The sequence below is a fragment of the Acidobacteriota bacterium genome, assembly GCA_033549365.1.
Classification (GTDB): Bacteria; Acidobacteriota; Aminicenantia; order Aminicenantales; family Saccharicenantaceae; genus JAWSUF01.
Genome location: JAWSUF010000001.1, coordinates 346030 through 401708, shown reverse-complemented (window position 1 = coordinate 401708; position 55679 = coordinate 346030). Strand labels below are relative to the sequence as shown.

The 55679-nt window shown below is 58.7% G+C and carries 64 protein-coding genes, 5 tRNA genes and 1 pseudogene (2 of these 70 only partly in view); 62 read left to right on the top strand and 8 right to left on the bottom strand.

Features of this window, described 5'->3' with window-relative positions:
• The 16 genes and pseudogenes from SCM96_01820 to SCM96_01745 form a co-directional block, all read left to right on the top strand.
• Positions 1 to 653: the 3' portion of a hypothetical protein gene (locus SCM96_01820; protein ID MDW7759357.1), read on the top strand. The gene continues 415 nt to the left of window position 1, outside the view; the window shows 653 of its 1068 coding nt (coding positions 416-1068); the start codon falls outside the window, past its left edge; its stop codon occupies positions 651 to 653.
• Between the two features lie 97 nt (positions 654 to 750).
• On the top strand, positions 751 to 2082 hold the full coding sequence (locus tag SCM96_01815; protein MDW7759356.1) for an adenylosuccinate synthase: 1332 nt from the start codon (positions 751 to 753) through the stop codon (positions 2080 to 2082).
• A 74-nt stretch (positions 2083 to 2156) separates the two neighbouring features.
• Complete coding sequence (locus SCM96_01810) at positions 2157 to 2483, top strand: hypothetical protein (protein ID MDW7759355.1); 327 nt, start codon at positions 2157 to 2159, stop codon at positions 2481 to 2483.
• Positions 2484 to 2753: 270 nt separating this feature from the next.
• A complete protein-coding gene (locus SCM96_01805) occupies positions 2754 to 2975 on the top strand; it encodes a NifU family protein (GenBank protein ID MDW7759354.1) in 222 nt (73 codons plus the stop codon).
• Positions 2976 to 2993: 18 nt separating this feature from the next.
• On the top strand, positions 2994 to 4196 hold the full coding sequence (locus SCM96_01800) for a cysteine desulfurase family protein (GenBank protein ID MDW7759353.1): 1203 nt from the start codon (positions 2994 to 2996) through the stop codon (positions 4194 to 4196).
• Positions 4196 to 4555 (top strand): annotated as a pseudogene (gene nifU, locus SCM96_01795) (Fe-S cluster assembly scaffold protein NifU). Before SCM96_01800 ends, nifU begins: the two are co-directional and overlap by 1 nt.
• Positions 4556 to 4791: 236 nt before the next feature.
• A complete protein-coding gene (gene nadA, locus SCM96_01790; protein ID MDW7759352.1) occupies positions 4792 to 5697 on the top strand; it encodes a quinolinate synthase NadA in 906 nt (301 codons plus the stop codon).
• A gap of 11 nt (positions 5698 to 5708) precedes the next feature.
• The gene (locus SCM96_01785) at positions 5709 to 6218 is read left to right on the top strand and encodes a ferritin family protein (GenBank protein MDW7759351.1); all 510 of its coding nucleotides are present in this window, start codon (positions 5709 to 5711) and stop codon (positions 6216 to 6218) included.
• A 42-nt stretch (positions 6219 to 6260) separates the two neighbouring features.
• The gene (locus SCM96_01780; GenBank protein ID MDW7759350.1) at positions 6261 to 7379 is read left to right on the top strand and encodes a site-2 protease family protein; all 1119 of its coding nucleotides are present in this window, start codon (positions 6261 to 6263) and stop codon (positions 7377 to 7379) included.
• Positions 7380 to 7389: 10 nt separating this feature from the next.
• Positions 7390 to 8061 (top strand): endonuclease III, encoded by a 672-nt coding sequence (nth, locus tag SCM96_01775; protein ID MDW7759349.1) that lies wholly within the window; start codon positions 7390 to 7392, stop codon positions 8059 to 8061.
• Positions 8058 to 9086, top strand: coding sequence for an AmmeMemoRadiSam system radical SAM enzyme (gene amrS / locus SCM96_01770; GenBank protein MDW7759348.1), 1029 nt, complete (start codon positions 8058 to 8060; stop codon positions 9084 to 9086). Before nth ends, amrS begins: the two co-directional genes overlap by 4 nt.
• Positions 9083 to 10774 (top strand): energy-dependent translational throttle protein EttA, encoded by a 1692-nt coding sequence (gene ettA, locus SCM96_01765; protein MDW7759347.1) that lies wholly within the window; start codon positions 9083 to 9085, stop codon positions 10772 to 10774. Before amrS ends, ettA begins: the two co-directional genes overlap by 4 nt.
• Before the next feature lie 327 nt (positions 10775 to 11101).
• Complete coding sequence (locus SCM96_01760; GenBank protein ID MDW7759346.1) at positions 11102 to 11533, top strand: archease; 432 nt, start codon at positions 11102 to 11104, stop codon at positions 11531 to 11533.
• 6 nt (positions 11534 to 11539) lie between these two features.
• Complete coding sequence (locus tag SCM96_01755; protein ID MDW7759345.1) at positions 11540 to 12964, top strand: RtcB family protein; 1425 nt, start codon at positions 11540 to 11542, stop codon at positions 12962 to 12964.
• A 104-nt stretch (positions 12965 to 13068) separates the two neighbouring features.
• Complete coding sequence (gene glmS / locus SCM96_01750; GenBank protein ID MDW7759344.1) at positions 13069 to 14922, top strand: glutamine--fructose-6-phosphate transaminase (isomerizing); 1854 nt, start codon at positions 13069 to 13071, stop codon at positions 14920 to 14922.
• Positions 14923 to 14924: 2 nt separating this feature from the next.
• Positions 14925 to 16442 (top strand): FAD-dependent thymidylate synthase, encoded by a 1518-nt coding sequence (locus SCM96_01745; protein MDW7759343.1) that lies wholly within the window; start codon positions 14925 to 14927, stop codon positions 16440 to 16442.
• Positions 16443 to 16448: 6 nt separating this feature from the next.
• Here the strand turns inward: SCM96_01745 and SCM96_01740 are convergent, their stop codons facing one another.
• The 8 genes from SCM96_01740 to purB are packed head-to-tail and all read right to left on the bottom strand — an operon-like array spanning position 16449 to position 24634.
• Positions 16449 to 17642, bottom strand: a complete 1194-nt coding sequence (locus SCM96_01740) for a CaiB/BaiF CoA-transferase family protein (GenBank protein MDW7759342.1) — start codon at positions 17640 to 17642, stop codon at positions 16449 to 16451.
• Positions 17639 to 18553 (bottom strand): hydroxymethylglutaryl-CoA lyase, encoded by a 915-nt coding sequence (locus SCM96_01735; GenBank protein ID MDW7759341.1) that lies wholly within the window; start codon positions 18551 to 18553, stop codon positions 17639 to 17641. Before SCM96_01735 ends, SCM96_01740 begins: the two co-directional genes overlap by 4 nt.
• Before the next feature lie 34 nt (positions 18554 to 18587).
• The gene (purN, locus tag SCM96_01730) at positions 18588 to 19232 is read right to left on the bottom strand and encodes a phosphoribosylglycinamide formyltransferase (protein ID MDW7759340.1); all 645 of its coding nucleotides are present in this window, start codon (positions 19230 to 19232) and stop codon (positions 18588 to 18590) included.
• A gap of 19 nt (positions 19233 to 19251) precedes the next feature.
• Positions 19252 to 20139 (bottom strand): hypothetical protein, encoded by an 888-nt coding sequence (locus SCM96_01725; GenBank protein MDW7759339.1) that lies wholly within the window; start codon positions 20137 to 20139, stop codon positions 19252 to 19254.
• Complete coding sequence (gene purL / locus SCM96_01720; protein ID MDW7759338.1) at positions 20139 to 22352, bottom strand: phosphoribosylformylglycinamidine synthase subunit PurL; 2214 nt, start codon at positions 22350 to 22352, stop codon at positions 20139 to 20141. Before purL ends, SCM96_01725 begins: the two co-directional genes overlap by 1 nt.
• Positions 22349 to 23068, bottom strand: coding sequence for a phosphoribosylformylglycinamidine synthase subunit PurQ (purQ, locus tag SCM96_01715; protein ID MDW7759337.1), 720 nt, complete (start codon positions 23066 to 23068; stop codon positions 22349 to 22351). The genes purL and purQ overlap by 4 nt, the downstream gene beginning before the upstream one ends.
• Positions 23069 to 23073: 5 nt before the next feature.
• Entirely contained in the window at positions 23074 to 23343 is a 270-nt protein-coding gene (gene purS, locus SCM96_01710) for a phosphoribosylformylglycinamidine synthase subunit PurS (GenBank protein ID MDW7759336.1), read from the bottom strand.
• Positions 23333 to 24634, bottom strand: a complete 1302-nt coding sequence (gene purB, locus SCM96_01705) for an adenylosuccinate lyase (GenBank protein ID MDW7759335.1) — start codon at positions 24632 to 24634, stop codon at positions 23333 to 23335. The genes purS and purB overlap by 11 nt, the downstream gene beginning before the upstream one ends.
• 541 nt (positions 24635 to 25175) lie before the next feature.
• Between purB and SCM96_01700 the strand changes: the two genes are divergently transcribed.
• From SCM96_01700 to infA, 46 genes are all read left to right on the top strand, one after another.
• A complete protein-coding gene (locus SCM96_01700) occupies positions 25176 to 25754 on the top strand; it encodes a sigma-70 family RNA polymerase sigma factor (protein MDW7759334.1) in 579 nt (192 codons plus the stop codon).
• 1 nt (position 25755) lies between these two features.
• Complete coding sequence (locus tag SCM96_01695; GenBank protein MDW7759333.1) at positions 25756 to 26361, top strand: zf-HC2 domain-containing protein; 606 nt, start codon at positions 25756 to 25758, stop codon at positions 26359 to 26361.
• Entirely contained in the window at positions 26358 to 26867 is a 510-nt protein-coding gene (locus SCM96_01690) for a hypothetical protein (protein ID MDW7759332.1), read from the top strand. The genes SCM96_01695 and SCM96_01690 overlap by 4 nt, the downstream gene beginning before the upstream one ends.
• A 148-nt stretch (positions 26868 to 27015) precedes the next feature.
• Positions 27016 to 27088, top strand: a tRNA-Thr gene (locus SCM96_01685).
• Between the two features lie 96 nt (positions 27089 to 27184).
• Positions 27185 to 27267: transfer RNA gene (locus tag SCM96_01680), tRNA-Tyr, on the top strand.
• Between the two features lie 15 nt (positions 27268 to 27282).
• Positions 27283 to 27355, top strand: a tRNA-Gly gene (locus SCM96_01675).
• 17 nt (positions 27356 to 27372) lie between these two features.
• Positions 27373 to 27445 (top strand) — tRNA-Thr (locus SCM96_01670).
• Positions 27446 to 27531: 86 nt separating this feature from the next.
• Positions 27532 to 27681 carry a 50S ribosomal protein L33 gene (rpmG, locus tag SCM96_01665; protein MDW7759331.1) on the top strand — a complete coding sequence of 50 codons (150 nt, stop codon included), beginning with the start codon at positions 27532 to 27534 and terminating at the stop codon, positions 27679 to 27681.
• Between the two features lie 43 nt (positions 27682 to 27724).
• Positions 27725 to 27800, top strand: a tRNA-Trp gene (locus SCM96_01660).
• A gap of 63 nt (positions 27801 to 27863) precedes the next feature.
• On the top strand, positions 27864 to 28076 hold the full coding sequence (secE, locus tag SCM96_01655) for a preprotein translocase subunit SecE (GenBank protein ID MDW7759330.1): 213 nt from the start codon (positions 27864 to 27866) through the stop codon (positions 28074 to 28076).
• An 18-nt stretch (positions 28077 to 28094) separates the two neighbouring features.
• The gene (nusG, locus tag SCM96_01650; GenBank protein ID MDW7759329.1) at positions 28095 to 28625 is read left to right on the top strand and encodes a transcription termination/antitermination protein NusG; all 531 of its coding nucleotides are present in this window, start codon (positions 28095 to 28097) and stop codon (positions 28623 to 28625) included.
• A gap of 10 nt (positions 28626 to 28635) precedes the next feature.
• A complete protein-coding gene (rplK, locus tag SCM96_01645) occupies positions 28636 to 29067 on the top strand; it encodes a 50S ribosomal protein L11 (protein MDW7759328.1) in 432 nt (143 codons plus the stop codon).
• Positions 29060 to 29758: a 50S ribosomal protein L1 gene (gene rplA, locus SCM96_01640; protein MDW7759327.1), complete on the top strand. Its 699-nt coding sequence runs from the start codon at positions 29060 to 29062 to the stop codon at positions 29756 to 29758. Before rplK ends, rplA begins: the two co-directional genes overlap by 8 nt.
• A gap of 11 nt (positions 29759 to 29769) precedes the next feature.
• Positions 29770 to 30282, top strand: coding sequence for a 50S ribosomal protein L10 (gene rplJ / locus SCM96_01635; GenBank protein ID MDW7759326.1), 513 nt, complete (start codon positions 29770 to 29772; stop codon positions 30280 to 30282).
• Between the two features lie 60 nt (positions 30283 to 30342).
• Positions 30343 to 30741 carry a 50S ribosomal protein L7/L12 gene (gene rplL, locus SCM96_01630; protein ID MDW7759325.1) on the top strand — a complete coding sequence of 133 codons (399 nt, stop codon included), beginning with the start codon at positions 30343 to 30345 and terminating at the stop codon, positions 30739 to 30741.
• A 74-nt stretch (positions 30742 to 30815) separates the two neighbouring features.
• Entirely contained in the window at positions 30816 to 35102 is a 4287-nt protein-coding gene (gene rpoB / locus SCM96_01625) for a DNA-directed RNA polymerase subunit beta (GenBank protein MDW7759324.1), read from the top strand.
• Positions 35102 to 39280, top strand: coding sequence for a DNA-directed RNA polymerase subunit beta' (rpoC, locus tag SCM96_01620; GenBank protein ID MDW7759323.1), 4179 nt, complete (start codon positions 35102 to 35104; stop codon positions 39278 to 39280). Before rpoB ends, rpoC begins: the two co-directional genes overlap by 1 nt.
• Positions 39281 to 39396: 116 nt before the next feature.
• Positions 39397 to 39786 (top strand): 30S ribosomal protein S12, encoded by a 390-nt coding sequence (gene rpsL / locus SCM96_01615; protein MDW7759322.1) that lies wholly within the window; start codon positions 39397 to 39399, stop codon positions 39784 to 39786.
• A 21-nt stretch (positions 39787 to 39807) separates the two neighbouring features.
• Positions 39808 to 40278, top strand: a complete 471-nt coding sequence (gene rpsG / locus SCM96_01610; GenBank protein ID MDW7759321.1) for a 30S ribosomal protein S7 — start codon at positions 39808 to 39810, stop codon at positions 40276 to 40278.
• Between the two features lie 51 nt (positions 40279 to 40329).
• The gene (fusA, locus tag SCM96_01605) at positions 40330 to 42435 is read left to right on the top strand and encodes an elongation factor G (protein MDW7759320.1); all 2106 of its coding nucleotides are present in this window, start codon (positions 40330 to 40332) and stop codon (positions 42433 to 42435) included.
• A gap of 41 nt (positions 42436 to 42476) precedes the next feature.
• Positions 42477 to 43679 carry an elongation factor Tu gene (tuf, locus tag SCM96_01600; protein ID MDW7759319.1) on the top strand — a complete coding sequence of 401 codons (1203 nt, stop codon included), beginning with the start codon at positions 42477 to 42479 and terminating at the stop codon, positions 43677 to 43679.
• A gap of 57 nt (positions 43680 to 43736) precedes the next feature.
• Complete coding sequence (gene rpsJ, locus SCM96_01595; GenBank protein MDW7759318.1) at positions 43737 to 44057, top strand: 30S ribosomal protein S10; 321 nt, start codon at positions 43737 to 43739, stop codon at positions 44055 to 44057.
• 2 nt (positions 44058 to 44059) lie between these two features.
• On the top strand, positions 44060 to 44728 hold the full coding sequence (rplC, locus tag SCM96_01590; GenBank protein MDW7759317.1) for a 50S ribosomal protein L3: 669 nt from the start codon (positions 44060 to 44062) through the stop codon (positions 44726 to 44728).
• Positions 44725 to 45345 (top strand): 50S ribosomal protein L4, encoded by a 621-nt coding sequence (gene rplD, locus SCM96_01585; GenBank protein ID MDW7759316.1) that lies wholly within the window; start codon positions 44725 to 44727, stop codon positions 45343 to 45345. The genes rplC and rplD overlap by 4 nt, the downstream gene beginning before the upstream one ends.
• Positions 45342 to 45638, top strand: a complete 297-nt coding sequence (rplW, locus tag SCM96_01580; protein MDW7759315.1) for a 50S ribosomal protein L23 — start codon at positions 45342 to 45344, stop codon at positions 45636 to 45638. The genes rplD and rplW overlap by 4 nt, the downstream gene beginning before the upstream one ends.
• Before the next feature lie 2 nt (positions 45639 to 45640).
• Positions 45641 to 46468, top strand: a complete 828-nt coding sequence (gene rplB, locus SCM96_01575; GenBank protein ID MDW7759314.1) for a 50S ribosomal protein L2 — start codon at positions 45641 to 45643, stop codon at positions 46466 to 46468.
• A gap of 2 nt (positions 46469 to 46470) precedes the next feature.
• A complete protein-coding gene (gene rpsS / locus SCM96_01570) occupies positions 46471 to 46764 on the top strand; it encodes a 30S ribosomal protein S19 (protein ID MDW7759313.1) in 294 nt (97 codons plus the stop codon).
• A gap of 16 nt (positions 46765 to 46780) precedes the next feature.
• Complete coding sequence (gene rplV, locus SCM96_01565) at positions 46781 to 47125, top strand: 50S ribosomal protein L22 (GenBank protein MDW7759312.1); 345 nt, start codon at positions 46781 to 46783, stop codon at positions 47123 to 47125.
• 3 nt (positions 47126 to 47128) lie between these two features.
• On the top strand, positions 47129 to 47797 hold the full coding sequence (gene rpsC, locus SCM96_01560; protein MDW7759311.1) for a 30S ribosomal protein S3: 669 nt from the start codon (positions 47129 to 47131) through the stop codon (positions 47795 to 47797).
• 2 nt (positions 47798 to 47799) lie between these two features.
• On the top strand, positions 47800 to 48222 hold the full coding sequence (gene rplP / locus SCM96_01555; protein ID MDW7759310.1) for a 50S ribosomal protein L16: 423 nt from the start codon (positions 47800 to 47802) through the stop codon (positions 48220 to 48222).
• On the top strand, positions 48219 to 48416 hold the full coding sequence (rpmC, locus tag SCM96_01550) for a 50S ribosomal protein L29 (GenBank protein ID MDW7759309.1): 198 nt from the start codon (positions 48219 to 48221) through the stop codon (positions 48414 to 48416). The genes rplP and rpmC overlap by 4 nt, the downstream gene beginning before the upstream one ends.
• Before the next feature lie 2 nt (positions 48417 to 48418).
• Positions 48419 to 48718, top strand: a complete 300-nt coding sequence (gene rpsQ, locus SCM96_01545) for a 30S ribosomal protein S17 (protein ID MDW7759308.1) — start codon at positions 48419 to 48421, stop codon at positions 48716 to 48718.
• A complete protein-coding gene (rplN, locus tag SCM96_01540) occupies positions 48715 to 49083 on the top strand; it encodes a 50S ribosomal protein L14 (GenBank protein ID MDW7759307.1) in 369 nt (122 codons plus the stop codon). Before rpsQ ends, rplN begins: the two co-directional genes overlap by 4 nt.
• Positions 49083 to 49421: a 50S ribosomal protein L24 gene (gene rplX, locus SCM96_01535; protein MDW7759306.1), complete on the top strand. Its 339-nt coding sequence runs from the start codon at positions 49083 to 49085 to the stop codon at positions 49419 to 49421. The genes rplN and rplX overlap by 1 nt, the downstream gene beginning before the upstream one ends.
• Before the next feature lie 10 nt (positions 49422 to 49431).
• Positions 49432 to 49974 carry a 50S ribosomal protein L5 gene (gene rplE / locus SCM96_01530; GenBank protein ID MDW7759305.1) on the top strand — a complete coding sequence of 181 codons (543 nt, stop codon included), beginning with the start codon at positions 49432 to 49434 and terminating at the stop codon, positions 49972 to 49974.
• Positions 49975 to 49989: 15 nt separating this feature from the next.
• Complete coding sequence (locus SCM96_01525; GenBank protein MDW7759304.1) at positions 49990 to 50175, top strand: type Z 30S ribosomal protein S14; 186 nt, start codon at positions 49990 to 49992, stop codon at positions 50173 to 50175.
• Positions 50176 to 50197: 22 nt separating this feature from the next.
• Positions 50198 to 50596 carry a 30S ribosomal protein S8 gene (rpsH, locus tag SCM96_01520; GenBank protein ID MDW7759303.1) on the top strand — a complete coding sequence of 133 codons (399 nt, stop codon included), beginning with the start codon at positions 50198 to 50200 and terminating at the stop codon, positions 50594 to 50596.
• A 22-nt stretch (positions 50597 to 50618) separates the two neighbouring features.
• Complete coding sequence (gene rplF, locus SCM96_01515) at positions 50619 to 51164, top strand: 50S ribosomal protein L6 (protein MDW7759302.1); 546 nt, start codon at positions 50619 to 50621, stop codon at positions 51162 to 51164.
• Positions 51157 to 51531 (top strand): 50S ribosomal protein L18, encoded by a 375-nt coding sequence (rplR, locus tag SCM96_01510; protein ID MDW7759301.1) that lies wholly within the window; start codon positions 51157 to 51159, stop codon positions 51529 to 51531. The genes rplF and rplR overlap by 8 nt, the downstream gene beginning before the upstream one ends.
• A 29-nt stretch (positions 51532 to 51560) precedes the next feature.
• Positions 51561 to 52076: a 30S ribosomal protein S5 gene (gene rpsE, locus SCM96_01505; GenBank protein ID MDW7759300.1), complete on the top strand. Its 516-nt coding sequence runs from the start codon at positions 51561 to 51563 to the stop codon at positions 52074 to 52076.
• Entirely contained in the window at positions 52073 to 52255 is a 183-nt protein-coding gene (rpmD, locus tag SCM96_01500) for a 50S ribosomal protein L30 (protein MDW7759299.1), read from the top strand. The genes rpsE and rpmD overlap by 4 nt, the downstream gene beginning before the upstream one ends.
• Complete coding sequence (gene rplO, locus SCM96_01495) at positions 52252 to 52704, top strand: 50S ribosomal protein L15 (protein ID MDW7759298.1); 453 nt, start codon at positions 52252 to 52254, stop codon at positions 52702 to 52704. The genes rpmD and rplO overlap by 4 nt, the downstream gene beginning before the upstream one ends.
• Positions 52697 to 54079: a preprotein translocase subunit SecY gene (gene secY, locus SCM96_01490; protein ID MDW7759297.1), complete on the top strand. Its 1383-nt coding sequence runs from the start codon at positions 52697 to 52699 to the stop codon at positions 54077 to 54079. The genes rplO and secY overlap by 8 nt, the downstream gene beginning before the upstream one ends.
• Positions 54076 to 54747 carry an adenylate kinase gene (locus tag SCM96_01485; GenBank protein MDW7759296.1) on the top strand — a complete coding sequence of 224 codons (672 nt, stop codon included), beginning with the start codon at positions 54076 to 54078 and terminating at the stop codon, positions 54745 to 54747. The genes secY and SCM96_01485 overlap by 4 nt, the downstream gene beginning before the upstream one ends.
• Positions 54744 to 55550, top strand: coding sequence for a type I methionyl aminopeptidase (map, locus tag SCM96_01480; GenBank protein ID MDW7759295.1), 807 nt, complete (start codon positions 54744 to 54746; stop codon positions 55548 to 55550). The genes SCM96_01485 and map overlap by 4 nt, the downstream gene beginning before the upstream one ends.
• Positions 55543 to 55679 carry the 5' portion of a translation initiation factor IF-1 gene (gene infA, locus SCM96_01475; GenBank protein ID MDW7759294.1) on the top strand. The gene runs 82 nt beyond the window's last position, so only the first 137 of its 219 coding nucleotides appear in the window; its start codon is at positions 55543 to 55545; the stop codon falls past the right edge of the window. The genes map and infA overlap by 8 nt, the downstream gene beginning before the upstream one ends.

The window sequence follows — 55679 nt, the reverse complement described above, 5'->3', positions numbered from 1 at the left end:
TGAATCTGGCGGTTCTGTATCCGGAAAACTGGCGCGATCTGGGAGCCGCAGCCGAGGGTCGATGGGGCATCTTCTCCTACGCCGTCAACTTCGGCAATGGACTGGCCATGGATGAAGAGGGTGTGCTGAACCGGCAATTCACGGACAACAATGCGCACAAAGCCTGGGGCGGACGGATCGGAGCCTTTTTATCCCAGGGAATGGAAATCGGGCTCTCTTATGCCGCGGGACTCTCCGACGAAGCGCAGGAAAAAAGCTACCGGATGGAGGGGCTGGATGCGGCCTGGAAAACCCCGGATTGGGAAATCCGCGGGGAATATACGCGGGGGCGGTTTGACCTGCCTTTGCCGGAGGATCAGGGCAAGAGCGAAGGATTTTTCGTCGTTCTGATCTGGACGCCGGGAAGCTTGCAGCCCGTGGTGGGTTACCAGGCCGTCAGGATGGAAAATATCGCCTTTCCCTCGACCCTGATGCCTTCCCGAAGCGCCGCATACGGCGAAGACACCGAACTCCGGGGATGGACCTTCGGTTTGCGGTGGATTCCGGCACCGGGGTTGCTGCTCAAGGGAGAATATTCCCTCAACGCGGACAATGGACTCTCCCGGAAAGATCATGTTTTGCGCCTTCAGGCCGCGGCCGTTTTCGCGCCTTGAGTCCCGGAGGACGATTTGATACAATGCCGCTTCCCGGCTTCCTCCCGCGGGATCCCGGATCGGGGCACCCAAAGATACATAAGAAAGAAGGATCGCCATGGCCAATCTGCTCGTCCTGGGCACACAATGGGGGGATGAGGGCAAGGGAAAGATCGTCGATCTTTTGACTCCGGCATTCGATATCGTCGCCCGATACCAGGGCGGCCACAACGCCGGGCATACGGTCTATGTCAACGGCAGGAAAATCGTTCTTCATCTTTTGCCGTCCGGAATCCTGCGAGACGGGACTCTCTGTCTCATCGGAAACGGCGTCGTGGTTTCACCGGAGGCCTTTCTCAAAGAAATCGACGATCTCCGGAGCCTGGGAATCTCCGTGGACGGTTCGCGGATCGCGGTCAGCCGCAAGGCGCATATCATCATGCCGTATCATCCCCTCGGAGAAACCGCGGTCGAAGACCTCCGGGGTGAGGATAAGATCGGGACAACAGGGCGCGGGATCGGACCGGCCTACGAAGATAAAGCCGGCCGATGGGGCATCCGGGCCGGAGATCTTCTGGAGCCGGCCGTTTTATCCGAAAAAATCGGGGCTTATGCCGAAGTCAAAAACAGGGTGTTCGAAGCCTATGGGTTGCCTCCGATCGATCCCAAGAAAATTGAAGCCGAGCTGGCGCCTCGTGTTTTGCGGCTGGCACCCTATATCCGCGATGTGTCTTCTCTTTTGGAAGACGGAATGGCGCAGGGCCGATCCGTGCTTTTCGAAGGCGCCCAGGGCACGATGCTGGATATCGATCACGGAACCTATCCGTTCGTCACGTCGTCGAATCCCACGGCGGGGGGGGTTTGCACCGGACTCGGCATTTCGCCGAAACACCTCCATGGCGTGTTGGGCATCGCCAAGGCCTATTCCACGCGCGTCGGGGGCGGGCCGTTTCCCACGGAAATCGACGACGCGAGAGGCAAAGCCATCGCGGCGCGCGGCGATGAGTTCGGAGCGACGACGGGCCGGCCCCGCCGCTGCGGATGGTTCGATGCCGTGGCCGTCCGCTATGCCTGCCGGCTCAACGGGATCGACGGAATCGCCCTGACCAAACCCGACGTTCTGGAAGGCCTGGGGGAGATTCTCGTCTGCACGGGTTACAAGTATCGCGGAGATCTCTTGAAAACATTCCCGGCGGAATCCTGGATTCTCGATCGCGTGGTTCCTGTCTATGAGTCCTGTCCGGGATGGTCGGATTCTTTGAAGTCCGCGAAAACTCCGGACGAATTTTCCCGGCCGTTCAGGGATTATGTCCGTCGCATCGAGGATCTCATTGAGACGCCCGTCGGTGTGGTTTCCACCGGGGTCGAGAGAAAAGACACGCTGTTTCTGCGGGAAAAACTCGAGGGCCTCATGGATGTCGACAAAGTGCTGGCCGCATTTGCAGATTAAAAAAAATGTTTCCGGGGTTGACTTCGGGTATTCGGGGTGATAGAAGTTAGGTAAAAATGAAAGAGGAGGGATTCATGGCGATGTCCAAAAAGGCGGGAGCCGTTCCGGATTATGAATGCCGGATTTGCGGATCCTATGCCGTTATCAATCCCCTCTGCGGTTGCGCGGAGGAGCATCTTTTTATTTGTTGCGGGGAGAACATGCAAAAGAAAACCGTGAAGAAAGCCGTCAAAAAGGTTGCGCCCAAGAAAGCCGCCGTCAAGAAGGCTGTCAAGAAAGCTGTGCCCAAGAAGGCTGCCGTGAAGAAAGCCGTCAAGAAGGTTGCGCCCAAGAAAGCCGCAGTCAAGAAGGTCGTGAAAAAAGTCGCGGCAAAGAAACCGGCCGCCAAAAAAACCAAGTAGCCGATTCAATCGGTCGACCGCCCTTTTCATTCTGAATAAGGGTTGGGATGTCTCCGAAGATGATGTCCCTTTTTGTCCGGCGGGACAATCAGGCCTGTTATTGATCGCGGCCTGGACCGATACCCCATTTCTCTTGCGGACAATCCGCACTCGGATTGCCGTGATTTAATTTTTATTGATTACATAAGAATTATAAGAATGGTTGATTTTTCGGGCGGTTCGGGCGTATAATCTGTAAGGAATTTTCAGAAGTCCTCAAGGAGTTAACGGATGAGAGAAAGAATTGAAGCGGCATTGAACAAGATCCGTCCGGCTCTCCAAGCCGACGGTGGAGATGTGGAACTCGTGGATGTCGAGGCCGACGGCATTGTCAAGGTGAGATTGACCGGAGCCTGCGGCGGCTGCCCGATGTCCCAGATGACCTTGAAGATGGGCATTGAGCGTCAGCTCAAAAAGGATGTTCCCGAAGTCAAGAGCGTCGTTTCGGTCTGACGTTTCCGATAAGGAGAGATGAGGACGCTGTCCGAAGACATGAAACGGGTTTATCTGGATCATATTGCGGCGACCCCGCTCCATCCGGAGGCCCGGGAGGCCATGCGTCCCTTTCTGGAAGACCGCTTCGGAAATCCCCAGAGTCTTCATGCCCTCGGCCGGGAAGCGCGCGCCGCGGTCGATGAAGCCAGGGAAAAAACCGCCGCATTGATCGGGGCCGGCGCCGACCGGATCGTCTTTACGGCTTCCGGATCCGAAGCCAATGTTCTGGCCGTCAAGGGTCTGAGCTTGGCCGGAGGAGCCAAGAAAAAGCGGATTGTCGTTTCCGCCGTGGAGCATGTGTCCGTTCTGCGGGCCGCCGCCCATCTTTCGCGATACGGCTATTCCATCGCCCATGTTCCCGTCGATCGCCAAGCCCGGATCGATCCTGCGGCCGTTGCCGAAGCCCTGACGGACGACACGGTTCTCGTTTCCATCCAGACCGCAAGCAGCGAAGTCGGAACGATTCAGCCCGTCGAGGACATCGCCGCCGTTTGCCGGGACCGCGGAATCCTTTTTCACACCGACGCCGTCGCCGCGGCCGGTAACATCCCGTTGGATGTCCGAAAGATCGGCGCCGGCGCCCTGAGCCTGGCCGCCGATCAGTTTTACGGACCCAAGGGCGCGGCCGCTCTCTATCTGGCCGAAGGCGTCCGTCTCGTCCCTCTGATCGAAGGCGGAATCCAGGAAAACGGCCGGCGTTCGGGCACGGAAAACGTCGCCGCCCTCGCGGGCCTGGGCCGTGCCGCGGAAATCGCGGCGGCGGAGATGGAACGCCGGACCGCAGCGATGGTGAAGCTGAGAAACCGCATGCTGGCGGAAATACCGGAACGCATTCCCCGGACGATCGTCACCGGCCATCCCGAACACCGGCTTCCTCATCATGCCAGTTTCTGTGTGGAATTCGTCGAGGGCGAGGCCATGCTTCTCAGCCTGGATTTCGCCGGAGTGGCGGCCTCGAGCGGATCCGCATGCGCCTCGAAGTCGCTGAAGGTCTCCCAGGTGCTGATGGCCATGGGTCTTGATCATGCCCTGGCTCAGGGGTCCCTGATCTTCAGTCTTATCGACGGCGCGGACGACGGCGATATCGATCATCTCATGAAGGTTTTCCCTCCCATTGTCGAAAAACTGAGGGCCATGTCCCCTCTCTATGCCCGATACATCGAGGAAAGGCGGTCATAATGTACAGCGAAAAAGTCATGGATCATTTTCAGAATCCCCGTAACGTCGGAACGATCGCCGACGCCGACGGAGTCGGCCAGGTCGGCAACCCCGTCTGCGGCGATATGATGAGGTTTTCCATCAAGGTCAAGGACAGCCGTGTGTCCGACGTCAAGTTTCAGACGTTCGGATGCGGCGCCGCCATCGCCGTGAGCAGCATGGTCAGCGAAATGGCCATGGGTCGGACCCTCGACGAAGCCATGGCCATCACCAACGACACGGTGGCCGAGGAACTTGGGGGTCTCCCGAAAAATAAAATGCATTGCTCGAACCTCGGGGCCGACGCCCTTCATGCCGCGATCGAAGATTACCGCCGCCGCCAAGCGCCGGGATACACCGAACCCGAGCCGAAACCGCTGGACGATCACCACCATGATGAGGAATGCACGTGTCCCTTCTGCGAGGGTCAGCTGGATCACGGGAAAAAGGAATTCTGCCGGGCCTGCCAATTGGAATTCGAGGACTGTCCGGCCTGCGGCGGATTGAGCAAGGCGGGGTCGGAGACGTGCGTCACCTGCGGCGCTCCCATGAAAAAAAACGAGGGATCCGAGGCCGGATGAACGCCCCGGGCCTCGAAGACCGGATCCTCGACCTCAAAGCGCGCCGGAACGCGGTCATCCTGGCCCACAACTATCAGATCGGCGAGGTCCAGGACATCGCCGACTTCGTCGGCGACTCTCTCGAACTCAGCCGCAAGGCCGCCGGACTGTCCCAGGACGTCATCGTGTTCTGCGGCGTCCATTTCATGGCCGAGACGGCCGCCATGCTGGCTCCGGACAAGACCGTTCTTCTGCCGGATGGGACCGCGGGATGTCCGATGGCGGACATGATCACCGCCGGAGAGCTTCGCAATTGGAAAGCCCGATATCCCGGGAGAAAAGTCGTCTGCTATATCAACACGTCGGCCGAAGTCAAGGCCGAATCCGATGTCTGCTGCACGTCGTCCAACGCCGTTCAAATCGTCGAATCCATCCCGGACGACGAAATTCTGTTCGTTCCGGACAAGAACCTGGCCGCTTATGTGGCCCGCGAGACGGGCAAGACGATCCGGGCCTGGGACGGCTATTGTTATGTTCACCATCGCTTGAGCGCGGCGGACATCCGCGGGAAAAAACGGCTTCATCCCGGAGCCGAGGTCTGGGCTCATCCCGAGTGCCCGGCCGACGTTCTCGATGCCGCCGACCGCATCTTTTCCACGGGAAAAATGGTCGCGGAAGCCCGGGTCACGAAGGCGACGACGGTCATCCTGGCCACCGAGGCGGGCCTCGTCCACCGGCTGAAGAAGGAAAACCCGGACAAGAATTTTTTTCCGGCCTCTGACGCGTCGCTGTGTTCCAACATGAAAAAGACGATGCTCGAAAAAGTCTGTCGTTCCCTGGAAAGCATGGATGGGCGCGTTGTTGTCCCGGCCGATATCGCCGCCCGGGCCCGGGGCGCCATTGACGCCATGCTGGCCGTTTGAAGGAGGATTTCATGAACGCAAACATCAAACTTCAACCCCATCAGGTCCTGGCCGTGGCCATCCATTCTGAAATCGACGCCGCGGCTTTTTATAGAAAACTCCGGACCAAGGTCAAAAACGAGGTGCTTCTGCAGAAACTGGATTTTCTGATTTTCGAGGAACTCAAGCACAAGAAAATCCTGGAAAAGCTTTTTTCCCAGCGTTTCCGCGGCCGAAAGGCCGATGCGCCGAAAAAAGCCCTGATGCCTCCCATTCAGGCCTCGGTCGGTCCGAAGCCGTCCGTTTTCGATCTCTTCAAGGCCGCCCTGACCGCGGAGAAAGAAGCCGAGGCCTTCTACAACAAGGCCGCGCGGAGCCTCGACGACGATCTGTCCCGCAATCTTCTCTCCTACCTCGGTCGTGTCGAACGGAGCCATCAGGCCATCATCCGGTCGGAAATCGATCTCCTGCGCCAGTTTCCGGACTCCTACAAAGTTCAGGACTTTCACCTCGGCCAGGATCTCTTTCATATCGGACCCTGAGCCGGCCGGCGTCCCGGACGGGAGGGGGGAAAGGAGAATCCGATGTTTCGACACAGTTGGCGGGTCGGCCGCATTTTCGGAATCGACATCCAGGTCGACTCGAGCTGGGTTTTGATTTTCATTCTCTTTACATGGTCTCTTGCGGGAAACTACTTTCCCCGAAGCTTTCCCGGCTGGCCGCCGGGCCTGTACTGGGCCGTAGGCGCCCTGACCAGCCTCATGGTCTTTGTTTCCGTTTTGATCCATGAACTGTCCCATTCCCTGGTCGCCATTCGCAACGGCGAAAGCGTCAAGAATATCACGCTCTTCATTCTCGGCGGCGTCGCTCAGATCAGCGGAGAACCCAAGGAGCCCGGCAAGGAGTTTTCCATGGCCGTCGTCGGCCCCCTTTCCAGCTTGGCTTTGGCGGCCGGATTTTTCCTTCTCTCCGGGCCTCTCATGGCCCTGAGCGTCCCCATCGGGGCTTCGGTCCGCTATCTGGCCATCATCAACACCGCCCTGGCCGTTTTCAATATGATGCCCGGTTTCCCCATGGACGGCGGCCGCGTCTTTCGGTCCATCATCTGGAAAATCACGGGGGATCTGAAGAAGGCGACCCGCATCGCCTCCCTGACCGGACAGGGATTCGCCTTTTTCCTGATTTTCATCGGCATTCTCCAGTTTCTGCGGGCCAATTTCGGCGGTCTCTGGCTGATCTTTATCGGATGGTTTCTTCACAGCGCCGCGGCCCGGAGCTACGAACAGGTTCGCATCACCTCGGCTCTTGATGGGCTGAAGGCCCGGGACCTCATGACCTCCGACTTCGCCACGGTGAGTTCCCGGCTGCCTCTTCAGTCGCTGGTCGACGATTACATCCTCAAGCGCAAAGAGAGGGTTTTCCTGGTCGTCGACGGCGAGGAGCTCGAGGGGATTGTCTGCCTTGAAGATGTCAAACGGGCGGCGCGGGAGACATGGGCCGAGTCCGATGTTCGAAGCGTCATGACCCCGAAAGACAAGCTGGAATCCGTCGGTCCCGATACGGAAGGGAGCAAGGTCCTTGAAAAACTGGCCGGTCTGAACGTTCACCAAATTCCCGTCGTCGAACATGGGCGGGTCGCCGGCATCGTCTGCCGGAACGATCTTCTCAAGACCATCCAGCTCCGATCCGAACTCGGGATGTGAAGGCCGGGTCGTGGAACATTCCCCGGATGCCGTCGCCACGATCGTCTCCCGTCTGAGGCGGCGCTATCCGCAAAGCCGGACGGCCCTGGGATTCGAGACGCCGTTCCAGATCCTTGTCGCCACCATCCTCGCGGCGCAGTGTACGGACGAACGCGTCAACACGCTGACGCCTGCTCTTTTTCGAAGATATCCGACAATCGAAGCCTTCGCCTCCGCCGACCGGGAAGAGCTCGAGCGGATGATCCGCCCGGCCGGTTTTTTCAGAAACAAAGCCAAACATATCGTCGGATCGGCCCGAGTCGTCGTCGAACGTTTCGGCGGCCGTGTGCCCGGGACCATGACCGACCTTTTGACTCTTCCGGGAGTGGCCCGCAAAACGGCCAATATTGTCCTTTCGGCGGCCTTCGCCCGGTCCGAGGGGATTGCCGTGGATACTCACGTCCGCCGCATCGCCGGCCGTCTCGGCTTGAGCGCCCGGAAGAATCCCGACGGGATCGAGCGGGACCTCATGGCTCTCATTCCCGAAAAGGACTGGTTGGACTTCAACTTCATGGTTGTCGAATTCGGCCGCGAAATCTGCCCGGCTCGCAAGCCGCGATGTCCCGAGTGTCCGCTTCGGGACCTTTGTCCTTCCGCCGGAGCGGCCGCGGAACGAAAGCTTTTCGGGGAAAAGCGGCCGTGATTCGGGGGGCCGGCTTCTGGAAGAGCCTCGAAGGAGGCCGTGTTTCCTGTTTTCTGTGTGCTCACCGCTGTCTTGTGGCCCCCGGCAAAACGGGAATCTGCGGTGTCCGGAAAAACGACGCGGGCCGATTGATGACACGGGCCTACGGTGAGGCCGTTGCCGCCCATATCGACCCCATCGAAAAAAAACCTTTGTTCCATTATCTGCCCGGTACGACCTCTCTGTCGCTGGCGGCCGCCGGCTGCAATTTCCGCTGCTCTTTCTGCCAGAATTGGCGGATTTCCCAAGCGACCAAAAAGGGAAGTCCGGGAGATCCAAAGGCCTTTCCCCTGGCCCCGGAAGACGCCGTCCGGGAGGCCGAAGTTCATGGCTGCAAAAGCCTCTCCTACACTTATACCGAGCCGACGATCTTCTATGAATATGCCCGCGATATGGGGCGGCTGGCCCGCGAACGCAGACTGGGGAATGTTTTTGTCACCAACGGTTACCAGACCCCGGAAGTCCTGGAGGATGCCGCGACTTGGCTTGACGCCGCCAATGTCGACCTCAAGTTTTTCGATGACCGGACGTACAAAAAGATCTGCGGCGCCCGTCTGGACCCCGTCTGTGAAACCATCCGTCACCTTTTCAGGCTGGGGATCTGGATCGAGATTACGACGCTTGTCGTTCCGGGGCTCAACGACTCGGAGGAGGAGCTCCGACGGATCGCCGGTTTCATCGCCGGGATCGATCCGGGCATCCCCTGGCATGTCAGCCGTTATCATCCGGATTATGTCTACAACGATTCGCCGCCGACCCCTCATTCCGTTCTTCGCCGGGCCCGGGTCTTGGGTCAAGCGGCCGGTTTGCGCTATATTTATATAGGGAATGTTCCGGGCGAGGGAGAGGACACCCTGTGTCACGCCTGCGGGACGACCCTCGTCGCGCGGCGGGGTTTCCGGGTGCTGTCCTTGCGGCTCCGGGACGGTCTCTGCCCCGACTGCCGGACCCCGGTTTCCGGAGTCTTCAAGGAATTTGAGAAATGAGCCAAAAAACGCCACCCGCTTCCGAGACCCAGGTCATTTATTCCATGGTCGGTGTCGGACGCATCCACCCGCCCAATCGGCATGTCCTTCGCGACATCTCGCTCGGTTTCTACTACGGTGCCAAGATCGGTGTTCTCGGCTTGAACGGCGCGGGAAAATCGACTCTCCTCCGCATCATCGCCGGCCTCGATCAGGAATATATCGGGGAGATCGCGGCAACCAAGGGCTATTCGGTCGGCATGCTGGAGCAGGAGCCGGCTCTCGATTCCGGGAAAACCGTCATCGCGACGGTGCGCGAGGGCGTGCAGCCCGTCGTCGACCTCCTGGCCCGTTACGACGCCGTCAATGCCGGATTCGACACGCCGGACGCCGATATCGATGTGCTGGTGGCCGAACAGGCCAAGCTGATCGAGGAGATTGAACGGTTGGACGCCTGGAATCTCGACAACCACCTTGACATCGCCATGGAAGCGCTGCGTTGTCCTCCGCCCGACACGTCCGTCTCCGTCCTGTCCGGCGGGGAACGCCGCCGTGTCGCACTGACGCGTCTGCTTCTCATGGAACCCGACATTCTGCTTCTCGACGAGCCGACGAATCACCTGGACGCTGAGTCCGTGGCCTGGCTCGAACGCCATCTCCAGAAATACAAGGGCACGGTCATCGCCGTCACCCATGACCGCTATTTCCTGGACAATGTGGCGGGCTGGATCCTGGAGCTTGATCGCGGCCGCGGCATTCCCTGGAAGGGCAATTATTCGTCCTGGCTCGAACAGAAAAGCGCCCGGCTCGCCCTGGAAGAAAAATCCGAATCGCGGCGTCTCAAAACTCTGGCCCGCGAGCTGGAGTGGATTCGGCAGTCACCCAAAGCCCGCCAGGCGAAAGGCAAGGCCCGCGTCACCGCTTACGAAGAGCTCCTCAGCCGGGAATACGAAAAGGTCCGGGACGAACAGGAAATTCCGATTCCGCCCGGTCCGCGCCTGGGGGATGTGGTTGTCGAATTCGAGGATGTTTCCAAAGCCTACGGAGACCGGTTGCTGATTGAAAGCCTGACCGTCGGTTTCCCGCCGGGTTCGATCGTCGGAATAATCGGTCCCAACGGGGCCGGAAAGACGACCCTGCTCAGGATGATTGTCGGATTGGAAAAACCCGACGGCGGCCGCGTGCGGATCGGCGAGACGGTCAAGACGGCTTATGCGGACCAGTCGAGAAGTCTCGATCCGGCCAAGACGGTGTTCGAGGAGATCACGGGAGACGCCCCGGTGCTGATGATCGGCGGCCGGGAACTCAACTCACGGGCTTATTGCGCGTCGTTCGGTTTCGGCGGATCGGATCAGCAGAAGAAGGTCGATGCGCTTTCGGGAGGGGAGCGGAATCGTGTTCACTTGGCCAAGGCGCTGTCCGAAGGGGCCAATGTTCTTCTTCTCGATGAACCCACCAATGATCTTGATGTCAACACTCTGCGGGCCCTGGAGGACGCTCTCTTGAGTTTCGCCGGTTGTGTTGTCGTCGTCAGCCACGACCGTTGGTTTCTCGACCGCGTCGCCTCCCACATCCTGGCCTTCGAGGAAGACGGCGGGCTGGTCTGGATCACCGGCAATTACTCGGAGTATCACGAGGATCTTCGGCGCCGCCGAGGGGTGGCGGCGGATCAGCCGCATCGGCATCAATACAAAATCCTCAAACGATGAAGGCCGAGACTGTGCGTGAAAATGCTGTGTTTTCACCCTTCGGGCGTGCCGATCTCACCATTCCGGCATCGTCGCACCTTTATGTGCTCACAAGGAGGATTCCGCGGGGCGCAGGGGGGATCCCGGAGCAAGCCGTCGGAGGGTCGAGCGGGCATGGATCCGAGACTGAAGGTCGAGGAGAGCGAGACCCGGAGCCGGAGTGGGCGGGACTCGCCGGGGCCCGGACACGTCTTGTGAAGGGATTCACCCGAGCCCAAAGAGCGGAAGCCGACGCAGCATGCAATCTCGACCCGCGCACAGCCTCGGAAGATAGATAGAGGGGACAAAATGACGGCTGAAGGGTATGAATATCTGCCGCATCCGGCCGACGCCAAATTCCGGGCCCGGGGCAAAACTCTTGAGGAAGCTTTTGCCAACTCCGCCCGGGCCCTGACCGGACTGATGTGGGATTGCCGCGGGATCGAGGCCTCGACCGAAATTCCCGTTGAGGTTGACGGCCTGGATCGGGAACAGCTTCTCGTGAAATTTCTGTCCGAAATTCTCTTTCTTCTGGACACCCGCGGGTTTCTTCTGTGTTCGGTCGGCGATCTGTCCATCGATGAAAAACAGGTCTACCGGCTTCAAGCCGTATTCCGCGGCGGCGAGATTTCGAGCGGCGCCGAAATTTACGGCTCAGTCAAAGCCGTCACCTACAGCGAGCTGAAAGTCGAGCGCGCCGATACCGGCGAGTGGTCGATCCAAGTTGTCGTGGATGCGTGAGGTGAAATGATGACTCTGCGAAAAATAAATGCGTGGACATGGGAAATCCCCCAAGAGGGGGACATGAGGGTTCCGGTCCGGATTTATGCATCGGACGGACTTCTGGAAGCGGCCAAGAAAGATCTCACGCTTCAACAGGCGCGGAATGTGGCCTGCCTGCCCGGCATCCAACGTATGTCCTATGTCATGCCTGATGCCCACCAGGGTTACGGTTTTCCCATCGGAGGCGTGGCCGCCTTCGACACCGAGGACGGCGTCATCTCTCCGGGCGGCGTCGGATACGACATCAATTGCGGCGTCCGCCTTCTGCGAACGGATTTCACGGAAGAGGAGATCGCTCCGAAAAAGAAAGACCTCATGGCCGGCATTTTCCGGGATGTTCCCTCCGGCGTGGGGAAGGGAGGGGAGAAAATCGGGCGAGGAGTTCTTCGGGATATTCTGACGCGGGGGTCCGCCTGGGCCGTTGCCGAAGGATATGGAACGAAGAACGATCTGGAACGGACCGAGGAACGAGGTCGCATGATGGACGCCGATCCCGACGCGCTTTCCGACAAGGCTCTGGAGCGGGGGCTGCCCCAGCTTGGAACGCTCGGAGCGGGCAACCATTTTTTGGAAATCCAGAAAGTCGACCACATCTTCGACGAGGCGGCCGCCCGGACCTTCGGCCTTGACGGGAAAGGACGGGTTTGCGTCATGATTCATTGCGGAAGCCGCGGTCTGGGCCATCAGGTCGCCTCGGATTATATCGAGATCATGAAGGATGCCCGCGGTGTCGAGGGATTGCCCGATCGCGAACTCGTCAACGCCCCCTTCCGTTCCGCTCTCGGCCGCAGATACTATGGGGCGATGTGCGCGGCCGTCAACTACGCCTTTGCCAACCGGCAGATGATCGCGCACCGGGTCCGGAACGTTTTCGCCCGGGTTATGGGAAACGCCGAGGGCATGGACCTGGTTTATGACGTCTGCCACAATGTCGCCAAGGTCGAACGTCACCGCGTCGCCGGCGACCTCGAAAAGGAACTCTGCGTCCACCGGAAAGGAGCCACGAGAAGCTTCGGCCCCGGCCGCCCGGAAATCCCCGCCGTCTATCAATCCTCCGGCCAGCCGGTCCTCATCCCCGGCAGCATGGGGACCTCCTCCTATGTTTTAGCGGGGACGCGCGAAGCCGAGGCCCTGAGTTTCGGGTCGACGGCCCACGGAGCCGGCCGCCGGATGTCCCGCCACGAAGCTCTGCGCCGCTTTCGCGGCGAACGCATCCGTGACGACCTGGCCCGCAAGGGAATCCTGCTGTTTTCAACAAGCTGGAAAGGTGTGGCCGAAGAAGCCTCAGAGGCCTACAAGGATGTCGATGACGTGGTGAAGGTCTCCCATGAATCCGGGCTCGGCCGCCTTGTGGCCCGCGTCGTTCCCGTCGCCGTCATGAAGGGCTGATTGGATCGATTCACGAGCCGAGGCCGGCCGGGACAAAAAAGGGGGGAATATGGTATGATAACCCGCTGAAAGTTCAGGGTTGATTCCGCGTTCGGAGGGTTTTTATGTGCGGCATTGTCGGATACTTGGGACGGGGCGATATGCGCGGCGTTCTTCTCGAAGGGCTGCGGAAACTGGAATACCGGGGATACGACTCGAGCGGCATCGCCGTTATCGGGGGTTCACACGAGGCGCCCGCCGTTCTGAGACATCGGGCCGAGGGCCGGATCTCCGCGCTCGAGGCCTCGCTGCCCGAGACATTTTTCCCGCCCGGCCTCCCGGGAGACAGCATAAAAACGGGGATCGCCCATACCCGTTGGGCAACCCACGGCCGCCCGTCCGAAGACAATGCTCATCCCCACGCCGACTGCCGGGACACCATCGTCCTCATCCATAACGGCATTATCGAAAACCACGCCGAGCTCCGGGCGGAACTCCACGGCCATCTCTTTCGTTCGGAGACCGATACCGAAGTCGTCTGCCATCTTCTCGAATCCGTTTACCGCGGCGATATGAAGGAGGCCCTGGAGATCGTCCTGCCCCGTCTCGAGGGATCCTTCGCCTTCGTCATCATGTCGGCCATGGAACCCGGCAAACTTTATTTCGCCCGGCGTCACAGTCCTCTGGTCATTGGTTTGGGGGAGGGCGAAACCTTCATCGCCTCCGACGTCACGGCGCTTCTGTCCCGGACCCGGCGGTTTCTTTTTCTCGAAAACGGCGATTACGGTTTGGCGACGCCTGAGGGGGCTTCGATATTCGGCATTGAGGACCGGAAGGCCCGCAGCCGAACCGAAGCGACCATCACCTGGGATCCGGCCACGGCCGAAAAATCGGGTTTTCCCCATTTCATGCTCAAGGAAATCCATGAACAGCCTCAGGTTCTGAGAGAGAATCTTCAGGCCCGGGTCTTCGGCGGCTGCGTCGATTTCGGCGGGGAAACGGCGCCCTTGCAGGATAAGTTCAGGAGTCTGGACAAGTTGATCATGATCGCCTGCGGCACATCTTATCATGCCGCGCTCGTCGGAAAGTATGTGTTCGAGAGCCTTCTCCGAATTCCCGTCGAGGTCGACATTGCCTCGGAATTCCGGTACCGGGACCCCGTGGTTGCGCCGGGATCCCTGGCTGTGCTGATTTCCCAGTCCGGGGAGACGGCCGACACCCTGGCCTGCCGGGAAGTCCTGAAGGACCGCGGCGTTCCCGTGCTCGGCATCTGCAACGTTCCGGGGTCTTCCCTGGCCCGGGACGCCGACGCGACGATCTTTACCCGCTGCGGTCCCGAAATCGGTGTCGCTTCGACCAAAGCCTTCACCGGACAACTCGTCTGCCTGTATCTACTGGCCGTTCATATGGCCGACCTGCGCGGCTCGGCCCGCACGGCGGAAGCGGAGGCCATGCTGGATTCCCTCGTCCGCACGCCGGCCCATATCGAGCGCATTCTCTCGGATACCCGCGAGGTCGAAGCGCTGGCCCGCCTTTACCGGGACAAGCGCGATTTTCTCTATCTCGGCCGGGGCGTCAACTATCCCATCGCACTCGAAGGCGCCCTCAAGCTCAAGGAAATCTCCTATATTCATGCCGAGGGCTATCCGGCCGGAGAAATGAAACACGGCCCCATCGCCCTCATCGACGGAGATATGCCGGTCGTGGTTATCGCCACCCGGGGCTCCCTGATGCAAAAAATCCTCTCCAATCTCGAGGAGGCCAAGTCGCGGGATGCGCGGGTCATCGCCCTGGTCAACGCCCTCCCGTCCGGAAACGGGAGCATCGATCATCCCCTTGTCGTTCCGGAAGTTCATGAACTCGTCTCCCCGCTGATCAATGTCGTGCCTCTGCAGGTCCTGGCCTATCGGATCGCCGATCTTCTCGGCCGGGATGTCGACATGCCGCGAAACTTGGCGAAAAGCGTCACGGTGGAATAGCCATGCGCGTTCTTCTGGCCGGGTACAATGTCGACGCCGAGGTTCTCGAGGCTCTGAAGAGCAGCCGGCAGACGAGGGACGATGTCACGCCCGAAACCCTTTCGGCCGCGTACGCCCGCATTTCCCGGGATCCCCGCCCGGTCGATGAACTGCGCCGGGCGGCGCGGGCCGAAGTCGAAAGAGCCCGCAAATCCAATCGAACCATCATTTTCAAAATGGGCCACCATTCCGTGGCCGAACACGCCGTTTTCAATTTTGATGTCATCGGCGTCAGCCGCCTGGCCGTCGAGGCGCTGGAAAGATTCCGGCTCTGCTCGTTTACGGAAAAGTCCCAGCGCTACATTGCCCTGGGAGACGACTTTGTGATTCCGGCGGAAGTCCGGAACGCCGGCCTGGAAAAGCCGTTCTCCGAGATGATCGGCGCCCAAAATGCGCTCTATCACGAGCTTTTCAAGCGGCTTCGGCCCTATTTCCTGGAAAGGCATCCCGGAGAAGCCGCGGATCCGGCCCATCTTCCCATTCTGGAGGGATGGGCCAAGGAAGACGCCCGCTATGCCATCGGGTTGGCCGCCGAGGGCCAACTCGGAATGACTTTGAACGGCCGCAACCTGGAGCTTGTGATCCGGCGTTTCGCCGCTCATGAGCTTGAGGAGGTTCGGGAATTGGGCCGCAGATTCTGCGATCTTGCGGCGAAGGTCGCCCCGTCCATCGTCCTTTTTACGGAGGCCTGTGCCTTCGACTCCGGGACGCGCATCGATTTTGCCGCGGAAGCGGAGAGCCGGGACCTGCTTCAGCCGGGACCCGGAGACATCTCCCCGCTCCGGCGGGCCGGGGATGGTGTCCGGCTGGTGGAGTATCCCGCCGAGGGTGACGAAATCATTCTGGCTTCGCTCATCCATTCCCTGTCTTCGGTGCCGTTTTCCGAAATCCGGACCCGCGTGCGGGCCTTGGGACAGGAGGAGAAGCTAGGACTTTTCCGCCGGACCTTCGAGCGCATGGAGTTTTTCGATTTTCCTCTTCGCGAGTTCGAATTCGCCGACCTGACCTTTGAGCTTATCGTGTCCGCATCCTGTTTCGCCCAGCTCAAGCGCCACCGCATGGCCACCCTAACGGTTCAGAGATACGATCCGTCGCTCGGCGTCACCGTTCCCCAGTCCATCCGTGATATCGGGGGCGAGGACGCTTTCCGGGATCTCACAGCCCGCACGGAGGAAACCTGGGATCTCCTGAGGCGCCGCCTCGTTCCGCCCGCCGCGGCGGATTATGTGCTGACGAACGCCCACCGCCGCCGGGTGCTGTTCAAGGTCAATGTCCGCGAACTCTATCATGTTTCGAGATTGCGGGAAGACGCCACGGCTCAATGGGACATCCGGGCGGTTGTGGAACGCATGAAGCATCTTGCGGAAGGCGTCCTTCCCCTGTCCTGTTTTTTGCTCGGCGGCAAAGACGCCTATCCGAAGATCTACGAGAGGGTCTTCGGAAAGCGCCCGGCCATGGAGCCGCCGCGCCTGTTTAAATAGGGAAGGTCAGACGATGCCCCGGTCTCTGAGCCGGGCGATCTCTCCGTCGTCGAAACCCAATTCCTTCAAGATCGTCGCCGTATGTTCGGAAAGATGCGGCGGCGGTGTCCCGACTCCGGCGGGCGTCTTTCCGAACTTGGCCGTCATGTTGAAAAGCTTGACTTCCCCGATGCCTTCGACGGAGACCGAGGCCAGCGTTTTCCGGTGTTCCACCTGGGGTGACGAAAGAGCATCCTCAAGCGTGAGAATCGCTCCCGACGGGATGCCTCGGGCGTTGAGGATTTCCACCCATTCGTCCGTATCCTTTTCGGCCAGCCGGGCTTCGAGAAGCGGCGTCAGCTCATCGCGGCGGGCCTTGCGGGTATCCCGCTCCTTGAAGCGGGAATCATCCTTGAGCCCGGAAAGCCCCAGGATATCGGCCAGATCCTCCCACTGCTCCTGCTTGTTGGCGGCGATGTTGATGAATCCGTTCCGCGTCCGGAAGGTGCCCGAGGGCGCCGCGGTGAAATTGTCGTTGCCGAGAAGCTGGGGCGGCTGGCCTCCGATCAGAAGATTGGCCGCCACCCAGCCCATGAGGGGCATGATGGAGTCCAGAAGGGCGACGTCGATGAACTGGCCTTCTCCCGTGCGTTCCCTGTGGTAGAGGGCGGCCATGACGGCGAATGCGGCGTTCAGGCCGCCGACCGTGTCACAGAGGGGAAATCCGGCCCGCAGCGGGTTCAATCTTCTATCGCCGTTGACGGCCATGACTCCGCTCAATCCCTGGATGATCTGGTCATAAGCCGGCTTGTGGGCGTCCGGCCCGTCGGCGCCGAAGCCGGATATCGCACAATAAATGAGGCGGGGATTCAGGGCGGCCAAGGCGTCGTATCCCAGACCCAACCGGTTCATGACATCGGGCCTGAAGTTTTCGACCAGAACGTCGGCCGTCGCGGTCAGCTTTCTGAAAATCTCCTTGGCTTCCGGGTTCTTCAGATTCAATGTCAGGGATTTCTTGTTGGCGTTCTGGGCCAGAAAACTTGTCCCCATCAATTTCCGATTGTATTCGGGCACACAGCCGAGTTTGCGGGCCAGATCGCCGTCGACCGGGTTTTCGATTTTGATGACTTCGGCGCCGAGCCAAGCCAGGTGCAGTGTGGCAAACGGGCCGGCCAGGACGTTGGTCAGGTCGAGGACGCGAATGCCTTGGCAGATGGTCATGAGTCTGTTCTCCGTGGGAAATCAAGCGGCCCTGTCCGATAAACAAGGCCGGGAAGTTCGCGGCTGAAAAATCGGGCGACATCCCGGGCCAGCTCGACGAGACCGTCGCAACGGATGTCCGGGCGGAATCCCATCCGCTGAAACATGTGGATCAGATCTTCGGTGGCGACGTTGCCCGCGGCCGTTTTCGTGAAAGGACAGCCGCCGAGACCTCCGAAGGCGGATTCAAAAGTCGTCACGCCGGCCTCGAAGGCCGCCCAGACGTTGGCCAGGCCCAGGCCGTAGGTGTTGTGAAAATGTGCGGCTGTTTCCACCCCGGGATCGAGTTCTTGAACAGCCCGGAAAAGCCGTACGACCTGGGCCGGGTGAGCGTGCCCGGCCGTGTCGGCGAGGCTGACGGCTCGAATTCCCGCCTCAAGGTAGGCGCGGACGATATCCAGAACCCGGGATTCGGGAATCGGCCCGTCGAATCCGCATCCGAATGCCGACTGCACGGAGGCCTGAACGATTTTGCCGGCCGCGGCGGCCTCGCGGGCCATGGCCGTGATTCTCTTCAGGGCTTCATCGACGGACATGCCGGTGTTTTTCCGGCTGTGGGTTTCACCGGCCGAGACGCCCATGCAGAACATCTCGACGCCGCAGGCCAAGCCGCGTTCGAGCCCCTTTTCGTTGAGGACAAGACCCGAGTAAAGGGGACCGTTCAACCCGCTTTTTCTCGGTCCGAGAGTCCGGAACAGCACATCCGTATCGGCCATTTGGGGAACCTTGCCGGGATGGACGAACGAACCGAGCTGGAGGATGTCCATGCCGGCCGCGGCCGATTGTTCGGCCCAGCGGATTTTCCGATCTGTCGGAACGATCGTCGATTCGATCTGCAGTCCGTCTCTCAGACCGACTTCATGAAAGCGCATCTTTCAACCTCTTGACACCCATGCCAAGAATCGTTCAGGCCTCATCGAGGATGAAGACCCGTCGGCCGCGGACTTCGATCCGCCCCTCGAAAAACAAGCGCACGGCCTCGGGGTAGATGCGATGTTCCTCGACCAGGATGCGGGCGGCCAGCGTGTCTTCGGTGTCATCCTGTTTGACGGGAACGACCGCCTGAAGAACGATCGGGCCCATGTCCACCTCAGGGGCCACAAAATGGACCGTGGCGCCCGAATAACGAACACCCCACTCGATCGCTTTTCTTTGAACGTGGAGCCCGGGAAAGGCGGGAAGGAGGGCGGGATGAATGTTCAGGATCCGATTCCGGAAAGCTTCGCAAAAGCCGGGGGTGAGAACCCGCATATATCCGGCCAGGCAGATGAGATCGATATGCCTGCGACGGATCTCGTCGGCCAGGGCCAGATCGTAGCTTTCCCGGTCGGCAAAGGCCTTGGGGTCGAGATGGAGCGTTTCGAGTCCCAGGAGGCGGGCCGCCGCGAGACCGGGGGCCTCCTCCTTGTTGCTGAAGACCAGAACGATCGAAGCGTCGATGCGGCCGGCCGAGACGGCCTCTTGGATGGCCTGGAAATTCGAACCGCGGCCCGAAAGGAATATACCCAGACGTCCGGTTTTTTTGGGGCTGCGAAAGACGGTTTCGTTCATGGAGACTCTCCCGCCCGTTTTAAAATTTCACCGTGAGGCCGAGTTTCAGCGACACGCCGTCCAGAATGATTTCCACCGGCCGCACGGACCGGAACGTGTCGCCGGATGGCTCCGTCTCCCGGATTTGGATCTTGGTTTGCCAGAAGTCCACGGAGGGATTGTATTCCTCGAAGATGTAAAGAATCCCTTCCACCCTTTCCTTGTTTTCACCTTCGAACCCGTCGGCCCGGGCCTTCCGCCCCAGGATTTCCACAAAAAACCCGACGGTTTTCCCGGGCGCCGTGACCAGGCCGAGACCGGCCGCCAAACAGCGCCCCCCGCCCTTGGCCAATTGGGATGTCGGGTAAACATAACGAAGGTCATCGGGCTTCTTGCTGGTTTCCCGGTCCGCATATTTTGCGAAGATCCGACCGGCGCCGATCCGGGCATAAGCCAGGATGTTCCTGCCGATGGGTTGGAAAACATATCCGGAAACCGTCAGGGGAACCATGGAAATCTTGGTCGGACGTCCCTCGATCGTGACGACTCCGTTCCGGTCCCAAGTCAAGGGATAACGATTTTCCGGGATTTCTCCAAAGACATAGCCGGAGGCGACGCCGACCGCGAAGCGGGAGGAAATCCGGAGCAGGAGTTCTCCCTCGAAGTCGTAGGCGCTGCGAAGGCTCAGGTCTCCGGATTGTTCGACGGACCATCCCGAGACGGTGTCGGCCTGGAGTTTTTTAAAGGCCATCCAGTCGGAGAGGGCCGTATTGACGGAATCAAGCGGCATAAGACTGTATCCGCCCGAAAGCCTGAATCGAAGTTCCAGACCGGGAGTTTGGAGAGGGAAGGCGAGAAGGAACCCGACGGCCAGGATCCAGGCCCCCCATCGCATCGGGCGTCCGGTTTTCCGTTTTCGAATCCGCATCACGATATCCTGAAAAGATCCGGAATAGCCCGGGACCAGTGTTTTCGGATGTCCTCGACTTCGAGCCGCAGGAGTTCGGATCCCCCGTGGCGGATGATGAGGGCCTTCCCCCCGACCCGGCCGATCGCGGTTGCGGGGACGCCCGCCTTGCGGGCCGCTTTTTTGAGCCGGCCGAGATGATCCTTTTTGACCGTGACCACGATCCGGGAGTGGGTTTCTCCAAAGAGGAGAACATCCGCGGGGAGGCGATCTTCCAATTGCACATCGCAACCCCGTTTTCGAGATCCGAGAAGACAGCATTCGGCCAGGCACACGGCCAGACCGCCCTCGGAGACATCGTGGGACGAACGCAGCCATCCGGCCTCCGAGGCATCAAGGCACAAATCCTGGACCGCCTTTTCCGTTTTCAGATTCATTCGGGGAGGCCGCCCTCCATCGTGGCCGTGGAAAACCCGCAGATAAGCCGCGGCGCCCGGTTCGTTGGCATTGGCTCCGAGGAGAACGACGACATCTCCGGGCTTGTCGAAGCCGGGCCGGACGATTTTCCGGACGTCCTCGATCAGTCCGACGACGCCCACGACGGGAGTGGGGTGGACGGAGGCGCCTTCGGTGTCATTGTAGAAGCTGACGTTTCCTCCGGTGACGGGAATGCCGAAGGCGCGGCAGGCTTCGGCCATGCCTCCGACGACCTGCTCGAACTGCCACATGATCTCGGGTTTCTCGGGGTTGCCGAAATTCAGGCAATTGGTGACGCCGATGGGACGCGCGCCGACGCAGGCCAGGTTTCTGCAGGCTTCGGCGACCGCCGCCCGGCCTCCCGTTTTGGGATCCTGGAAAGCGTGGAAGGCATTGCCGTCCAGGGTCATGGCCAAAGCTCTCCGCGAGCCCTTGATGCGGACAACGGCGGCATCGGCGCCCGGCGGAAAGACCGTGTTGGTCTGAACCATGTGGTCGTACTGGCGAAAGACCCAGGACTTGTCGGCGAGGGCGGGTGAGGAGAGAAGAGTCAGGAGAGCCTCTCCGAAATTTTTCAAGGGCGGCCGTCTCGGAATCATCCTCTGCGTCTTTCGGGTTTCCGGCGAAGGCGCTTTGGCGGGCCTTCGGTAGACCGGACAGAGGTTGACGACGGCGTCGACCGGAATGTCGATCACTTCTTCGCCGTGAAAGCGGACCTTCAGGCGTCCGCCGACCTCAACCTTCCCGATGACGGGAGCCTCGAGATCCCACTTGGCGAAGACGTCTCTTACGGCCTCGATCTTGTCGGGTTCCGCGACGATGAGCATGCGCTCCTGGGATTCGGAAAGCATGATTTCGTAGGGGGTCATGCCCGCTTCCCGCTGGGGAACGCGGTCGAGGTCGATCCCGATGCCCAGATCCGATTTGGCGGCGATCTCCGTCGTGGAGCAGGTGAGCCCGGCCGCCCCCATGTCCTGGATGCCGACGATCAGGTTCCGGGACATGACCTCGAGGCAGGCTTCGAGCAGGAGCTTTTCCTTGAACGGGTCGCCGACCTGAACGTTGGGACGCTTGTGTTCGATGTCGTTTCCGAATTCGGCCGAAGCCATGGTCGCCCCGTGGATGCCGTCGCGACCCGTGAGGGCGCCGACATAGAGCACGGCGTTGCCCGGCCGCCCGGCTTTGGCATAGAAGATCCTATCCTTTTCGGCCAGCCCCAGACAAAAAACATTGATGAGAGGATTGAGCGCGTAACAGGGATGGAACGCGGTCTCCCCGCCCACCGTGGGCACACCGAAGGCGTTGCCGTAGCCGGCAATGCCCGAAACCACGCCTTCCATAATGGACCGGTTGGCCGGATTGTCCAGGGGGCCGAAACGCAGGGAATCCATGACGGCGACGGGCCGTGCGCCCATCGTGAAGATGTCCCGGAGAATCCCGCCGACTCCGGTGGCCGCGCCCTGGTAGGGTTCGATGTAAGACGGGTGATTGTGGGATTCGATTTTAAAAACCACGGCCAGTCCGCCGCCGATGTCGAGGACTCCGGCGTTTTCACCCGGGCCCTGGATGACCCGCGGGCCCCGGGTTGGGAGCTTTTTCAGGTGGGCTTTCGAGCTTTTATAACCGCAGTGCTCGGACCACATGACCGAAAAGATGCCGAGTTCGGTCAGATTCGGTTCCCGGCCGATCAGATCGACGATCAGGGCATATTCGTCGGCCGTGAGATTGTGACGTTCCAGAAGACCGGAGTCGATCATGACGGCCTCCGAGCCGTCCGGCGCCGGACGGCCGGGGAATCGGTGAGGGACTGGAAAACGAACCGTCCGTCCGTGCTTCCGAGCAGAGATTCCACGGCTCTTTCGGGGTGGGGCATCATGCCCAGGACGTTGCCCTCGGCATTGATGATTCCGGCGATTCCGTCCAGGGACCCGTTGACATTGGCCGCCTCATCCGTTTGACCTGAGGCGTCGCAGTAGCGGAAAACGATCCGGCCGTTGCCTTCGAGCCGCCGATGAACGGCCGGCGGAGCGTAATAATTGCCGTCGAAATGGGCGATCGGGATCCGGAGAACCTGTCCTTCGGCCGCCCGCCGGGTAAAAGCTGTTCCGGCGTTTTCGACACGGACATGGACGTGCCGGCAGATGAATTTGAGATTCTTGTTGCGGAGCATGGCCCCGGGAAGGAGGCCGAGTTCGAGGAGAATCTGAAAACCGTTGCAGATGCCCAGGACAAAGCCTCCCTTGCGGGCGAAACGCTTCACCTCCTGCATAAGGGGAGAAAACCGGGCGATGGCGCCCGAACGGAGGTAATCGCCGTAGGAAAAGCCGCCCGGGAGGACCACGCAATCCACACCCTGAAGATCGTGGTCCTTGTGCCAGAGATAGACCGTATCGCAGCCCAGGACGCTGTTCAAGGCGTGGAAGGTGTCGGCGTCGCAATTCGAGCCCGGAAACACGACGACACCGAAACGCATGTCCGTCACGATGTTTCGTCCGTCGCCGCGGTGTCCGAAAGGAGTTCCCAGGTGAACTTTTCGATGATGGGGTTGGCCAGCACTTTGCGGGCGACTTCGGGAACCAGCCGTTCCGCCTCATCCCGAGTCAGGCCGGTCAGGTCCAATTCGAAGACCTTGCCCTGGCGGACATTCTGAACGGCGTGATAGCCCAGCGTGAGAAGAGCGTTTTTCACGGCCTGGCCTTGGGGATCGAGAACGCTGTCCTTGAAGGCAACGAGAATTCTAGCTTTCATCGGCCAACACCTTTTTAAATATGGTATCGATTTTTTCGAGATAGGGATCCAGAGTGAAGCAGGCGGCGATCTCCTCGGGGGAAAGGCGTTGGGCGATTTCCGGGTCCGCCGCCGCCGACTGCCGGAAATCCAGATTTTCGTTCCAGGCCTTGAGACTGACGCGCTGGACGATCGCATAAGCCTGTTCCCGGGTCAACCCGGCCTGGGTCAGAGCCAGCAGGACGCCCTGGGAGAAAACCAGGCCGCGCGTGGCGTCGATGTTCTCGTTCATTTTTTTCGGCCGGACGGTCCAGTTCCCGACGATATCGGCGGTTTCAGCCAGAAGATAATCGGTGAGGATGAAGGCGTCGGGGAGGATGATCCGTTCGGCGGAGGAATGGGAGATATCGCGTTCGTGCCAGAGGGGGATGTTTTCGAGGGCAACCTGAAGATGGGAGCGAACGATGCGGGCCAGCCCGGATATTCTTTCGCAGCGAACCGGGTTTTTCTTGTGAGGCATGGAGGAGGAGCCTTTCTGGCCTTTTGTGAACGGTTCTTCGACCTCGCCGACCTCGGTTCTCTGGAGGTGGCGGATTTCCAGGGCGATTTTTTCCAGGCCGGTGACCAGAAGGGCCGTCGCGGACAGGACTTCGGCGTGACGGTCGCGCTGCAGGACCTGGGTCGAAATCCTGGCCGGCCTGAGCCCGAGTTTCCGCAGGGCGATTCGTTCGACGCGGGGATCCAGATGGATATAAGTCCCGACGGATCCCGAAATGCGTCCGACGGAAATGGCGGCGGCGGCCCGATCCAGGCGCTCCAAGTGGCGTTTGGTCTCTTCGAACCAGACGAGGATCTTGAAGCCGAAAGTGACGGGCTCGGCATGAACGCCGTGGGTCCGGCCGATACAGGGCGTCGTCTTGTGTTTGATCGCCTGACGGCGGAGAACTTTTTGCAGCTTGATGAGGCGTTTCCGGACAAGGGTCAGGGATTCGCGCATCAGAAGAGACAGAGACGTGTCGACGATGTCGTAGGAGGTCAACCCCATATGGATATATCTTGAATCGGGGCCGACGTTTTCGGCCACAGAGGTCAGAAAGGCGATGACGTCGTGTTTGACGGTTTTTTCAATGGCGTCGATGCGCTCCACGGAAAAATCGGCCTTTCTCCGGATTTGCGCCAGGGAGGATTTCGGGATCCGGCCCAGTTTCGCCCAGGCTTCGCAAACGGCCAACTCGACGTCCAGCCACTTCCGGTATCTGTTGGCGTCCGTCCAGACGGCGCCCATTTCTGGAAGAGTGTAGCGTTCAATCATGGGGGTCCGGCCTCGCTTTTTTTAGAGAAGTCATCTTATCAACACACACCCCCTAAAGTCAATTTCCCCTCCCGGAATTGTGCGTCGTAACACCGGTTTTAATTCTTTTTTCTCTATTCCGGTGTTACGACCCTTCGGGCGAGCCGATCTCACCGCATCGATTTCGTTGCGGCCTGCTCGACGTAGCTGAACTACGCCTGCGCAGTCCGCTCCTCATCGCTACGGCAATCTCGACTCGCGCACAATCCCGGGAACCCCGGATCCGGAGTCGTGCCCGCGCGACCCTCCGACGGCTTGCTCCGGAGCCGTGCGCGGGCCGAGATTGCTGTTCCAACAAGGAAGCGGCTCTCGAGGCGTAGTTGAACTACGTCGAGAGGGCTGCAACGCAGTTGGAATAGTGAGATCGGCACGCCCGAAGGGTGAAAACGCCCGATTAAGGCGAAAAAAGAGATCCGGGCGTTTTCACGCACGGCTCCGGAACGGAGGCCGGAATTGGAGGTGAAAAGAGCAAAGGATCGGGTATAATGCGTTGTCTAACAGGATGTGCGAAGAGAAGGACACCGTAACGGACAGGGATCTGGCGGCGGAAGCCGCGGCCGGCGATGTCGAGAGCTTTATGTCCCTGGCCCGAAAATATCAGCAAAGGATTCACGGCATGATCTTCGGGATGACACGCAATCTTCAGGATGCCGACGATCTGACCCAGGAGACCTTTCTGGCCGCCTTTCGTTCCATCCGAGGTTTCCGGAGTCAATCGGCCTTTTACACGTGGATCTACAGGATCGCCGTCAATCTGACTCTCAATCATTTGAAAAAAAACAAACGGGAAAAAGACAGAGCCGAATTCCGCGAAACCATGGTTGTTCCCGGGGAGAGAAAGGATACGGCGTTCTGTCCCGAAACCGGAGCGACCCGCAAGGTCCTGCATCATCTCCTCGAAGATGCCGTGAACAGCCTGGCTCTTCCTTACAAGGCCACCTTCACCCTGGTCGTCAATCAGGAGATGAGCCATGCCGAAGCCGCCCGCATCCTCGGCTGTTCGGAAAACACCGTGTCCTGGAGGATGCACAAAGCGCGGAAAATGCTTCAGGCCCGGTTGAAATCCATCGGAGAGATGTGACATGACATGTCGTACGGCTGAACGTTGGATGTCCGATGAAATGGACGGGTGTCTGCCTGAACACCGCCGTGCCCGGCTGGCCGCCCATATCGAAAAATGCCGGGATTGCCGCCTTTACCGCACCCGTCTGGGAATTGTCGGGAAAGAATCCGGAAAAAACATGCCTCCGGTTCTTGGGCAGGGATACTGGGAGGATTTCGAGGCCCGATTGAGGTCGCGTCTCGAATCCGTTGCCGTCGCTCCCATACAGACAGTCGCCCCTGTCCGGACTCTCCGGCCGGCCTGGAGATGGGTTTGGGCGGGAGCAACGGTCACGGTCCTGGCCGTTCTGGCGATTCTGGTTCAACCGCCCCGCCGTCCCCCGGACGTCTTCCTGGCTTTCTATCCGGGCGAGGCAGTTGTCTTTTTTGAAAATGAAATGACCGGGAATCCGGTCATGCAGGAGAACTTCAACCGCATCCTTACCGACTCGATCGAGGAAGCGGTCCGGGATTCCGAGGCCGAGGGGGATGGGGTGCTGTGGGATGATCCGCTCTTCTGGGAAAGCCTCAGCCTTGAGGAGATGGAAATGATCGAGGCCGATCTCATGGGGGAGAATGGAAGATGAAAGGCGCCAAACTCACGAAAATCCTGATTGCGGCCGGTCTTCTGCTCTGCGTGTGTTCGATTGAGCCGGCTTTTTCCCAGGAGCATCGCCAGAGAGCCCGAGTCAGGGAAAATATTCTGACACTCCGGCTCGTGCGAATGACCCAGGCTCTGGAACTCACGCAAGAACAGACGGCGGAAATTTATCCCGAACTCTTCCGTTTGGAAAAGGAAAAAGCGGAGCTCCAGGCCCGCCTTGCCAAACATATCGCCGAGATGAGATTGATGTTGGCGAAAGATGTTCCGGCGGGACACGACATCGCGGGAATCGTCGAAACCGTGACTCATCTCCGTCGGGACATCCGGCGCAAAGACGAAGAGTTCGAAGCTTTTCTCGATGAAAGACTGGATCCCGTCCAAAAAGCCAGATATTTTCTTTTTACCATCGATTTTTTCCGAGGGCTGGGAGAAAAGATCGACCGGGCCCGAATGCCGGCTCCACGGGAAAAAAGAAAAACGATGTTTTGACTTGACAAAAATCCGGAAATCCTTTAGGATGGCGCACGTGGTTCACTATTTTCCCGGGTTTTTTCCGGGGAAATAAGAAACTCGAGTCGTTTTCCTTTCACCCGCAGCCCCGGCGACAACAACGAGCGGCGCCGGCCGATGAGCACATGCCAGCGTAGCTCAGCAGGTAGAGCGGCTGATTTGTAATCAGCGGGTCAGGGGTTCGAGTCCCTTCGCTGGCTCGGTCAACCTTGACACGAGGGCGGACGGGAAGGAATACCGGGAGAGTCGGGCCATACGCGTTCCGCGTGAAGTCGAGAGTGAGGAGAAAAGGCTGTGGGCAGGTACCAAAGTGGCCAAATGGGGCGGGCTGTAAACCCGCTGCGGAAACGCTTCGGAGGTTCGAATCCTTCCCTGCCCATGATTGCGGCCAAGCGCGGGAATAGCTCAGTTGGTAGAGCGTCAGCCTTCCAAGCTGAATGTCGCGGGTTCGAGCCCCGTTTCCCGCTTTTTCTGCAGTCGGGAAGCCCAAGTAGCTCAGTCGGTAGAGCACGTCCTTGGTAAGGACGGGGTCACCAGTTCAATTCTGGTCTTGGGCTTTTTTGAGATAGACCAACGCCCGGGCGGTGCGATGTCTTAACAATTTCCGTCGGCGCGGCGGCCGTGAGGCTGAAAGAAGGCGAGAATGCGAGAGATCATCACTTTGCAGTGTTCGGAGTGCAAGCGAAGGAATTATTCCACCACGCGCAACAAGAAGACCAAAACCGAGCGGCTTCAAATCAGCAAGTACTGCCCCTTTTGCAGAAAACATATTTCCCACAAGGAAGTCAAGTAGGGCGGGGCGGGAAACGGAAAGCGACGGGAAGGACAGAGACGACAGGTGAGTAGCTCAACGGGTAGAGCAGCGGTCTCCAAAACCGCAGGTTGCGGGTTCGAGTCCTGCCTCACCTGCCAATTCCCTTCCCTGAAGATCCCCGGAGGCCGGGCCGCCGGTGTCGGGACGGAAGGACTCCTGAAATGAGTGAAAAAAAAATCTGGTACAAAAGGTTCCTGAGCTTCCTCAGGGATGTGAAAGCCGAGCTCAAGAAGGTCACATGGCCGTCCCGCGCAGAGGTCACGAGCACGACGATCGTGGTCATTATCGCCACCGTCTTTTTCGGCTTTTACCTCTTCTTCATGGATGTGATTTTCTCCTGGGTGATTACCCACATCAAAGACTTATTCGGATAAACGGACAGGAATTCAGCTATGGAAAAAAACTGGTATGTCGTTCATACCTATTCCGGTTTCGAAAAATTCGTGGCCGAGTCGATCCGCCAAAGGGCCATCGAGTTCGGCATCCCGGATCAGATCGGACAGATCATCATTCCGACCGAGGATGTCATCGAGATCCGGGCGGGAAAAAAGGTTGTTTCAACCAAGCGGTCTTACCCGGGCTACATCCTTGTGGAAATGGATATGACGGACGAGAGCTGGCTGATGGTTCGCCAGACGCCCAAGGTGACGGGATTCGTCGGTTCGGGCCGGAAGCCGTCCCCTCTGAGCAAAACCGAAGTCAGTCAGATCGTCGAACATATGGAGACGACTTCGGAGAAACCCAAGCCCAAGCATTCTTTCGAAAAAGGCGAAGCGGTCCGCATCATCGACGGGCCGTTTTTCAATTTCAACGGGATCGTCGAGGAAGTCAATCCGGAGCGAAGCACCATGAGAGTCATGGTGACGATCTTCGGTCGATCCACCCCCGTAGAGCTGGAATTTCTGCAGGTGGAAAAACTCTAAGGAGACACAGATGTCCAAGGAAGTCGTCGCCCTGATCAAGCTTGAGATCGTCGCCGGCCAGGCCAGTCCGGCGCCGCCCGTCGGTCCGGCGCTCGGCCAGCACGGTGTGAACATCATGCAGTTCGTCCGCGAGTTCAACGACAGAACCGGAAAAATGGAGGAGGGAACGGTCGCCCCTGTCCTGATCACGGTTTACAAGGACAAGCGGTTCACGTTTGTCGTCAAAACGCCTCCGGCCTCCTACCTTCTCAAGAAGGCGGCCGGCATCGCCAAAGGATCGGGTCTTCCGAACAAGGAGAAGGTCGGGCGCGTGACCCGCAAGCAGGTCGAGGAGATCGCCCGGATCAAGCTTCCGGACCTGAACGCCTACGACATCGACGCCGCCCGTCGGATCATCGAAGGGACGGCCAGAAACATGGGATTGGAGATCGTCAGTGAGTAAGCGAGGCAAGAAGTACATCAAAGCGGTTGAAAGCCGGGACAGCGAAAAAACAAGCTATTCGCTGGAAGAGGCCGTCCGGCTTCTCAAGACGGCCAGTTTTGTCAAGTTCGATGAATCGGTGGATGTGGCCATGCGCCTCGGCGTCAATCCCAAGTACTCGGATCAGATGGTCCGGGGAACGGTCGTTTTGCCCCACGGCACGGGCAAAACCAAGAAGATCTGTGTCATCGCTTCGGGAGAGAAGGTCAAGGAAGCCGAAGAAGCCGGAGCCGACTACGCGGGCGGGGACGACATCATCGAGAAAATCGCCGGCGGTTGGATCGATTTCGACATCGTCATCGCCACTCCCGATGTCATGCGCGGGGTCGGCAAGCTCGGGCGCATTCTGGGTACCAAGGGACTCATGCCGAATCCCAAGTCCGGGACCGTGACCTTCGATGTGCGCAAGGCCGTCGAAGAAACCAAGGCCGGGCGCGTGGAATTCCGCGTCGATAAGACCAGCATTGTCCACGGAGCGGTGGGAAAGGTGTCTTTCGCCGAGGACAGGCTGATTGAGAACGTCCAGACCTTCCTGCAGGCCGTCATCCAGGCCCGCCCGGCGGCCGCCAAGGGAAAATACGTGCGGAGCATGTTTCTGTCCTCGTCGATGGGGCCCTCATTTAAAATTGCCGAAGACGCCGTCGAGAAATAGGAGAATCGTTAGTGAAGAAGCAACAGAAAGAACAGATTGTCGATGAACTGAAGAAGATCCTGACGGAACAGGCATCCTGTTATCTCGTGGACTACAAGCGGATGCCCGTGGCCCAGTCCGTCGAGTTGAGAAAGCTTCTGCGCGCCCATTCCGGGGCCGTCCGGGTCATCAAGAACAGGCTGGCTCTGAGGGCTCTTCAGGATGGGTGTCCCGAAGAACTTAAGCCCCACTTCCGCAATCCGACGGCCCTGGCTTACAGCACGGACAATCCTCTGGCTCTGGGCCGGGCGATCAGGGATTTTTCGGCCGGCGGCAAGGTGTTGTCCGTCAAGGCCGGTCTTATCGAGGGACGGTATCTGGCGCCGGAACGGTTTGATGAAATCGTCGGCATCCAATCCCGCGAAGATCTTCTGGGTCGGTTTGCCGGATTGATGGCCGCCCCGCTGACGAAGCTTCTTCGAACATTGCAAGCCCCCATATCCAATCTGGGTCTGGTTTTGAAACAGCTCGAAACCAAGAAATAAGGTTGGAAAACAGGATAAACCAAGGCTTAATTCAAGGATTAATCAAAGGAGATTACGGAGATGGAAAAAGAAGCCGCAAAGCTCACCAAGGAGCAATTTTTTTCGCACCTGGACAGCCTGACCATCCTCGAGCTGGCCGACTATGTCAAAGAGTTCGAAACGAGATACGGTGTCAGCGCCGCGGCCGCGGTCCCTGTGATGGCCGCCGGCGCCGCCGTCCAGGCGGAAGCCAAGGCCGCCGAAGAACCGACCGAGTTCACCGCGGTGCTGAAAGACGTCGGAGACAAGAAGATCAACGTCATCAAGGTCGTCCGCGAAATCACCAGCCTCGGTTTGAAGGAAGCAAAGGAACTGGTCGACAACGCGCCCAAACCGCTGAAAGAGGGCTTGAACAAGGAAGACGCGGAAGCCATCAAAGCCAAGTTTGCCGAAGTCGGCGCCATTGTTGAATTGCAGTAAGCCGGCGGTCCGGAGCTTTCCAGTCCGGAAGCGGGCGTCGGAGGCGGAAGTCTTTGTATTGTTTGTGAGGGCCAATGGCTAACGAAACAACCAACTCGTATCGCACTCGGGAAGATTTCGGAAAAATCCGGACGTCTTTCGACATGCCGGATCTCCTGGAAATCCAGAAACAATCCTACGGGGAACTTCTGCAGATGGAAGCCCTTCCTGAAGAAAGGAAGGACACCGGCCTTCAGGCCGCCTTCAAGGACGTTTTCCCCATCTCGGATTTCAAGGAAACCACCGAACTCGAATTCCTCAGTTATTCCATCGGCAATTGGGAATGCAAGTGCGGACGGCTCAAGGGCGTCGAGAACGCCCGCAACCGCTGCCAGGCCTGCGGAACCCTCCTTCCGGCCGACATCGATTTGACCTCCAAGGAAATCTGCCCGTATTGCAGCGCGACCCGAAAGATCGAAACCCCCGCCTGCGAACACTGCGGTGACCGCGTCGGACTCAAACTCAAGTACACGCCCAATGAGTGCATCCACAAGAGCTATACCTATGCGGTACCCTTGAAGCTCAAGGTTCAACTGGTGTCCTGGGAAAAGGACGCCGCCACGAAAACGAAAAGATTGAAGCACATCAAGCAGCAGGAAGTCTATTTCGGCGATCTGCCTCTGATGACGGACAAGGGCACCTTCATCTTCAACGGCATCGAGCGCGTCATCGTCAGCCAGCTCCAGAGATCTCCGGGCGTTTTCTTCCGCCAGAGCGAAACCAAGGGATATTATATCGGAAAAATCATCCCGTACCGCGGCGCCTGGGTCGAATTCGAATTCGACACCAAGAACCTCCTCTGGGTGCGGCTGGACAGAAAAAAGAAGTTCCTGGCCTCCGTGTTTCTGCGGGCTCTGGGATTCGGCTCGGACGAAGACATCCTGAGACTCTTTCATAAGGTCCACACCATCGTTCCTGAAAACGGAAGCCTGTTCTGGGACGTTTCCGAAAATCTTGTCGGCCGCTTGTCTCCGGATACGGATGTCCTGGATGCCAAGAGCAAAACCGTGCTGGCCCCCGCAAAGAAGAAAATCACGGCGGAAACCCTGCAGACCCTTCAGGCCAAAGGGATCGCCCGGATCCCGGTCTACAAAAAAGAGCTTGAAGGCGCGATGGCTCTCACCGGCGTCAAGGGAAAAATCAAGGTCAACGAAGAAATCACCGACATCCAGTGGGAACTGGTGGCCGGGCGCAACGAGCCCTTCGAGGTCTTCTTTCCCGAATCTGATCCGGCCGGAACGATCCTCGTCAACACCCTGAAAAAGGACCTGCGGAAAGACACCAATCAAGCCCTGGGAGAGATCTACCGGAAGCTGCGTCCCGGGGAGCCCCACACCATGGATAGTGCCCACAATCTGTTCCGCAATCTGTTCTTCAATCCCCAGAAATACAATTTCTCCCGGATCGGGCGTCTGAAATTCAACATTAAGCTCGACTTGAACACGCCCATGGAGGAGAAAACGCTGTCTCCCCTGGACTACGTCGAAGTTCTCCGTTATCTCCTTCGCATGCGGCTCGGCGAAGGCATGGAGGACGATATCGACCACTTGGGCAACCGGCGGGTGCGTTCGGTCGGCGAACTTGTCGAGAACGCCTTCCGCATCGGTCTGACCCGCATGGAGCGGACAATCAAGGAAAAGATGACCATCACGGCCGACCTGGCCGCCGCCATGCCCCAGGATCTCATCAATTCCAAACCCGTGATCGCGGCTCTCAAGGAGTTTTTCGGAAGCTCCCAGCTGTCACAGTTCATGGACCAGATCAACAGTTTGGCCGAAATCACCCACAAGCGGCGCCTGAGTGCGCTCGGCCCCGGAGGTTTGAGCCGGGAGAGGGCCGGGTTTGAAGTCAGGGACATTCAGGCTTCCCATTACGGACGCATCTGTCCGGTCGAGAGTCCGGAAGGACCGAATATCGGATTGATTTCATCCTTGAGTTGTTTCGCCCGGGTCAACAGTTACGGATTCATCGAAACGCCCTACCGCAAGGTCCGGGACGGCCGGGTCATCGACTATGTCAGGGTGATTCATCCCGGAAGCAGCGATTTCAAGGTCGGGCAGGAAATCGAAAAGAAGGAGATGGAGAAAACCTGCGAGGCCCTCAAGGCCCAGAAGGGCAAATCGTTGCCCGTGTTTGAACCTCACGTCTTTTATCTCACCGCCTGGGAGGAAGAGAAATACAATATCGCCCAGGCCAACGCCGAACTGGATGCCCGGGGGCGTTTCGTCAACGAGCTTGTCAGCGCCCGGGAAAAGGGAAATTTCAGGCTCATTCCCCGCGACCAGATTCAGTATATGGATGTTTCTCCGAAACAGCTGGTATCGCTCTCGGCGGCTCTCATCCCGTTCCTGGAAAACGACGACGCCAACCGGGCCCTCATGGGATCCAACATGCAGCGCCAAGCCGTTCCGCTGCTTCGTCCGGAAGCGCCCCTTGTCGGGACGGGACTCGAACATGTCGTGGCCAAGGGCTCGGGAGACGTCATCGTCTGCGAGCGTCCGGGCATCGTTGAGTTCGTCGATGCCGAACGCATCATCGTCCGCACCGACGACAAGCAGGGCGGGCGGACACACGATGTCGGGACCGACCTCTATCCTCTGACCAAGTTCCTCCGCACCAACCAGAATACGACGGTCAACCATCGCCCCATCGTCCACAAGAATGAACGCGTCATCCGGGGTCAGGTTCTGGCCGACAGCCTCTGCACGGACAAGGGGGAAATGGCCCTGGGCCGCAATATCCTGTGCGCCTTCATGCCCTGGCGCGGGTATAACTTCGAAGACGCCATTGTGGTCAGCGAGAAGCTCATCAAGGAAGACGTCTTCACATCCCTGCACATCATCGAGGAGACCATTGAAGCGCGGGACACCAAGCTCGGTCCCGAAGAGATCACCCACGATATCCCCAACGTGCCCGAGAACCTGCTGCGCAACCTGGATGAGAACGGCATCGTCCGAATCGGCGCCCATGTCAAGGCCGGAGACATTCTCGTCGGCAAGGTGGCGCCCAAGGGCGAGACGCAGCTTTCTCCCGAGGAAAAACTGCTCAAGGCCATATTCGGCGAGAAGGCCCTGGACGTCAAAGATGCCTCCCTCTACTGCTCTCCGGGCGTTGAGGGAACGATCATCGACGTCCGGATTTTTTCGCGCCGCGGGCCGGAGAAAAACCCCCGGGCCAAGCTCATCGAAAAAGACGAGACGGCCAAAATGAAGCGGAATCTTGAGGATGAGATCAGCATCCTCGAAAAGGAAAAATGGAGAAAGATCAAGACGCTGCTCAAGGGCGCGGTTCTGGAGAAAGCCCACAAAACAGGAAAAACGGCCCTGGAAAAAGGCGCCAAGCTCACGGAGAAAGTCCTGGACGAAATCGGAATTGAGGACGCCCTGAAACTCAAGCTGAACGCCGACGAGGAACGGGATCGGGAAATCCGCGATATCGACAAGAAGGTCAAACGCCAAAGCGAAGCCCTGCGGTCCGTGTTCAAGGAGAAAATCGAAAACCTCAAGAAGGGCGACGAGCTGTCGCCCGGCGTGATTCAGGCCATCAAGGTTTTCATCGCCATGAAGAGGAAACTGTCCGTCGGGGACAAGGTGTCCGGCCGCCACGGCAACAAGGGCATCATCGCCCGCATCGTTCCGGAAGAGGACATGCCGCGTCTTCCCGATGGAACTCCGGTGGAAATCATTTTGAACCCGCTGGGCGTGCCGTCCCGCATGAATGTCGGACAGATTCTTGAAACCCACGCCGGCTGGGCGGCCCGAAAACTCAACATGTGGATTTCCACACCGGTCTTCGACGGCATCCGCGAGGATGAGATTAAGGTCCTTCTCAAGAAGGCCGGTTTGCCTGAATCGGGAAAAACACCGCTTTTCGACGGAATGACGGGCGACCTTCTGGCCCAGGAAGTTTCCGTCGGTTACATTTACATGATGAAGCTCTATCATCTTGTCGACGACAAGATCCATGCGCGTTCCACAGGACCCTATTCGCTTATCACCCAGCAGCCTCTCGGCGGCAAGGCCCAGTTTGGGGGCCAGAGGTTCGGAGAGATGGAAGTCTGGGCGCTTGAAGCCTATGGTGCGGCGCACATCCTGCAGGAAGTCCTGACGGTCAAGTCGGACGACGTCGAGGGCCGGGCCAAGATCTACGAAGCCATCGTCAAGGGAGACCTGGAGTTTACGCCGGGACTTCCGGAATCGGTCAATGTCTTGATCCGGGAGCTCCAGAGCCTCTGCCTCAGTTTTGAGCTCGAGAAGAGCGGCAAGCAGGACGTCCTGCCATGGGGGATTGCGGTTCCCCAGGCTGCCAAAGGAGATGCGTGATGGAAGCCAGGCCACAGCTGGGCGGAAGGCCCAAAATCGAATTCGACCAGGTCAAGATCAGTATCGCTTCAGCGGAAAAGATCAAAGGCTGGTCCTGGGGGGAAGTGACCAAGCCTGAAACCATCAACTACCGGACCTTCAAGCCGGAAAAGGACGGGCTGTTCTGCGCCAAAACCTTCGGGCCCATCAACGATTTCGAATGCCTCTGCGGAAAATACAAGAGAATGAAGTACCGGGGCATCATCTGCGAAAGATGCGGCGTCGAGGTCACGAAGTCCAAGGTTCGCCGCGAACGCATGGGCCACATCCAGTTGGCCTCCCCGGTTGCCCACATCTGGTTTTTTAAAAGTCCTCCGAGCCGGATCGGCCTTGTCCTGGATCTTTCGATCAAGGACCTGGAAAAAGTCCTGTATTTCGAATCCTATATCGTTCTCGATCCCGGAGAGTCGGGACTGAAGGAAAAGCAGCTCCTCACCGAGGAGGAGTTCAAGGAAGCCCAGGAAAAATACGGCGACGCCTTCACGGTGTCCATCGGCGCCGAAGCGGTCAAGACGCTGCTTCAGAAAATCAACATCGCCAAGGAGGCGGACCGTCTCAGGCGTTTGATGAAAAAAGAGACGTCCCAGCAGAGAAAACTCCGATACTCGAAGCGTCTCCGCATTTTCAAGGCGCTTAAAAAATCGGGCAACCGTCCGGAGTGGATGGTGCTGGATGTCATTCCGGTCATCCCACCCGACCTCAGGCCTCTTGTCCGGCTCGACGGCGGCCGTTTTGCGACATCGGACCTGAACGACCTGTATCGCCGCGTCATCAACCGGAACAACCGTCTCAAGAAGCTCATCGAGCTCAAGGCGCCCGAACTCATCATCCGGAACGAAAAACGGATGCTGCAGGAGGCCGTGGACGCTCTTTTCGATAACGGGAAGAGAGGCCGGGTCCATCTCGGGGCCAATCGCCGGCCGCTCAAGTCGCTGAGCGAATCTCTCCGGGGCAAGCAGGGCCGGTTCCGCCAGAACCTGTTGGGCAAACGGGTCGACTATTCGGGACGATCGGTCATTGTCGTCGGTCCGGAACTCAAACTCAATCAGTGCGGTCTGCCCAAAAAAATGGCGCTTGAGCTCTTTAAGCCTTTTATTTTCAATAAATTGGAAAAAGAAGGCCTGGTCCCGAGCGTCAAGATTGCCCGGGAGTGGCACGAGCAGGAAAGGCCCGAAGTCTGGGATTTCCTTGAGGAAGTCGTCAACGAACACCCCATTCTCCTGAACCGGGCTCCCACGCTCCATCGCCTGGGCATCCAGGCTTTCGAGCCCATTCTTGTGGAGGGCAAGGCCATTCAGATCCATCCCCTGGTCTGCGCCGCCTTTAACGCGGATTTCGACGGCGACCAGATGGCCGTCCATGTTCCCCTTTCGGTTGAGGCCCAGATCGAGGCCCAGACACTCATGCTTTCGACGCACAACATCCTCTCCCCGGCCAACGGGCGGCCGCTGACCATTCCCAGCCAGGACATGGTTCTCGGCTGCTATTACCTCACTTGGGAGATGAAGGGGCAAAAAGGGGAGGGGAGGATATTCTCTTCCTTCGACGAGGCGCTTCTGGCCATGGAAAGCGGTCAGGTCGGGCTTCAGAGCCGGATCAAGGTCCGTTTCAGCGGTCCGTTCATGAATTTGGTCAGTTACTACGACGACCAGGCCGTGATGAATTGTCCGGTTACGGAGATGAAAAAAGAACTCATTGAGACAACTCCGGGCCGCATCATCTTCAACTCCATTATTCCCAAGGGATTGCCGTTCATCAACGCCGTTCTGCGGAAGAAGGGACTCGAAAATCTGGTTTTCTTCGCCTATCTCAAGTCCGGATTGCCGGCCACGGTCGAAATGTTGGATGCCCTCAAGGAACTGGGCTTTACCCATGCCACCCTGGCCGGGTTTTCCCTGGGGATCGACGATTTCGTCATTCCCAAGACAAAATATGAACTCGTGGACAAAGCCTACGGGGAAGTCCGGGACATCGAAAACCTTTACCGGGAAGGCACGATCTCATCGGGCGAGCGGTTCAACCGGATCGTGGAGATCTGGGGAACGGTCACCGACAACATTTCGAATGCGATGATCGAGGAAATGAAGCGCATGAGTCTTGAGGGCGGCGGGCTCAATCCGCTGTTCGTTATGGCCGATTCAGGGTCCCGGGGCAACAAACAGCAGATTCGCCAGTTGGCCGGCATGCGGGGTCTCATGAGCAAGCCCTCGGGTGAAATCATAGAAACGCCCATTGTTTCCAACCTGAGAGAAGGCCTGAACGTGCTTCAATACTTCATCTCGACCCACGGCGCCCGCAAAGGTCTGGCCGACACCGCCTTGAAGACGGCCAATTCGGGGTATCTCACCCGAAAGCTTGTCGACGTCGCCCAGGAAGTCATCGTCGATGAGCATGACTGCGGAACCCTCAAGGGCTCCAACGTCACCGCGATCGTCGAAAACGGCGAGATCATCGAGCCGTTCATCGACCGCGTCGTCGGCCGGATTTCTCTCGAGCGCATTCTTCACCCCGACACCAGCATGCCCATCGTCGAAATGAACGAGGAAATCACCGAAACCATCGCCGGCGAACTCCAGAACCTCGGTCTCGAGCGCGTCAAAATCCGCTCGATTCTGACCTGCGAATCCAAGAAGGGTGTCTGCCAGCTCTGTTACGGCCGCAACATGGCCACCGGGCGAATGGTCGAACTCGGCGAAGCGGTGGGCATCGTCGGGGCCCAGTCCATCGGAGAACCGGGAACGCAGCTGACCATGCGGACGTTCCACGTCGGCGGAATCGCCATGCGCGGCGCCGAACGGTCGATGCTCGAAGCGGGCACCGACGGCATCATCAAGTTCACCAACCTCAAGTCCGTCGCCAATAAAGACGGCACCCTCGTCGTCGTCAATCGGAACGCCAACATTGCCGTTCTCGACCACCGGGGCCGTGAGATCGAACACTATCAGGTGCCGTACGGCGCCAAGGTTCTTATCCGCGACGGACAGGAGATCAAGGCCCGACAGGGATTTGCCGAATGGGATCCCTTCAGCAACTTCATTTTGACTGAAGAAACGGGCCGGATTCGATTCCGTGATGTCGTCCTCGGCATCAGCATGGAAGAGGTCCAGGACGAATTTACCGGACTGATCACCCAGGTCATCATCGATCCCAAGGACGAAAAACTTCAGCCCCAGGTTGAGATTCTCGATGATAAGAAAACGGACGACAAGGGCGAACCCGTCATTCTGAAGAAATATTATCTGCCGTCGGGCGCCAATTTGGAAGTCAAGGACGCCAAAAAAGTCTTTGCCGGCGACGTTCTGGCCAAGATTCCGCGTGAAGTCGCCCGAACCAAGGATATCACCGGAGGGCTGCCGAGAGCCGAGGAACTGTTCGAAGCCCGCCGGCCGAAAACCCCGGCCGTCATTTCGGAGATCGACGGAGCCGTCTCCATCGGCGGGCTTGTCCGGGGTCACCGGAAAATCACCGTCCACAACGACCGGGGAGGGGAGAAGGAGTATCTCATTCCCAAAGGATCCCACCTCAGCGTGGCCGAAGGCGAAAGGATCAAGGCGGGGACCGCCCTCATGGACGGATCCGTCAATCCTCACGATATTCTGCGGGTCCTGGGCGAGAAGGAGCTGGCCGAGTATCTTCTTCGGGAAGTCCAGGCCGTTTACCGCCTTCAGGGCGTCACCATCAACGACAAGCATATCGAGGTGATTGTCCGGCAGATGCTGCGTTGGGTCAAAGTCGAGGAGGTCGGAGACACCGATTTTCTGGTGGACGAACAGATCGACAAATATGTTTTCCAGGCGGAAAACGAAAAAATCATGCGCAAGGGAGGCCGACCGGCCAAGGCCCGGCCGCTGCTCCTGGGCATCACCAAGAGCGCCCTGAGTACCGAAAGCTTCATTGCGGCCGCCTCGTTCCAGGAAACCACCCGGGTTCTGACGGAAGCCAGCCTCTACGGCAAAGTGGATCATTTGCGGAGGCTTAAGGAGAATATCATCATGGGCCGCCTTATTCCGGCCGGAACGGGTTCGCGGTTCTATCGGAACGTGGAACTTCGGGAGGAGGATGTCCCTCATGTCGAGAAAGTGGTGGAAGCTGAGGAACCCGATGTTTCCCTGGTGGATGAGGATCTCGTAAGCGGTTGAAATATCCTGAAATTTCTTGACATGAAAGACCAATTTTGCTACACTCGCAACATTCGTCGCGGGAGAGTCTTCCCGAAGATGAATAACAAAGCGTTTTCCAAAGAGGAGATGGTGTTTTGCCGACTGTGAATCAACTTGTGAGAAAGGGCCGGACGCTCAAAAAAGCCAAGAGCAAGGCTCCCGCTCTGGCTTCCTGCCCGCAAAAACGGGGCGTTTGTACGCGCGTTTTTACAACGACGCCGAAAAAGCCCAATTCCGCCATGAGAAAAGTCGCCCGGGTGAGATTGTCCAACAATATCGAAGTGACCGGATATATCCCCGGCGTCGGGCATAACCTCCAGGAACACTCCATCGTTCTTGTTCGCGGCGGCCGCGTCAAGGATCTCCCGGGAGTCCGGTATCATATCGTTCGGGGGACGCTGGATTGCGAGGGTGTGCAGAACAGGCAGAGAAGCCGTTCCATGTACGGTGCCAAGAAACCCAAGGAAAAGAAGGCCGCCAAGTAAGGAACGCCGAGGAGAGCGATCATGCCGAGGAGAGGAATCGTCAAAAAGAAAAAGATCCCCCCGGATCCTTTCTACAACAGCACCCTTGTGGCCAAGTTTGTCAATCTGTTCCTCAAGAAAGGGAAAAAGAGCGTTGCCGAGGGCGTTTTTTACAGGACGATGGACATCGTCAAACAAAAAACCAAGGAAGATCCTCTCAAGGGCCTTGAAAAAGCCCTGGAGAATGTGCGCCCTCTCCTTGAGACCAAGTCGCGCCGCGTCGGCGGCGCCAATTATCAGGTTCCCATTGAAGTCCCCCAGGGGCGTTCGGTGGGGCTGGGAATCCGCTGGATTCTTCGTTATGCGAAGGAGAGAGGCGGAAAAAGTATGGAGGAGAAACTGTCTGCGGAGATCATCGATGCCATGAACAACAGGGGCGGCGCCGTCAAAAAGCGCGAAGACACCCACAAAATGGCCGAATCCAACAGGGCGTTCGCCCATTACAAATGGTAATCTCTGTACGGAGTTTCAAGAATTTGACAGCCCTGAGAGTGAAGCGAAAACATCATGCGACAGGACCCCATCGAAAGAGTCAGAAACATAGGCATCATGGCTCATATCGATGCGGGGAAGACCACCACAACGGAGCGCATCCTGTTTTTCTCGGGCATCACCTACAAAATGGGAGAAGTGGATGAAGGTACGGCGGTCATGGACTGGATGGCCCAGGAGCAGGAACGCGGAATCACCATAACCTCCGCCGCCACCGCCTGTTATTGGAACGACCATCGCATCAATATCATCGACACTCCCGGTCATGTCGACTTCACCGCCGAAGTCGAGCGGTCCTTGAGAGTACTCGACGGTGCCATCGCCGTCCTGTGCGGCGTCGGCGGTGTTGAACCGCAGTCCGAGACCGTGTGGCGGCAGGCGGACAAGTATAAAGTGCCGAGAATTGTGTATATCAATAAAATGGACAGAATCGGAGTGGATCCGGCCCGGGCCGTCGAACAGCTCAAGACGCGTGTGGCCGCCCATCCTCTGCCCATTCAGATCCCCCTGGGCGCGGAAGACGGATTTCGCGGAGTCATCGATCTTGTGGGCATGAAGGAAATCGATTGGGGAGGAGACCTTCTCGGCAAGAATTTTGAAATCCGGGCCGTTTCGGACGGTTGCCGGGATCTGGCGGAAACCAAACGACGGGAAATGATTGAGATTCTCAGCGAAACCGACGACACCATCATGCAGAAATATCTCGACGACGAAGCCATTTCGGAAGCCGAAATCAAAACGGCCATCCGAAAAGGGACGATCGGGCTGAGGTTTGTTCCCGTTCTCTACGGTTCTTCATTCAAGAACAAAGGCGTTCATCCTCTCCTCGACGCCATCGTCGATTATCTGCCCTCTCCGGCGGATATCCCTCCCGTGACGGGAGTCCACCCCAGGACGGGCGCTCCGGAAGCCCGCCGCGCCGACGACAATGAATCGTTCTCGGCCCTGGTTTTCAAGATCATGAATGATCCCTTCCTCGGGAACCTGGCTTTTATCAGAGTTTACTCCGGAAAAACCAAAGTCGGGGGAAGCCTTTACAATTCCGTGAAGGATGAGGAAGAACGCCTGACCCGGCTCCTGGAGATGCATGCCAACAAGCGAAAAGAAATCAAGGAAATTTATGCCGGGGACATCGCGGCCGTTCCCTCGATGAAGACCGTTTCGACGGGCGATACGCTCTGCGTGCGGCATCAGCCCATCGTTCTGGAGTCCATTCATTTCCCCGAGCCCGTGGTTTCGGCGACCATTGAACCCCGCAGCAAAGCCGACCACACCCGTCTGGCCGAGTCTCTGGCCCGTCTTCTCCATGAAGACCCGACATTCCGGCTGGTCCGGGATCCCATGACGGGCCAGAACCTGGTCATGGGCATGGGAGAGCTCCATTTGGAAATCCTCATGGACAGGTTGTCCAGGGAATTCGGAGTCAAGGCCAATCTCGGCAAGCCGCAGGTTGCCTACAAGGAGACCTTGACCCGGGAGTCCGAAGGCGAGGGCCGATATATCCGCCAGGCCGCGGGAAAAGGCCAGTACGGACACTGCCGGATCATCGTCGAACCCATGGAGCGGGGAAGAGGCTTCTCTTTTTCCGATGGAACAAAGGGCGGCGTGATTCCCAGGGAATTCATTCCCGAGATCGAAAACGGTGTGCGCGAAGCCATGGAAGCCGGCATCCTGGCCGGATTTCCCATGGTGGATGTGCGCGTTACCCTTATCGGTGGTTCCACCCACGATGAGGATGCGACGCCTTTGGCCTTCAAAATCGCGGCGTCCCTGGCTTTCCGCGAAGCGGCCCGGAAAGCGGACCCGGTGATCCTCGAGCCGCTGATGAAAATGGAAATCGTCGTTCCCGACAATTACCTCGGCGACATCACCGGGGATCTCAACGCCCGGCGAGGCCGGATCGAAGGCATGGAGATTCACAGCGGCGCGCGGCTGGTCAAGGCCCAGGTGCCGCTTTCGGAATTGTTCGGGTATGCCACGGCCATCCGCAGCATGACCCAGGGGCGGGGGGTTTTTTCGATGGAGTTTGTCCGGTTCGAAAAAACTCCGGCCGCCGTTCAAGACGCCGTCATTGCAAGAATCGAGGGGCGGATTCCCCTTGAAAGGTATGACAATTGATTAAGCAATCTCCGGCGGGAGAGAAAGGAGTGAGGTGAAACATGGCAAAGGCAAAATTTGAAAGGACGAAACCCCACGTCAACGTCGGCACGATCGGTCACATCGACCACGGCAAGACGACGCTGACGTCGGCGATCACCAAGGTTCTGGCGACCAAGGGACTGGCCAAGGCCCATTCGTATGACGACGTGGCCAAGGCGGACGCGAAGATGTTCCGCCGCGATGCGACCAAGATTCTGACGGTCGCCCTGAGCCATGTCGAGTACGAAAGCGAAACCCGCCACTACGCCCATATCGACTGTCCCGGGCACGCCGACTACATCAAGAACATGATTTCGGGCGCGGCCCAGATGGACGGGGCCGTTCTGGTGGTTTCCGCCGCCGACGGACCGATGCCTCAGACCCGCGAGCACATCCTGCTCGCCCGGCAGGTCAATGTTCCCGCCATCGTCGTCTTCATGAACAAGGTCGACCTGGTGGACGACCCCGAGATCCTCGACCTGGTCGAACTCGAGGTCCGAGAGCTTCTGTCCAAGTACAAGTTCCCGGGCGACAACACCCCGATCATCCGGGGCAGCGCGACCAAATCGATGGCCGATCCCGAAGGGGAAGGGGCCAAGCCGATCTGGGAACTCATTGAAGCGATGGACTCCTTCCTGCCCGAGCCCGAGCGTGAAGTCGACAAACCGTTTCTGATGAGCATCGAGGACGTGTTTTCGATCACCGGCCGCGGCACGGTCGTTACCGGCCGCGTCGAGCGCGGCACGGTCAAGGTCGGAGAAGAAATCGAGATCGTCGGCTTCGGCGAGACGCGGAAGGCTGTTTGCACCGGCGTCGAAATGTTCCGCAAGCTTCTCGACCAGGCCCAGGCGGGCGACAACATCGGCTGCCTGCTCCGCGGTGTCGGCAAAACCGAAGTCGAGCGCGGCCAGGTCCTGTCCAAGCCCGGTTCCATCACGCCCCATCGGAAATTCAAGGCCGAGATCTATTCTCTGACCAAGGAAGAAGGCGGACGGCACACGCCGTTCTTCGCCGGGTACCGGCCGCAGTTTTATTTCCGGACGACCGACGTGACGGGCGATGTCAAGCTTCCCGCCGGGGTCGAAATGGTCATGCCGGGAGACAACGTCAACGTCGAGATCCATTTGATCACCGACGTCGCCATGGAGAAGGCTCTGCGTTTCGCCATCCGTGAAGGCGGGCGGACGGTCGGCGCCGGAACCGTCACTGAGATCATCGAGTAACCGTCCCCGGCCGGAAGGCAAACGTTAAGAGAGAGAGAGAGAACTGAGGAACGTCCCATGGAAAAGATCCGAATCCGACTGAAATCTTTCGACCACCGGCTGCTGGACCAGTCCGTCAAGGACATTGTGATCAAGGCTAAAAGAACAGGTGCGCGGATCGCCGGTCCCATTCCGCTGCCGACCCGCATGCATCGCTTTTGCGTCCTCCGTTCTCCTCATGTGGACAAGAAATCGCGAGAGCACTTCGAGATGCGGATTCACAAAAGGCTGATCGACATCAGCGAATACAATAACGAGACCATCGAAGAGCTGCAGAAACTCGACCTGCCGGCCGGGATTGATGTGGAGATCCAGGCCTTCGGGGCGGGAGGGGATTGATCATGGTGGAAGGTCTGATCGGCAGAAAAATCGGCATGACCCAGGTCTTCGGGGAAGACGGCACGGTTTATCCCGTGACCGTGATCCAGGCCGGGCCGTGCACGGTGATCCAGAAAAAGGCTCCCAGAAAGGACGGCGCCGGCGCCGTCCAGATCGGATTCGTCGACGGCCGGGGCGTCCGCAAACCCCGAAAGCCGGAATTGGGACATTTTAAAAAGGCCGGAGTGCCCGTTCTTCGCTATCTCCGGGAGGTCCCCTGCTCGAGCCCCGACGAGGTCAAGGAAGGAGACCAGGTTCTTGTGGACATTTTTTCCGTCGGGGATAAAGTTCGCGTCACGGGAACCAGCAAAGGCAAGGGCTTTGCCGGAGTCATGAAACGCCACAATTTCCGGGGCGGCGGCGGCGGCCACGGATCGATGTTCCACCGGCGTCCGGGTTCGATCGGCGCGTCCTCTTATCCCTCGCGGGTCATCAAAGGCATGCGCATGCCCGGACAGATGGGTAACGCGCGCGTTACGGTTCAGAATCTGCTTGTTCTCGAGGCCGATACGGAGAACAACCTGCTCGTCGTCAAGGGAGCGGTTCCGGGTGCCAAGGGCGCTTATCTCATGATCCGGAAAGGACACGGCCGCGCCGGCGCCGCCCAAATTCCGAAAAAGAGTGAGTCATGAGCAAATTGCCGATTCTCGATACGGATGGACGGACGGCCCGGGAGATCGATCTCCCCGAGGGGCTTTTCTCCTACCCGGTGAAAACCCACCTCATCTATGAAGCCGTCGTCAATTATAGAGCCAACCAGCGCCGGGGGACGGCGGCCACCAAAACACGCGCCATGGTCAGCGGCGGCGGCCGCAAACCCTGGCGGCAAAAGGGCACGGGCCGGGCCCGGGCCGGAAGCAATCGCTCTCCCTTGTGGAGAAAGGGCGGAACGACCTTCGGCCCGCAGCCCCGGGACTATTCCTATGCCATGCCAAAAAAAGCCCGGCGCAACGCCCTGCTGTCGGCGCTCACCCAGAAATTCGAAGAACAGAACCTGATGATCGTCGAAACGCTCGAATTCAAGGAACCGAAGACCCGGGATGCCGTCCGGCTTCTCAAGGCCCTGAATCTGTCTTCGGCCCTCCTGGTCGACAACCAGGACAACACCAACCTGTTCCTTGCCGTCCGGAATGTGCCCGGCGTCAAGGCCGTCGATCCCGGCCGGATCAATATCTACGATGTTCTCAATCATACAGGGCTCGTTTTCAGCCAGAGGGCGTTCGAGTTCCTTCGGGAGAAATGGTCGTGAAGAAGGATTTCCATCAGATCATCGTCAGGCCCGTCATTACGGAGAAGAGCACGCGCCGCAAGGATGAAAACCGGGAGCTTTGTTTCGAGGTTCCCCGGGACGCCAATAAAATCGAAATCCGCAAGGCCGTCGAGCATGTGTTCAAGACAAAAGTCGACAAGGTCCGGACTCAGAGCCGAACAGGAAAAGTGAAAAGGGTGGGCCGCAACACCGGGCGGACCAAGGACTGGAAGCTTGCCTATGTCCGGATCAAAGACGGCGAAAAAATGATTGAGTTCTTAGAGGCGGTATAGACATGGGCATCAAGAAATACAGACCGATCACCGCGGGCCTGCGCCACCGGACCGGAAACACCTATGAAGAATTGACCACCCGGGAGCCTCACAAGCCTCTTCTGGAGCCTCTGAAGAAGTCCGGAGGGCGCGATAACAGGGGACGGGTTGCGGTCCGGCGCAAGGGCGGCGGGCACAAGCGCGTCTACCGAATCATCGATTTCAAGCGCAACAAGATCGATGTCCCGGGAACCGTGGAAACCATCGAATACGATCCCAACCGCTCGGCCTTTATCGCCCTGATCAAGTATGCCGACGGGGAAAGGCGCTATATTATCGCCCCCCAGACCGTCAAACCCGGACAGGTCATCCTATCGTCCGATACTCAGGTGGATGTTCTTCCCGGAAACGCCATGCCTCTGCGCCATATCCCGCTGGGGACCGTCATCCACAACATCGAGCTTCGCAAGGGGAAAGGCGGCCAGGTGGCCAAAGCCGCCGGAACGGGGGCTCAGATTCTGGCCAAGGAAGGGTCCTATGCCCAGATCCGCATGCCCTCTTCCGAAATCCGGAAAATCCATCTGGAATGCCGGGCGACGGTCGGGCAGATCGGAAATATCGATCACCAGAACATTTCGATCGGCAAGGCGGGCCGGAACCGTTGGAAGGGCATCCGGCCCCATGTTCGGGGCACGGCCATGAACCCCGTCGATCACCCCCACGGCGGCGGTGAAGGCAAGGCCAAGGGGGGCCGTCATCCGGTCAGCCCGACCGGCATCCCGACGAAGGGATTCAAGACCCGCAAGAACAAGCGGACCCGTGCGTTCATCATCAAGCGGAGGAGCAAGTAATCATGAGCCGATCCCAGCATAAAGGTCCGTATATCGAAGACAAGCTGATGGCAAGAGTCCAGGCGTCCTCGGGCGCCCGATCCGAAAAACGGAAAGTCATCAAGACGTGGTCGCGGCGTTCCACCGTCACTCCGGAAATGGTGGGCCTGACCATCGGCGTTCACAATGGACGGAAGTTCATCCCGGTCTTCATCACGGAAAACATGGTCGGACATAAGTTGGGTGAGTTTTCACCGACGCGGACGTTCAAGGGCCACACCTCGAAGACCGCCAAACAGATGAGGGTGGGCAAGTAACATGAACGAACCCAACATTGTTTCCCGGGCCATTGTCAGATATGTGCGGATGAGTCCCCAGAAAGCCCGCCTTGTCGCCGATCTGATCAGGGACCGCACCGTCGGCGAGGCTCTGACCATCCTCCGTTTCAACGATAAAAAGAAAATCAGCGCCGTCATCGAGAAGGTCCTCCGCTCCGCCGTTGCCAATGCCCAACAAAAATCCCCACAGATCGACGTGGACGACCTCTTCATCTCCGGAATCGCCGTCAACGGCGGTCCGATGGCCAAGCGCATCCGGCCGGCGCCCCAGGGGAGGGCTTACCGGATCCTGAAGCGGACAAGCCATGTCCGCATCGAACTTGAGGAAAAAGGGAGATAGCCCGTGGGACAGAAGACACATCCATTCGGTTTCCGGCTGGGATTCAACAAGCCGTGGAGCTCCCGCTGGTTCGCCAAGGGTCCGGAATACAGCCGTCTGATTCATGAAGACCTGAAAATGAAGCGGGCCGTCAAGGAAAAGTATTACCACGCCGGCGTTTCCGGTGTCGCCGTCGAACGCGTCGGCCCGAAGATCCGTGTGATCATCCATACGGCGCGTCCGGGAATCATCATCGGTCGCGGCGGCAAGGAAATCGAGACGTTGAAGCGCTTCCTTGAGGGAATCGCCCGCAAAGATGTTTATGTCGACATCCGGGAGGTCGATAAGCCCGAACTCGACGCGCTGCTTGTGGGCGAAGGGATCGCCGTTCAGCTGGAAAAGCGCATCGCTTATCGGCGGGCCATGCGCCGGGCCGTGGATATGGCCTTGAAAATGGGCGCCAAAGGCATCAAGGTCATGTGCGCCGGAAGGCTGGGCGGAGTGGAAATCGCCCGCTCCGAATGGTATCTCAAAGGCCAGCTTCCTCTCCAGACGTTGAGAGCGGATATCGATTATGCGTTCACCGAAGCCTTCACCACGTACGGCCAGATCGGCATCAAGGTCTGGATCTACCGCGGCGACGTGGAAAAAGCGAAAATGTCGTCTCAGACGGTCGAGGTTGAGGAGATCTAGTCATGTTGATGCCCAAGAAGGTCAAATTCAGGAAGCAGCAAAGGGGCAAGATGCGCGGGCGCGCCGCCCGCGGAGCCGATCTCTCCTTCGGCGAGTACGGCCTCCAGGCCCTTGAGGCCTGCTGGCTGACCGCCCGTCAGATCGAGTCCGGGCGAATCACCATCTCCCGCCACATGAAGAGAAAAGGAAAACTCTGGATCCGGACGTTCCCCTGGAAGCCGATCACCAAGAAGCCCACGGAAGTCCGTATGGGAAAAGGCAAGGGGGATCCCGAGTTCTGGGTGGATGTCGTCCGTCCCGGAAAAATCCTTTTTGAAATCGAAGGTGTGGACGAAGGCGTCGCCCGGGAAGCCATGCGTCTGGCCTCCAATAAACTGCCCGTGAAGACGCGGTTCATTTCCAGGGAAAACAGGGACCTCCTATGAAAAAGAGCGAAATGAAGGATTTGTCGGCCGACGAACTGCGGACCAAAGCCGCGGAGCTCAAGGACCAGTTGTTCAAACTCCGCTTTCAGAAGGCCATCGGCCAGTTGGACAACCCGATGAAGATTAAGAATATCAGGAAGACCATGGCCCGGATCGCCACGTTCCTGAACAATGAGCAGAAAAGGACGGAATAGGCATGGAATCCAAGGACAAGACACGCAAGACGACGAAGATCGGCACGGTCATCGGGAAAACGATGAAAAAGACCGTTAAAGTCCAGGTTGTCCGCCAGGTCCGGCATCCCTTATACAAGAAATCCGTCAAGCTGAGGACCTCCTTTCTTGTTCACGACGAATTCGAGAAATGCAATATCGGGGATGTCGTCCGCATTGTCGAGACCCGGCCGATCAGCAAGAAAAAACACTGGCGGGTCATGAACATCGTGGGATTGAGCGCCGAGCCCGGACAACCCTTGGGAGAGGATAAGCAGCCATGATACAAATGCGCACCATGCTCAAGGTGGCCGATAATTCCGGCGCTCGGAAGATCCAGGCCATCACGCCCCTGGGAGGGAGCGTCGGACGGACGGCCCGGCTGGGGGACATCATATCGGCCACCGTCAAGGAGGCCGAACCCGAAAGCAAGATCCCCAAGGGCAAGGTTGTCCGGGCGGTCGTTGTTCGGACCAGGAAGGAATTGCGCCGCAAGGACGGCTCCTACATCCGTTTCGAGGACAATGCGGCGGTCATCATCGACAAGGCCAATGAACCCGTGGGGACCCGCGTATTCGGTCCCGTGGCCCGGGAATTGAGGGACAGGCGCTTCATGAAGATCGTCTCCCTGGCTCCGGAGGTGCTGTGATGCCGGCGCTCAAAGTCCACGTGCGGAAAAACGACATGGTGATGGTCCGGACGGGTAAAGACAAGGGCAAGACCGGGAAAGTTCTGAAGGTCATCCCCGAGAAAAACCGGATCATTGTCGAGAAAATCAACTTTGTCAAGGAATTCATCCGGCCGGACAGGAGCAAGAACATCCAGGGCGGTATCATGGAGAAAGAAGCGCCCATCCCGGCCTCCCGGGTCATGATTTATTGCGAAGAATGCGGTCAGGGCGTAAGAGCCCGGACGAAGGTGCTGCCGGACGGCACACGCGCCCGAAGTTGCGGCCGATGTTCCACACCCCTGGAAAAGACGAAGTGAGGAAACCCCGATGAATCGCCTGCAAGAGAAATACAGAAACGAGATCCTGGCGGAACTCCGGGAGGAACTGGGAATTGCCAACAGCATGGCTGTCCCCCGCCTGGAGAAGATCGTCGTCAACATGGGTGTCGGCGATGCCCTTCAGAACATCAAGCTCCTGGATACGGCCAAGGCCGAGTTGAGCCTGATCACAGGCCAGGCTCCGGCCATCGGGCGGGCCAAGAAATCCATCTCCTCCTTCAAGCTGCGCCAGGGCCAGGCCATCGCCTGCTACGTGACCCTGAGACGAAAAAAGATGTACGAGTTTTTCGATCGCCTGGTCAATATCGTGCTTCCCCGGGTCCGCGACTTCCGGGGCGTTCCTCCGGGAGCCTTCGACGGCCGCGGCAACTACACCCTGGGCCTGAGGGACCAGCTGGTGTTTCCCGAAATCGACTATACCAAGGTGGATCGTCCCCGCGGGATGAATATCACCATCGTGACGACGGCGAAAACGGACGGAAACGCGCATGCGCTTCTCAAGAAGCTGGGCATGCCGTTTCGCGAGTCTTGATAAAGGAAGGGCAAATTGTCAACGACAGCATGGATGGCCAAATATCTGAAGACGCCCAAGTTCGCAATCCGGCGGAAACGGCGTTGTCACAAGTGCGGGCGCGCCCGGGGCACTTACCGGAAATTCGACCTCTGCCGGCTCTGTTTCAGGGAGCTGGCTCTCAAGGGCGAGATTCCCGGCATCACCAAGGCGTCCTGGTAGGATTGAGCGAAAGGATAAGGTTATGAGTCACACGGATCCCATTGCCGATATGCTGACCCGCCTGCGCAATGCCGCCCGGTCCCGCAAAAGAGAAGTCGTCATGCCGTCTTCCCGGATGAAGATTGAAATCGCCAAAATCCTCAAGGATGAGGGATACATCCGCAATTTCAAGGTCCTTGATGATGCCAAGCAGGGCGTGTTGACCCTGATGCTGAAATACGGTGAGGACAATGCCAGCGTGATCACCGGTCTCCGGAGGATCAGCCGTCCAGGCTGTCGCGTTTACTGCACCAAGGAATCCATCCCCCAGGTGCTGGGGGGGATCGGTCTGGCCGTGATCTCCACATCCCGGGGCATCGTCGGCGGGAAGGCATGCGAAGAACTGGGCTTGGGAGGCGAGGTCGTCTGCTACGTCTGGTAAGACACCGCGAGAGGATAAGGACATGTCGAGAGTCGGAAAACAGCCCATAGCGGTTCCACCGGGAGTGAAAGTGACCATCGAGGCCGGAGAGATCACGTTCGAAGGCCCCAAGGGAAAGATGTCGTCTCCGATCTATGAGGGAATCGAAGCCCGTCTCGAGGACAACATCTTGCTCTTGACCCGGAGGGACGAAACCCAGGCCGTTCGATCCCGGCACGGATTGTGCCGTTCGCTGGCCCAGAACGCCCTTCTGGGCGTCTCCGTGGGATTTGTCAAACAGCTTGAGATTTTGGGCGTCGGTTACCGCGCCAAAATCGAAAACAACAAATTGGAGATGAGCCTGGGTTATTCCCGGCCCGTGATCTTCGAGATTCCGGAAGGCGTCGAAATCACGGCCGAGAAACCGACGCTTCTCACCGTCCGCGGGATCGACAAACAAAAAGTCGGGCAAGTGGCCGAGGACATCAAGAAGCATCGCCGACCGGATCCCTATAAACAGAAAGGCATCCGTTATGTCGGAGAAAAGCTCATCAAGAAAGAACGCAAAGCAGGAGTGACCGGTGGATAAGAACAAGCTGGCAAAGAGAGAGATCCGGCGCGGCCGGCTGCGCAAGCGGATCCGGGCCAAGATCAAGGGAACGGCGGATCGACCCCGGCTTCATGTTTTCAAGAGCAATGTCTATGTTTATACCCAGGTGATCGATGACCAGACTCATCAGGTCTTGGCGACGGCGTCCACCCAGGAGAAAGACTTCAAGGACAAAGGCCGGAGCGGAAAGAACAAGGAAGCCTGTAATCTGTTGGGTGAGATCCTGGCCGGCCGGTTGAAAGAGCGCCGCATCGAGAGCGTTGTCTTCGACCGCGGCATCTATCCCTATCACGGCCGTGTCAAGGCTTTGGCTGAGGCAATGAGGAAAGAAGGCATCCGTTTTTGACCCGGGGTCCCTTCTAAGGAGGACTGAGCGTGAGAGATCGAACCTATCGTAGACCCGGAGCCGAACCCGAAGACTTGGAGTTCAAGGATCAGGTCATTTCCATCCGCCGGGTGACCAAAGTCGTCAAGGGCGGCAAGAACATGAGCTTTTCGGCGCTGGTCGCCGTCGGGGATGAAAAAGGCCGTGTCGGCATCGGCAAGGGGAAAGCGCGGGAAGTCCCCCAAGCCATCGCCAAGGGGGTCGAGTCCGCAAAGAAAAATTTATACCAGGTCCCGTTGGCCGATACGACGATTCCTCACCTGGTCAAGGGCGAAGTCGATGCCGGAGTCGTGGTGCTCCGGCCGGCGGCCAAAGGAACGGGGGTCATCGCCGGAGGCGCCGTGCGCGTGATTATGCAGCTTGCGGGCATCAAGGATGTCCTTACGAAGTCCATCCGCAGCAATAATCCCATATCCGTCTCTCATGCGACCATGGACGCCCTGAAGAAGCTTAAAAATCCCGAAACCGCCGCCGCCGGCCGGGTGAAGAGCCGGGTGTCGTTATGATAAAGATCACGCTGGTCAGGAGTCCGATCGGATATCCCCGGAACCAAAGGGAAGTCATCAAAGGACTTGGGCTTCGCAAGCTGCAATCCTCCGTCATTCGTGAGGATCGGCCGGAGATTCGAGGCATGATCCGGAAGATCACCCATTTGCTGAAAGTGGAGGCTGTGGAAGAATCATGAGTCTCAATAAACTGCGTCCCGAACCCGGTTCAAGGAAAAACAAAAGAAGACGGGGCCGCGGACCCGGCTCGGGCCGGGGCAAGACGTCGGGCCGCGGGCACAAGGGCCAGCTCTCCGGAGCCGGATTCACCCAGAAGCGCGGTTTCGAGGGCGGGCAGATGCCCCTGGTCCGCCGCATCCCCAAGCGGGGGTTCACCAACATTTTTCGGGTAGAATATCAGGCGGTCAATGTCGAGCGGCTGAACGCCTTGCCCAGCGATGAGATCGGTCTTGAGGCCATGAAAAAAGCCGGTCTGATCCGGGGGAAAAAACCGCTCGTCAAAATCCTCGGCCGCGGGGAACTCCAGTCCGCCCGGACAATCCGGGCCCATGCCTTTTCGCAGACGGCCGTGAAAAAAATCGAGGAGGCGGGCGGCAAGGCCGTCGTTATCGGGTCGGAAAATGCTTGAGAGTATCCGCAACATCTTCAGTATTCCTGAACTGAGAAAACGGGTGATTTTCACCCTGGCCATCCTGGCCGTTTACAGGATCGGCGCCCAGATCCCCACTCCGGGGATATCCGCCGCCGCATTGGCCGAGTTCTGGCAGGCGCAGAGAGGTTCCATTCTCGGGTTTATCGATCTTTTTTCCGGGAGAAACATGTCCCGGATGACGATCTTCGCCCTGGGCATCATGCCCTATATCAGCTCGTCCATCATTCTGCAGCTTCTCCAGGTCGTCTGGCCTTACCTGGAGAGGTTGTCCAAGGAAGGAGAGCTGGGGCGGAAAAAAATCACGCAGTATACCCGATATGGAACGATCGCCATCTGTCTCATTCAGGGATTCGGCATTTCCTTCTTTTTACAGGCCCTGAGGAGTCCCGGCGGTGCGGCCATCGTTCCCAACCCCGGCCTCGGGTTCCAGCTTCTGACCGTGCTGACCCTGACCACGGGCACGGTTTTCATCATGTGGCTCGGCGAACAGATCTCTGAGCGTGGGATCGGCAACGGCATTTCCCTCATCATTTTCGCCGGGATTGTCGTCGAATTTCCAAGGGGTGTCGGCAGCGCCGTCACCGGCCTGCGCACCGGCAGCATGGACCCGCTCCGTCTGATCTTCCTCGTCGCCCTGATGCTGGCCGTTGTGGCCTTTATCGTGTTCGTCGAGAGAGGCCAGCGCCGCATTCCCGTATCCTATGCCAAGCGGGTCATCGGCCGCAAGGTTTACGGCGGTCAGAGTACCCATCTGCCGCTGCGCGTCAACACCGGAGGCGTCATTCCGATCATTTTCGCCGCCGCCATCATCACCCTTCCTCAGACCATCGCCCAGGCCATCAAAGCGCCCGTTTTCCAGACGATCGCCCAGCAGTTCAACCTGGGGATGCCGCTCTACATCCTGACTTATGTCGCGGCCATCATCTTCTTCACCTATTTCTACATCTCGATCATCTTCAACCCTTCGGATGTGGCCGACAACCTGCGCAAGTACGGCGGATTCATCCCGGGCATCCGGCCCGGAAAAAACACCTCCGACTACATTGACGGCATCCTGTCCCGCATTACGCTGGCCGGCGCCGTTTATCTGGCCGCAATCGCCATCATGCCCGAGTTCATGATGACCGGCGTCAAGGTCGGAGCTCTGCCCTGGATCGGCGATGCGCTGGAAGCCAATCTGCCCCGCTGGTTCACACAGGGCTTGAATATCGATTTCTATTTCGGCGGAACCTCGATTCTCATCGTCGTCGGCGTGGCCATGGACACGCTCCAGCAGATCGAAGCCCAGCTCGTCATGCGCCATTACGACGGCTTCATGCGACGGAGCCGGATCAAAGGGAGACGGGGATGAGGATCATCCTCCTCGGTCCGCCCGGAGGCGGCAAGGGAACCCAGGGCGGCCTCATCGAGGCGGCCTGGGGATTTCCCCGGATCTCCACGGGAGATCTCCTCCGGCGTGCCGTCCGGGACAGGACCCCCCTGGGCTTGAAGGCGGAAGACCGCATGAATTCCGGCGAACTCGTGGAGGATGAGCTGGTTCTCGAACTCGTCAGAGAACGGATCGCCCGGGGCGATTGTGCCGATGGGTATGTTCTGGACGGTTTCCCGCGAACGGTTCCCCAGGCCGAAGGCCTGGAGGCCCTGGATGCCGGACGTTCGGAAATCGCTCTGGATATTGCGGTGGATGAAGAGGCCATGATCCATAGACTCTCGCGCCGCCTTGTCTGCCCGGAGTGCGATGCCGTCTTCAATCCGGCCGTCAAGGAAACGAAACAGCCCGGAGCCTGCGATGCCTGCGGGGCGGAACTCGTCCGTCGACCGGATGATGCCCCAGAGGTTGTGGCCGAGAGGCTCAAGGTCTACAGAAACGGCATCGAGCCACTCTTGGCACATTATCGGAATCGGAACACCCTGGTCCGCATTGACGGATCGGGGAGCGTAGATGAGGTTTTTTCCCGGATCCAAATCGTTCTGGCTCCCCGGTTGCAGAACAGGACGGCCGGACGAGGCGCGTCATGATTGTTTTGAAATCCGGGAGAGAAATCGCCGCCATGCGGAAGAGCAACAGAATTGTGGCCCGCGTTCTGGCCGAGCTTCGGCCGATGATCCGGCCGGGCGTCGAAACCCGGGTTCTGGACGCCTATGCCGACGCCCGGGCGAGAGAGTTCGGGTCCGTTCCCGCATTCAAGGGCTACCGGGGTTATCCCGCAGCGCTTTGCGTTTCCGTCAATGACGAAATCGTACACGGCATTCCCTCATCACGCGAGCTTCAGGAAGGGGATATCGTCAGTCTGGATTTCGGAGTTTTGTGCGAAGGGTTTTATGGGGATGCCGCCGTCACCGTTCCCGTGGGACACGTCGCCGCGGCGGACTTGAGACTGATCCGGGCTGCGGAAAAAGCCTTTTATTACGGTCTGGATAAGGTTCGACCGGGCTGCCGATTGTCCGATGTTTCCGCAGCCGTTCAGGACTCCGTCGAACGCGAAGGCTTTTCCGTGATCCGCCAGTTTGTCGGCCATGGCATCGGGAGATCCCTCCACGAGGAACCGCAGGTTCCCAATTTCGGAAGTCCCGGACGGGGACCGAAGATCAAGCCGGGAATGACCCTGGCCATTGAACCCATGATCGCTGCAGGCGGGTGGGAGGCCGATGTTCTGGAGGATGGCTGGACGGCCGTCACCCGGGATGGAAGCCGGGCCGCCCACTACGAACACACCGTGGCCGTCACCGAAAATGGTGTCGAAATCCTGAGCCTCGACGACGGGGCTGAAGAGTTTTGCGCCCCTGAGGCCGCCTTCCGGGAGAGGAATCCCCATGCCTAAACCTGATGTTTATGAGACCGAAGGTGTTGTGCTGGAGACGCTCCCCAATGCCATGTTTCGTGTCGAACTGGCCAACAAGCACGTCATCCTGGCTCACATTTCGGGGAAAATGCGGAAGTATTTCATCCG

Excerpts from the sequence above, each read along its gene's own strand:
- SCM96_01755 (MDW7759345.1), top strand. The coding sequence starts at position 11,540 with ATGATGACTCTGCGAAAAATAAATGCGTGGACATGGGAAATCCCCCAA.
- rpsG (MDW7759321.1), top strand. The coding sequence starts at position 39,808 with ATGCCGAGGAGAGGAATCGTCAAAAAGAAAAAGATCCCCCCGGATCCT.
- rplP (MDW7759310.1), top strand. The coding sequence starts at position 47,800 with ATGTTGATGCCCAAGAAGGTCAAATTCAGGAAGCAGCAAAGGGGCAAG.
- purL (MDW7759338.1), bottom strand. The coding sequence starts at position 22,352 with ATGATCGACTCCGGTCTTCTGGAACGTCACAATCTCACGGCCGACGAA.
- SCM96_01760 (MDW7759346.1), top strand. The coding sequence starts at position 11,102 with ATGACGGCTGAAGGGTATGAATATCTGCCGCATCCGGCCGACGCCAAA.
- SCM96_01740 (MDW7759342.1), bottom strand. The coding sequence starts at position 17,642 with ATGACCATCTGCCAAGGCATTCGCGTCCTCGACCTGACCAACGTCCTG.
- secE (MDW7759330.1), top strand. The coding sequence starts at position 27,864 with ATGAGTGAAAAAAAAATCTGGTACAAAAGGTTCCTGAGCTTCCTCAGG.
- SCM96_01745 (MDW7759343.1), top strand. The coding sequence starts at position 14,925 with ATGCGCGTTCTTCTGGCCGGGTACAATGTCGACGCCGAGGTTCTCGAG.
- SCM96_01800 (MDW7759353.1), top strand. The coding sequence starts at position 2,994 with ATGAGGACGCTGTCCGAAGACATGAAACGGGTTTATCTGGATCATATT.
- purN (MDW7759340.1), bottom strand. The coding sequence starts at position 19,232 with ATGAACGAAACCGTCTTTCGCAGCCCCAAAAAAACCGGACGTCTGGGT.
- rplB (MDW7759314.1), top strand. The coding sequence starts at position 45,641 with ATGGGCATCAAGAAATACAGACCGATCACCGCGGGCCTGCGCCACCGG.
- ettA (MDW7759347.1), top strand. The coding sequence starts at position 9,083 with ATGAGCCAAAAAACGCCACCCGCTTCCGAGACCCAGGTCATTTATTCC.
- SCM96_01485 (MDW7759296.1), top strand. The coding sequence starts at position 54,076 with ATGAGGATCATCCTCCTCGGTCCGCCCGGAGGCGGCAAGGGAACCCAG.
- rpmC (MDW7759309.1), top strand. The coding sequence starts at position 48,219 with ATGAAAAAGAGCGAAATGAAGGATTTGTCGGCCGACGAACTGCGGACC.
- SCM96_01700 (MDW7759334.1), top strand. The coding sequence starts at position 25,176 with ATGTGCGAAGAGAAGGACACCGTAACGGACAGGGATCTGGCGGCGGAA.
- nadA (MDW7759352.1), top strand. The coding sequence starts at position 4,792 with ATGAACGCCCCGGGCCTCGAAGACCGGATCCTCGACCTCAAAGCGCGC.
- SCM96_01785 (MDW7759351.1), top strand. The coding sequence starts at position 5,709 with ATGAACGCAAACATCAAACTTCAACCCCATCAGGTCCTGGCCGTGGCC.
- rplF (MDW7759302.1), top strand. The coding sequence starts at position 50,619 with ATGTCGAGAGTCGGAAAACAGCCCATAGCGGTTCCACCGGGAGTGAAA.
- rpsH (MDW7759303.1), top strand. The coding sequence starts at position 50,198 with ATGAGTCACACGGATCCCATTGCCGATATGCTGACCCGCCTGCGCAAT.
- purS (MDW7759336.1), bottom strand. The coding sequence starts at position 23,343 with ATGAAAGCTAGAATTCTCGTTGCCTTCAAGGACAGCGTTCTCGATCCC.
- rpsS (MDW7759313.1), top strand. The coding sequence starts at position 46,471 with ATGAGCCGATCCCAGCATAAAGGTCCGTATATCGAAGACAAGCTGATG.
- tuf (MDW7759319.1), top strand. The coding sequence starts at position 42,477 with ATGGCAAAGGCAAAATTTGAAAGGACGAAACCCCACGTCAACGTCGGC.
- rpmG (MDW7759331.1), top strand. The coding sequence starts at position 27,532 with ATGCGAGAGATCATCACTTTGCAGTGTTCGGAGTGCAAGCGAAGGAAT.
- secY (MDW7759297.1), top strand. The coding sequence starts at position 52,697 with ATGCTTGAGAGTATCCGCAACATCTTCAGTATTCCTGAACTGAGAAAA.
- rpsJ (MDW7759318.1), top strand. The coding sequence starts at position 43,737 with ATGGAAAAGATCCGAATCCGACTGAAATCTTTCGACCACCGGCTGCTG.
- SCM96_01805 (MDW7759354.1), top strand. The coding sequence starts at position 2,754 with ATGAGAGAAAGAATTGAAGCGGCATTGAACAAGATCCGTCCGGCTCTC.
- SCM96_01780 (MDW7759350.1), top strand. The coding sequence starts at position 6,261 with ATGTTTCGACACAGTTGGCGGGTCGGCCGCATTTTCGGAATCGACATC.
- rplD (MDW7759316.1), top strand. The coding sequence starts at position 44,725 with ATGAGCAAATTGCCGATTCTCGATACGGATGGACGGACGGCCCGGGAG.
- map (MDW7759295.1), top strand. The coding sequence starts at position 54,744 with ATGATTGTTTTGAAATCCGGGAGAGAAATCGCCGCCATGCGGAAGAGC.
- purQ (MDW7759337.1), bottom strand. The coding sequence starts at position 23,068 with ATGCGTTTCGGTGTCGTCGTGTTTCCGGGCTCGAATTGCGACGCCGAC.
- rplE (MDW7759305.1), top strand. The coding sequence starts at position 49,432 with ATGAATCGCCTGCAAGAGAAATACAGAAACGAGATCCTGGCGGAACTC.
- rplO (MDW7759298.1), top strand. The coding sequence starts at position 52,252 with ATGAGTCTCAATAAACTGCGTCCCGAACCCGGTTCAAGGAAAAACAAA.
- SCM96_01695 (MDW7759333.1), top strand. The coding sequence starts at position 25,756 with ATGACATGTCGTACGGCTGAACGTTGGATGTCCGATGAAATGGACGGG.
- rplX (MDW7759306.1), top strand. The coding sequence starts at position 49,083 with ATGCCGGCGCTCAAAGTCCACGTGCGGAAAAACGACATGGTGATGGTC.
- rpsQ (MDW7759308.1), top strand. The coding sequence starts at position 48,419 with ATGGAATCCAAGGACAAGACACGCAAGACGACGAAGATCGGCACGGTC.
- rplC (MDW7759317.1), top strand. The coding sequence starts at position 44,060 with ATGGTGGAAGGTCTGATCGGCAGAAAAATCGGCATGACCCAGGTCTTC.
- purB (MDW7759335.1), bottom strand. The coding sequence starts at position 24,634 with ATGATTGAACGCTACACTCTTCCAGAAATGGGCGCCGTCTGGACGGAC.
- SCM96_01690 (MDW7759332.1), top strand. The coding sequence starts at position 26,358 with ATGAAAGGCGCCAAACTCACGAAAATCCTGATTGCGGCCGGTCTTCTG.
- nusG (MDW7759329.1), top strand. The coding sequence starts at position 28,095 with ATGGAAAAAAACTGGTATGTCGTTCATACCTATTCCGGTTTCGAAAAA.
- SCM96_01735 (MDW7759341.1), bottom strand. The coding sequence starts at position 18,553 with ATGCGCTTTCATGAAGTCGGTCTGAGAGACGGACTGCAGATCGAATCG.
- glmS (MDW7759344.1), top strand. The coding sequence starts at position 13,069 with ATGTGCGGCATTGTCGGATACTTGGGACGGGGCGATATGCGCGGCGTT.
- rpoB (MDW7759324.1), top strand. The coding sequence starts at position 30,816 with ATGGCTAACGAAACAACCAACTCGTATCGCACTCGGGAAGATTTCGGA.
- rplK (MDW7759328.1), top strand. The coding sequence starts at position 28,636 with ATGTCCAAGGAAGTCGTCGCCCTGATCAAGCTTGAGATCGTCGCCGGC.
- SCM96_01815 (MDW7759356.1), top strand. The coding sequence starts at position 751 with ATGGCCAATCTGCTCGTCCTGGGCACACAATGGGGGGATGAGGGCAAG.
- SCM96_01725 (MDW7759339.1), bottom strand. The coding sequence starts at position 20,139 with ATGCGGATTCGAAAACGGAAAACCGGACGCCCGATGCGATGGGGGGCC.
- rpmD (MDW7759299.1), top strand. The coding sequence starts at position 52,073 with ATGATAAAGATCACGCTGGTCAGGAGTCCGATCGGATATCCCCGGAAC.
- SCM96_01810 (MDW7759355.1), top strand. The coding sequence starts at position 2,157 with ATGGCGATGTCCAAAAAGGCGGGAGCCGTTCCGGATTATGAATGCCGG.
- rplN (MDW7759307.1), top strand. The coding sequence starts at position 48,715 with ATGATACAAATGCGCACCATGCTCAAGGTGGCCGATAATTCCGGCGCT.
- rpoC (MDW7759323.1), top strand. The coding sequence starts at position 35,102 with ATGGAAGCCAGGCCACAGCTGGGCGGAAGGCCCAAAATCGAATTCGAC.
- rplL (MDW7759325.1), top strand. The coding sequence starts at position 30,343 with ATGGAAAAAGAAGCCGCAAAGCTCACCAAGGAGCAATTTTTTTCGCAC.